This is a genomic window from Microcoleus sp. B4-C2, assembly GCF_036705265.1.
GTDB lineage: Bacteria > Cyanobacteriota > Cyanobacteriia > Cyanobacteriales > Microcoleaceae > Microcoleus.
Genome location: NZ_JAUBUB010000035.1, coordinates 1 through 55,440, shown reverse-complemented (window position 1 = coordinate 55,440; position 55,440 = coordinate 1). Strand labels below are relative to the sequence as shown.

The 55,440-nt window shown below is 44.5% G+C and carries 43 protein-coding genes and 1 pseudogene; 26 read left to right on the top strand and 18 right to left on the bottom strand.

The window, feature by feature from the left end:
- Positions 1 to 104: 104 nt before the first annotated feature.
- Positions 105 to 1,433, bottom strand: coding sequence for a response regulator (locus tag QUB20_RS12840; RefSeq protein ID WP_333246493.1), 1,329 nt, complete (start codon positions 1,431 to 1,433; stop codon positions 105 to 107).
- Between the two features lie 5 nt (positions 1,434 to 1,438).
- Positions 1,439 to 5,911, bottom strand: a complete 4,473-nt coding sequence (locus QUB20_RS12835; protein ID WP_333246495.1) for a PAS domain S-box protein — start codon at positions 5,909 to 5,911, stop codon at positions 1,439 to 1,441.
- A 982-nt stretch (positions 5,912 to 6,893) separates the two neighbouring features.
- On the opposite strand from QUB20_RS12835, the gene QUB20_RS12830 reads away from it, so the two are divergent.
- From QUB20_RS12830 to QUB20_RS12820, 3 genes are read left to right on the top strand one after another with little or no spacing between them, the layout of a single operon-like run.
- A complete protein-coding gene (locus tag QUB20_RS12830; RefSeq protein ID WP_333246497.1) occupies positions 6,894 to 8,405 on the top strand; it encodes a mechanosensitive ion channel domain-containing protein in 1,512 nt (503 codons plus the stop codon).
- A 10-nt stretch (positions 8,406 to 8,415) separates the two neighbouring features.
- Positions 8,416 to 8,568, top strand: a complete 153-nt coding sequence (locus tag QUB20_RS12825; protein WP_333055395.1) for a hypothetical protein — start codon at positions 8,416 to 8,418, stop codon at positions 8,566 to 8,568.
- A 13-nt stretch (positions 8,569 to 8,581) separates the two neighbouring features.
- Positions 8,582 to 9,376, top strand: coding sequence for a hypothetical protein (locus QUB20_RS12820; protein WP_333291393.1), 795 nt, complete (start codon positions 8,582 to 8,584; stop codon positions 9,374 to 9,376).
- Between the two features lie 89 nt (positions 9,377 to 9,465).
- Here QUB20_RS12820 and QUB20_RS12815 read toward each other — a convergent pair whose 3' ends face one another.
- The gene (locus tag QUB20_RS12815) at positions 9,466 to 10,074 is read right to left on the bottom strand and encodes a TetR/AcrR family transcriptional regulator (protein ID WP_333246501.1); all 609 of its coding nucleotides are present in this window, start codon (positions 10,072 to 10,074) and stop codon (positions 9,466 to 9,468) included.
- Positions 10,075 to 10,189: 115 nt separating this feature from the next.
- On the opposite strand from QUB20_RS12815, the gene QUB20_RS12810 reads away from it, so the two are divergent.
- The 3 genes from QUB20_RS12810 to QUB20_RS12800 all read left to right on the top strand — a co-directional run bounded on the left by QUB20_RS12810 (position 10,190) and on the right by QUB20_RS12800 (position 13,993).
- Positions 10,190 to 11,617: an HlyD family efflux transporter periplasmic adaptor subunit gene (locus QUB20_RS12810; protein ID WP_333246503.1), complete on the top strand. Its 1,428-nt coding sequence runs from the start codon at positions 10,190 to 10,192 to the stop codon at positions 11,615 to 11,617.
- Between the two features lie 149 nt (positions 11,618 to 11,766).
- Positions 11,767 to 12,951, top strand: coding sequence for an ABC transporter permease DevC (devC, locus tag QUB20_RS12805; RefSeq protein ID WP_333246505.1), 1,185 nt, complete (start codon positions 11,767 to 11,769; stop codon positions 12,949 to 12,951).
- Positions 12,952 to 13,276: 325 nt separating this feature from the next.
- Complete coding sequence (locus QUB20_RS12800; RefSeq protein WP_333246507.1) at positions 13,277 to 13,993, top strand: DevA family ABC transporter ATP-binding protein; 717 nt, start codon at positions 13,277 to 13,279, stop codon at positions 13,991 to 13,993.
- Positions 13,994 to 14,214: 221 nt separating this feature from the next.
- Here the strand turns inward: QUB20_RS12800 and QUB20_RS12795 are convergent, their stop codons facing one another.
- Together QUB20_RS12795 and QUB20_RS12790 are read right to left on the bottom strand one after the other, a co-directional pair.
- The gene (locus QUB20_RS12795; protein WP_333246509.1) at positions 14,215 to 15,228 is read right to left on the bottom strand and encodes a glycoside hydrolase family 104 protein; all 1,014 of its coding nucleotides are present in this window, start codon (positions 15,226 to 15,228) and stop codon (positions 14,215 to 14,217) included.
- A 394-nt stretch (positions 15,229 to 15,622) separates the two neighbouring features.
- Positions 15,623 to 16,540, bottom strand: coding sequence for a YihY/virulence factor BrkB family protein (locus QUB20_RS12790; protein WP_333055407.1), 918 nt, complete (start codon positions 16,538 to 16,540; stop codon positions 15,623 to 15,625).
- Between the two features lie 111 nt (positions 16,541 to 16,651).
- Here QUB20_RS12790 and QUB20_RS12785 point away from each other — a divergent pair, with 111 nt between their 5' ends.
- The 3 genes from QUB20_RS12785 (at position 16,652) to QUB20_RS12775 (ending at position 19,309) form a co-directional block, all read left to right on the top strand.
- On the top strand, positions 16,652 to 17,737 hold the full coding sequence (locus tag QUB20_RS12785) for a hypothetical protein (RefSeq protein ID WP_333246511.1): 1,086 nt from the start codon (positions 16,652 to 16,654) through the stop codon (positions 17,735 to 17,737).
- Between the two features lie 365 nt (positions 17,738 to 18,102).
- Positions 18,103 to 18,996: a CNNM domain-containing protein gene (locus QUB20_RS12780; protein WP_333246513.1), complete on the top strand. Its 894-nt coding sequence runs from the start codon at positions 18,103 to 18,105 to the stop codon at positions 18,994 to 18,996.
- 118 nt (positions 18,997 to 19,114) lie between these two features.
- Positions 19,115 to 19,309 (top strand): hypothetical protein, encoded by a 195-nt coding sequence (locus QUB20_RS12775; RefSeq protein ID WP_333246515.1) that lies wholly within the window; start codon positions 19,115 to 19,117, stop codon positions 19,307 to 19,309.
- Here the strand turns inward: QUB20_RS12775 and QUB20_RS12770 are convergent.
- On the bottom strand, positions 19,301 to 19,867 hold the full coding sequence (locus QUB20_RS12770) for a DUF7638 domain-containing protein (protein ID WP_333055411.1): 567 nt from the start codon (positions 19,865 to 19,867) through the stop codon (positions 19,301 to 19,303). The genes QUB20_RS12775 and QUB20_RS12770 overlap by 9 nt on opposite strands.
- Positions 19,868 to 20,207: 340 nt before the next feature.
- On the bottom strand, positions 20,208 to 26,957 hold the full coding sequence (locus tag QUB20_RS12765; protein ID WP_333246517.1) for a glycosyltransferase: 6,750 nt from the start codon (positions 26,955 to 26,957) through the stop codon (positions 20,208 to 20,210).
- Between the two features lie 502 nt (positions 26,958 to 27,459).
- Here QUB20_RS12765 and ftsH3 point away from each other — a divergent pair.
- The 4 genes from ftsH3 to QUB20_RS12745 all read left to right on the top strand — a co-directional run bounded on the left by ftsH3 (position 27,460) and on the right by QUB20_RS12745 (position 31,384).
- Positions 27,460 to 29,298 (top strand): ATP-dependent zinc metalloprotease FtsH3, encoded by a 1,839-nt coding sequence (gene ftsH3 / locus QUB20_RS12760; protein WP_006633639.1) that lies wholly within the window; start codon positions 27,460 to 27,462, stop codon positions 29,296 to 29,298.
- A gap of 283 nt (positions 29,299 to 29,581) precedes the next feature.
- The gene (locus QUB20_RS12755; protein ID WP_333246519.1) at positions 29,582 to 29,761 is read left to right on the top strand and encodes a hypothetical protein; all 180 of its coding nucleotides are present in this window, start codon (positions 29,582 to 29,584) and stop codon (positions 29,759 to 29,761) included.
- Positions 29,762 to 30,122: 361 nt separating this feature from the next.
- Positions 30,123 to 30,761 carry a bifunctional 4-hydroxy-2-oxoglutarate aldolase/2-dehydro-3-deoxy-phosphogluconate aldolase gene (locus QUB20_RS12750; RefSeq protein ID WP_333246520.1) on the top strand — a complete coding sequence of 213 codons (639 nt, stop codon included), beginning with the start codon at positions 30,123 to 30,125 and terminating at the stop codon, positions 30,759 to 30,761.
- Between the two features lie 101 nt (positions 30,762 to 30,862).
- Entirely contained in the window at positions 30,863 to 31,384 is a 522-nt protein-coding gene (locus tag QUB20_RS12745; protein ID WP_333246522.1) for a L,D-transpeptidase, read from the top strand.
- Positions 31,385 to 31,573: 189 nt separating this feature from the next.
- Here QUB20_RS12745 and QUB20_RS12740 read toward each other — a convergent pair whose 3' ends face one another.
- The gene (locus QUB20_RS12740) at positions 31,574 to 32,401 is read right to left on the bottom strand and encodes a DUF1963 domain-containing protein (protein WP_333246524.1); all 828 of its coding nucleotides are present in this window, start codon (positions 32,399 to 32,401) and stop codon (positions 31,574 to 31,576) included.
- Between the two features lie 73 nt (positions 32,402 to 32,474).
- A complete protein-coding gene (locus QUB20_RS12735; protein WP_333246526.1) occupies positions 32,475 to 34,064 on the bottom strand; it encodes an Hsp70 family protein in 1,590 nt (529 codons plus the stop codon).
- A 74-nt stretch (positions 34,065 to 34,138) separates the two neighbouring features.
- On the opposite strand from QUB20_RS12735, the gene QUB20_RS12730 reads away from it, so the two are divergent.
- From QUB20_RS12730 to QUB20_RS12720, 3 genes are all read left to right on the top strand, one after another.
- Positions 34,139 to 35,473 (top strand): AAA family ATPase, encoded by a 1,335-nt coding sequence (locus tag QUB20_RS12730; RefSeq protein ID WP_333246528.1) that lies wholly within the window; start codon positions 34,139 to 34,141, stop codon positions 35,471 to 35,473.
- Position 35,474: 1 nt separating this feature from the next.
- A complete protein-coding gene (locus QUB20_RS12725; RefSeq protein ID WP_333246530.1) occupies positions 35,475 to 36,020 on the top strand; it encodes a hypothetical protein in 546 nt (181 codons plus the stop codon).
- A 263-nt stretch (positions 36,021 to 36,283) separates the two neighbouring features.
- On the top strand, positions 36,284 to 36,973 hold the full coding sequence (locus tag QUB20_RS12720; protein WP_333291392.1) for a CPBP family intramembrane glutamic endopeptidase: 690 nt from the start codon (positions 36,284 to 36,286) through the stop codon (positions 36,971 to 36,973).
- A gap of 28 nt (positions 36,974 to 37,001) precedes the next feature.
- On the opposite strand, the pseudogene QUB20_RS12715 reads toward QUB20_RS12720, so the two are convergent.
- Both QUB20_RS12715 and QUB20_RS12710 read right to left on the bottom strand, forming a co-directional pair.
- Positions 37,002 to 37,229, bottom strand: a pseudogene (locus QUB20_RS12715) (ATP-binding protein); the annotation flags it as partial.
- Between the two features lie 100 nt (positions 37,230 to 37,329).
- Complete coding sequence (locus QUB20_RS12710) at positions 37,330 to 37,473, bottom strand: hypothetical protein (RefSeq protein WP_333246534.1); 144 nt, start codon at positions 37,471 to 37,473, stop codon at positions 37,330 to 37,332.
- Positions 37,474 to 37,820: 347 nt separating this feature from the next.
- Between QUB20_RS12710 and QUB20_RS12705 the strand changes: the two genes are divergently transcribed.
- The 5 genes from QUB20_RS12705 (at position 37,821) to QUB20_RS12685 (ending at position 43,572) form a co-directional block, all read left to right on the top strand.
- Positions 37,821 to 37,982, top strand: coding sequence for a hypothetical protein (locus QUB20_RS12705; protein ID WP_333291391.1), 162 nt, complete (start codon positions 37,821 to 37,823; stop codon positions 37,980 to 37,982).
- 597 nt (positions 37,983 to 38,579) lie between these two features.
- Positions 38,580 to 39,731, top strand: coding sequence for a glycosyltransferase family 4 protein (locus tag QUB20_RS12700; RefSeq protein WP_333246536.1), 1,152 nt, complete (start codon positions 38,580 to 38,582; stop codon positions 39,729 to 39,731).
- Between the two features lie 589 nt (positions 39,732 to 40,320).
- Positions 40,321 to 41,691, top strand: coding sequence for an O-antigen ligase domain-containing protein (locus tag QUB20_RS12695; protein ID WP_333238270.1), 1,371 nt, complete (start codon positions 40,321 to 40,323; stop codon positions 41,689 to 41,691).
- A gap of 441 nt (positions 41,692 to 42,132) precedes the next feature.
- Entirely contained in the window at positions 42,133 to 42,927 is a 795-nt protein-coding gene (locus QUB20_RS12690) for a WecB/TagA/CpsF family glycosyltransferase (protein WP_333168610.1), read from the top strand.
- 201 nt (positions 42,928 to 43,128) lie between these two features.
- Complete coding sequence (locus QUB20_RS12685; protein WP_333055424.1) at positions 43,129 to 43,572, top strand: DUF4079 domain-containing protein; 444 nt, start codon at positions 43,129 to 43,131, stop codon at positions 43,570 to 43,572.
- Positions 43,573 to 43,653: 81 nt separating this feature from the next.
- On the opposite strand, the gene QUB20_RS12680 is transcribed toward QUB20_RS12685, so the two are convergent.
- Positions 43,654 to 44,562, bottom strand: coding sequence for an alpha/beta hydrolase (locus QUB20_RS12680; protein WP_333246539.1), 909 nt, complete (start codon positions 44,560 to 44,562; stop codon positions 43,654 to 43,656).
- A gap of 490 nt (positions 44,563 to 45,052) precedes the next feature.
- Here QUB20_RS12680 and QUB20_RS12675 point away from each other — a divergent pair, with 490 nt between their 5' ends.
- The 4 genes from QUB20_RS12675 (at position 45,053) to QUB20_RS12660 (ending at position 48,503) form a co-directional block, all read left to right on the top strand.
- Positions 45,053 to 45,430, top strand: coding sequence for a FeoA family protein (locus tag QUB20_RS12675; protein ID WP_333246541.1), 378 nt, complete (start codon positions 45,053 to 45,055; stop codon positions 45,428 to 45,430).
- Between the two features lie 159 nt (positions 45,431 to 45,589).
- The gene (locus QUB20_RS12670; RefSeq protein WP_333246543.1) at positions 45,590 to 45,832 is read left to right on the top strand and encodes a FeoA family protein; all 243 of its coding nucleotides are present in this window, start codon (positions 45,590 to 45,592) and stop codon (positions 45,830 to 45,832) included.
- Complete coding sequence (gene feoB / locus QUB20_RS12665) at positions 45,832 to 48,171, top strand: Fe(2+) transporter permease subunit FeoB (RefSeq protein WP_333246545.1); 2,340 nt, start codon at positions 45,832 to 45,834, stop codon at positions 48,169 to 48,171. Before QUB20_RS12670 ends, feoB begins: the two co-directional genes overlap by 1 nt.
- Before the next feature lie 65 nt (positions 48,172 to 48,236).
- Positions 48,237 to 48,503 (top strand): FeoC-like transcriptional regulator, encoded by a 267-nt coding sequence (locus tag QUB20_RS12660; protein ID WP_333246547.1) that lies wholly within the window; start codon positions 48,237 to 48,239, stop codon positions 48,501 to 48,503.
- A gap of 191 nt (positions 48,504 to 48,694) precedes the next feature.
- Here the strand turns inward: QUB20_RS12660 and QUB20_RS12655 are convergent, their stop codons facing one another.
- The 5 genes from QUB20_RS12655 to ubiG all read right to left on the bottom strand — a co-directional run bounded on the left by QUB20_RS12655 (position 48,695) and on the right by ubiG (position 54,075).
- Complete coding sequence (locus QUB20_RS12655; RefSeq protein WP_333246549.1) at positions 48,695 to 50,668, bottom strand: ATP-binding protein; 1,974 nt, start codon at positions 50,666 to 50,668, stop codon at positions 48,695 to 48,697.
- Positions 50,669 to 50,860: 192 nt separating this feature from the next.
- Positions 50,861 to 51,598 (bottom strand): alpha/beta hydrolase, encoded by a 738-nt coding sequence (locus QUB20_RS12650; RefSeq protein WP_333246551.1) that lies wholly within the window; start codon positions 51,596 to 51,598, stop codon positions 50,861 to 50,863.
- Between the two features lie 150 nt (positions 51,599 to 51,748).
- Entirely contained in the window at positions 51,749 to 52,261 is a 513-nt protein-coding gene (gene fldA / locus QUB20_RS12645) for a flavodoxin FldA (protein WP_333246553.1), read from the bottom strand.
- A gap of 162 nt (positions 52,262 to 52,423) precedes the next feature.
- Positions 52,424 to 52,750: a cupin domain-containing protein gene (locus tag QUB20_RS12640; RefSeq protein ID WP_333140865.1), complete on the bottom strand. Its 327-nt coding sequence runs from the start codon at positions 52,748 to 52,750 to the stop codon at positions 52,424 to 52,426.
- A gap of 479 nt (positions 52,751 to 53,229) precedes the next feature.
- Positions 53,230 to 54,075: a bifunctional 2-polyprenyl-6-hydroxyphenol methylase/3-demethylubiquinol 3-O-methyltransferase UbiG gene (gene ubiG / locus QUB20_RS12635; protein ID WP_333055436.1), complete on the bottom strand. Its 846-nt coding sequence runs from the start codon at positions 54,073 to 54,075 to the stop codon at positions 53,230 to 53,232.
- Between the two features lie 364 nt (positions 54,076 to 54,439).
- Between ubiG and QUB20_RS12630 the strand changes: the two genes are divergently transcribed.
- Positions 54,440 to 55,171 (top strand): TIGR04283 family arsenosugar biosynthesis glycosyltransferase, encoded by a 732-nt coding sequence (locus tag QUB20_RS12630; RefSeq protein ID WP_333246555.1) that lies wholly within the window; start codon positions 54,440 to 54,442, stop codon positions 55,169 to 55,171.
- A gap of 14 nt (positions 55,172 to 55,185) precedes the next feature.
- Here QUB20_RS12630 and QUB20_RS12625 read toward each other — a convergent pair whose 3' ends face one another.
- Positions 55,186 to 55,365 (bottom strand): hypothetical protein, encoded by a 180-nt coding sequence (locus tag QUB20_RS12625; RefSeq protein WP_333246557.1) that lies wholly within the window; start codon positions 55,363 to 55,365, stop codon positions 55,186 to 55,188.
- Positions 55,366 to 55,440 lie beyond the last annotated feature (75 nt).

Below are 55,440 nucleotides of genomic sequence, written 5' to 3'. Positions count from 1 at the left end.
GATGGGCGTCCCGCCCGGCCTTTTTGGACGGGCGGGACGCCCATCCCACTTTCAAGAGTGGGAGTTATTTAATTCTCATTCCTAAGAGACATTGTACCAGGAAACTAAGCAGCTTTACAAGCTTGCTGCCGAATTGGAATTTCAATGACGAATTCTATTCCCTTTCCTGCTATAGGCTGGCAGTATAATCGGCCCCCATGCTTTTCAACGATAATTTGGTAACTGATAGATAACCCCAACCCAGTTCCTTTACCGATAGGTTTCGTGGTAAAAAAAGGGTCAAATAGTTTCGGCTTTAAACTTTCGCAAACTCCCCGACCGTTGTCACTAATATGAATAGCCACCCAATTCTCATCAATTACTTTTGTAGCAATTTGAATGCGGTTCTTGTGTTGTTTAAATTCTGCAAAAGAACGCTGCTGATTCGATTCCTCTAAAGCATCAATGGCATTGGAAATAATATTCATGAACACTTGATTTAATTGTCCGGCATGACATTCTACTGGTGGAAGCTGACCGTACTTTTTTATTAATTCAATCTCAGGATGCTCTGGTTTTGCTTTTAAACGATGATGCAGGATGGTGAGTGTACTATCAATTCCTTCATGAATATTTACAGATTTCACCTCTGCCTCATCTAGGCGAGAAAAGATTCGCATAGACTTAACAATCTCCTGGATGCGCTGCGTTCCTAAGTTGATTGAGTTAAGAACTTTGATAAAATCTTCCTCCACAAATTCCAGTTCTATTTCATCCATTGCTGCTTGAATCCGAGGGGTGGGATTTACATAATCTTCTTGATAGAGATGTATTATTTTTAGTAAGTTGTGAGCGTACTCTTGGGCATAACCCAGATTGCCAGAGATGAAATTTATAGGGTTGTTTATTTCATGAGCAATCCCAGCCGCCATTTGCCCTAAGCCGGACATCTTCTCGCTTTGAATTAACTTAAGTTGCAGTTGTTTTAAATCTTCATAGGCTTGGCTAACTTCTAAAATTTTTTGCTCCAATAATGTATTTTTTTCTTCTAATTTCTCAGTTAAAACATGAAGCTTTAAATGCAGCTTTACGCGAGCTAATACTTCCTCCTGTTGGAAAGGTTTGGTAATATAATCTACAGCCCCAAGCTTAAACCCCTCAACTTTATTAGCCGTATCCGAGAGCGCAGTCATAAATATAATGGGAATCTGTTTAGTTTCTGGATTAGCCTGTAATCGACGACAGGTTTCAAATCCATCAATCTCTGGCATCATTACATCTAGCAAGATTAGATCCGGTAGAGCATATTTGACTCGCTCTAGTGCCATCTTTCCAGATTTCGCGACCCGAACTTCAAATCCTTCTTGGCTTAAGGCATCAGATAAGACACCCAAGTTAGCTGAATTGTCATCAACTATAAGGATTGTACCATTTGCTTGAATTTCTGAATTCATAAACCTTACTTGTAGGACTGAATAAACGTTAAAATCTCTTCGTCTTGAAAGTCTTTTGCCATTTGATGCAATCTTTTAGCAAAGGGAATGTATTGGGGATCTATTTGTTCCAGTAATACCGCCTGCTTAACTATTTCTAGGAAATTTCCCTTCATAGCCAGTTCGTATAGCATTTCCATTTCGGTAGCAGGCGGGGCAATTAGCTCATCGGTGTCTGAGGATCTCGCCTGTGGATCTTCATTAGCTTCATAAACCCATTCCAAATCCAGATACTGTTGTAATTTTTGCAGGAGCTCTGTTGCCTGAATAGGTTTGGGAATAAAGGCATTACCTCCTGCTTCTAAACTTCTGTATTGATCGGTTTCAAATACGCTGGCAGAAGAGACAATAATAACGGTGTCTTTGAAATTTTCCGATTCTCGAACCCGCTTAATCACCTCGAAGCCATCGAGTTCGGGCATTAATAAATCGGTAACAATTAAATCAGGCTGCACTTCTAGAATTTTTTCCCAGCCTTCAAGCCCATCGTTCGCTTCAGACACCTCAAAGCCGAGCGGACTGAGCAAATTGCTAATTACCGAACGGTTAGCCCATTTGTCATCAATAACCACAATCTTAGGTTGGCGGTGTTTGATGCCGATAATCTGCCCGCGATGGTCGATTTGAGATGTTTTCACCCATTCATCGGCTTGAGATAGATTGACATCAAACCAGAAAATACTGCCAACATTAATCTCACTTTGAACCTGAATGGTACTGCCCATTAGTTCTACAATCCTTTTGCTAATTGCCAGTCCCAATCCCGTACCTTCCGTCTGCCGTCTGCGATCTCCTACCTGCTCGAAGGGCTGAAAGATAGCTTGGAGTTGATCTTGTGCAATGCCGGTACCTGTATCGCGTATTTCAAAGCGAATTTTTTCTTCGGTGGCAAAACTGACTATAAAAGTAACAGTGCCCTCATCTGTAAATTTAATAGCGTTGCTTAAAAGGTTAATTAACACTTGTCGCAAGCGTTTTTCATCCGCACGAATCCCGATCGGCAGTTCGGGGCTTGATGGAAAATGAAAGTGAATTCCCTTTAGTTCAGCTCGGATGCGACACATTTCTGCGACACCTTGCAGGAACGCCGGGAAATGAAAATCTGTGGGCATTAGTTCCACTTTCTGTGCTTCAATCTTCGACAAGTCGAGAATATCATTGATTAAGGTCAGTAAATGGGAACCGCACTGATAAATAACATCAATGCGCGATCGCTCTTCTTCATTCAAGACTTTGGAACGCTGAAGAATCTGCGCGTAGCCCATGATGCCATTAAGCGGAGTCCGCAATTCATGGCTCATGTTAGCAAGGAATTCACTTTTGGCCCGACTTGCGGCTTCTGCAGCTTCCCTGGCTTTTGCCTGTACGATTTCTGTTTGTTTGCGATCCTGGATATCGATGCAAGTGCCAACCCACTCCCGGATGCTGCCATCTTCATTCAGAATTGGCACCCCTCTAACTTGGAAATAACGATAGTTTCCATCCGTTCCGCGCATTCGATATTCCATCTCAAACAGGCTTCTCGTTTGCACTGCTTCCATCCACACCTGAACTGTTCGTTCCCGATCGTCCGGGTGGATTGTATCTAACCAGCCAAAACCAACCACCTCAGCTTCCGTTTGTCCGGTGTAAGCTCTCATACTCGGTGAATCCTGGCATCTTCCTTCAGGATCGGTTGTCCAGACAATTTGGGAGATGGCAAGGGTTAGCGATCGATAGCGTTCTTCGCTTTGTTTGATAGCATCTTCTGCTTGTTTGCGATCGCTAATGTCATTATTAATTTCGAGTTGGGCACAAGGCTTTCCTTCCCCATCGCGCTGTAATGTCCAGCGACTTGCTACAATAATCTGCCGACGATCGCTGGTGGTGTGCTGCACTTCTCCTTCCCAACTTCCCTGCTGGAAAAACTCTGCCCTTACGATTTCTAACGGTTTAGGAAAGGCTGTTTCCAAGCAGGTGTGAATGTACTCCCCGACTACTTGGGCTTTTGTCCAACCATAGAGCTTTTCTGCACCTTGGTTCCAGTATATGATGCGGTCATCCATATCCCGAATAATGATACCATCGCTGGCTAAGTCTAGTATTTCTAGGGTTTGACGGAGTGTTTGCTCGACTTTTTTGCGATCGCTAATATCTCGTGTTGTGGCGATGATTCCCAGGATATTACCCTTAGCATCCCGCCAAGGAGCTTTTGTAGTAAAAAAAGTCCCGGTGGTCTCACCATGAAAGACATCTTCCTCGTAACTCTCAGTGATTCCTGCTGCCATGAGTTGGCGATCTTTTGCCATAATTGCACGGGCCGTGTCAGGCGGCAGTAATTCCAAATCATCTTTGCCGATGATTTCCTCAATGGGCTTGCCTATGAAGTTTGCCAAATTGGAGTTAAGGGCAACATGACGACCTTCCCGATCTTTAACGACAATGAAGTCTGGTGTACTTTCCAAAATAGATTTGAGCAGTGCATTACGATCGCGCAACTCTGCTTCCATTTGTTTGCGATCGTTAATGTTTCGTGCTATGGCGATCAGGCCGATAATATTGCCCTGAGCGTCCCGCCAAGGGGCTTTTGTGGTTAAAAAAGAAGTATTCTCTTTACCATTGAAAACCTCTTCTTCGTAGCTTTCAGTAAGGCCTGCTTCCATGATCTGGCGGTCTTTTGCCATTATTGCAACGGCGGCCTCCGGGGGAAGGAGTTCCGAATCATCTTTACCGATAATTTCCTCAATGGATCTACCGTAAAAGGATTTTGCCACCTCGGAATTAAGGGCAACATATCGGCCTTCCCAGTCTTTAACAACAATTATGTCTGGCGTACTTTCCAAAATAGAGCTCAGCAAGACATTGCGATCGCGCAGCGCAGCTTGCTGTTGGCGCAGAGCTTCTTCAGCTTGGAAGCGATCGGTAATATCTGTATTAGCTCCAATCCATTCCCGAATTGAACCATCCGCGTTCAGAATTGGTACACCACGACAACTCATGTACCGATATACCCCGTCATGACGGCGCATACGAAATTCAACTTCATAGAGCGATCGATTGGCAATAGCAGTTGACCAGGCAGTAACCATAGACGAGCGATCGTCTGGATGGATAGCCTTGATCCCACCCCCTCCTTTGTAATCATCAAATGTCTGTCCTGTAAATGCACTCCAAGTAGGTTGCTCGATCGCCATTTCGCCGTCGGCATTGCAGATCCAAATAATTTGAGCGCTGGCTTCCATCAAAGAACGAAATCTTTCTTCACTTTGTTTCAGGACATCTTCTGCGATTTTGCGATCGCGAATATCCCGCGTAATAGTGGCAATTCCTATGGGTTCATTAGTCTCTGGATCTTTGATCAAAAATAGGGTGTAATCTACCGCGATGGGTTCACCTGTCACGAAATGTCTGAAGCGGAAATCACTCCGCCAACTTCCCTCTTGCATTATTGCAGGCATAATAAACTGCTGTACAAAGTCCAAATCTTCTGCCATGAAAAAGTCGTTCATGTGTTTGGTTTTGGCTTCGTCCAAACTGCTGAGTCCCACCAAATCCAGACCAGCCTGATTCACTAGCATCGGGCGACCATCCATTGAGGCAACGCCAATAAAGTCACGGCTGTTCTCGATCGTTGTAGCGAGCAATTGCCGTTCTTCCTCTGCTTTTTTGCGATCGCGAATATCCCGCACAATAGTGGAGATAAACTCGACTTCACCCGCTGCGGTTTTGTGAACGATCAAAACCTGGGAGACTGGAATTTCTTCCCCATCGCATGACAAAAACAGAGTTTCACCAGTCCACCGGCCCTCTCGTAAGGCGGTGGGAATTACTTCGTTGTGGAATTTTGCCGTTGCTGAGGGAGCTAACACAGAATCTATACTAAACGAAGCTCGTGCTTCCTCTGGGGACATCCCCAGCATTTCCTGTCCGGCTTTGTTGAGATAGACGCTATGCCCTGTCGTATCAGAAACTCCTACTAAGTCGGAAGTTGCTTCCAAAATGGCCGTCAGTCGTGCCTGCTTTTGTTCTGCCCGCTTGCGATCGGTAATTTCAATCACAAGGGCACCAACACCAAAAACCAGGTCATTTTCATCCCGCAAAGGATAGTAAGATGCTTGCCAGTAGCGCAGGATGCCCGGTTGTCTCGGAGTTTCACCCACTACTTCATAGTCGAGAATTGGCTGGCCCGTATCCAGAATTTCTTGCAAAATTGGTCCCAGATTCGCAGCCAATTCTGGCAGCACTTCACACAGCGACCTACCAATATGATCTGCCACACAAATGCCATTGAGCTCGGCCATAGCTTCGTTAATTTGGACGTACCGGAGTTGGCGGTCTAAAATCATCAGTCCGGCATTCGCAGCAGCAAAAAAAGCCTCGAAGTGAGCCTGTCGCAATACCTCTGCTGTTGTGCTCTCTTGCTGTGGCGGTTGGGTTTTCTCTGGTGGGAATTTGCTCATGTTGGCTCGTGCATTTCAGCTTTTATTCTAGAACTTCTGTCCAATTGTGCGATCGCAAGGTTTTCGTTGCCTCCAATTTGGGTACTGAATAAAACGTTCAGTAGCGCGACTATTAGGCTTTCAATCTGCGAGATATGTATCCCTTGCGACACTATGTTTTTTAATTATTCGGATGTATCGCCAAGTATTTCTATTTCTCATCAATTCTATTGCTAATCAATCCTATCGGTAGAACATTGATGACAACTTAACCTAGGGAAGCATTTGTCAATCAGTAATTATGCTCAGCCTTTACTCAGGTTTTGGGTGGAGAACTTAGATTTGGGCGATCGAGCAATCATGTCTCGCGCCATATTTATGTCCACCTACCCTCAAATCGCCAATTTTCCACTCCTAAACAAGCAATATTTTAAGTAAAATTACGGATTGACAAATGCGATTAAGTTATATTTCGTCCCCCATATCGGTATAATGCCAAGTATTCTTGAAACGTTATCAATTTTAGCTAGATCCGTTAAATTTTCACTTAGATAATACATAAAACGGACGCAACTGGCAGAGTAATAGCAATATCTCTCCCACCAGTTAAAGTCATTGTAATACTTGGATATTTGACTTGTCCACTTAAAGAGTCATTGAATAATCCCTGCTTAACTTGATAACGGGACTTAAAAAAAAAAATAGTGGAGAGTATGATAAACTCGAATCGAGTTAAGGTTCACTAAAGTTACTAGAGCGCTTTAATAATAGATGAGTCGGCTCTCGGAACGCGAAAAAGTGGCACACTAACCGCAGGCCTGCGAAGACCAGGTATCCGAAAAATTGGCAATAGGGATAACTGCGTAGTATGAGGAACAACATCTCTATGTAACGACTTAAGTTTTTTTACCATAAAAATAGGTTAAAATTTATGATAACGAGTTCAGTATTTGATTTTTACATTGGGTACTGAGGACTTTATTTTTTACTCCTCTCCTTAAAAATGACCACACAAAAAACATTATTCCCGGAATTTAAATTGAATACAATACCAGAAGAAGTGTTGACACAGATATCGCAAATATTTACAGCTACCCTATTTAAAATAGGTGACAATCCAGTATCCCTGCAGTCACTGGTAGAACTAATAGTCTTGTTTATGGCTATCCTTGTCATAGCACGCTCTTTTACGAATTTCCTGAAGGAACGCTTGCTCGTCAGACTGGGAATTGACGAGGGAAACAGGGAAGCTATCGCAGTAATTATTGGGTATTTAATAGTAGCTTTGGGAGTAATAGTCGCCATCCAAAGCATCGGCTTCAACCTCGCTTCTTTTGCAGTAGTTGCGGGGGGATTGGGAGTCGGAATTGGCTTCGGAATCCAAGATTTAACAACTAATTTTGTCAGCGGCTTAACGCTGCTTTTAGACAGGCCGGTGAAAGTCGGAGACTTTGTGGAATTAGAAGGATTAATGGGAATCGTCAAAAAAATCTCGATTCGATCGACCATCATCCAAACTACTGAAGACTCTAGCGTCATTGTTCCCAACAGCAAAATGATTAGCAACAAAATTGTTAACTGGAGTTACGAAAATTCCCTACTCTGTCTGCGAGTTCCCGTAGAAGTAGCCGAGAATAGTAACCCCCTGTTAGTGACAGAAACTCTGTTAAATATTGCTTACAAAGAAGCAGGAGTTTTGTACGAGCCCAATCCGAAAGTATTGTTTGTCGAGTTTGGTGATGATAGTTTTAAATTTGAACTTTTAGTTTGGACGGACAAGCCGACTGAAAGAGAAATAATTAAAAGTTCTTTAAATTTTGCAATTGAATACAATTTCCGCCACCAAAAGATAGAATTTCCGTTCAATGACAGAGAAATTTATTTGCAAAACCCCGAAGTTCTGTTGTCAATGTTCAACAAAAAAGAAACTGCAATTGACCTCCCGAACAGTTACTCGGAAAATGAGCAAAAACCGCCAATTTTTGCAGAGAAACTGAAAAAGCCATCGTCCCTTAGCTGTTTGCTACGAGAGGTAGAATACTTTGAAAACCTGACTGATCTTGAATTGCGGCAATTGATTGAAGTTGGATACCGCAAACGGCTGCGATCGCAAGAATATTTGTTTCACGAAAACGACCCCGGAGATGCTTTTTACATGATTCTTTCAGGTTCAGTCGAAGTTTTTGTAGCAGCTATTGACAAACATCTGAATAACCTCGGTAGTGGTCAGTTTCTCGGTGAACTTTCTTTAATGTTGGGAATCCCCAGAACTGCTTCGGTAAGAGCTTTGGAAGAAACAATTTTGTTTGCCATCAATAAAGAAGGTTTCCAGAAAGTTTTAACTGAACGACCGGATTTATCTGAACAGATTATTAAAGAAATAGTCAAACACAAAGAAGAACTCAGCGAGAGACAGCAATTATTGCGAGAAATGGAATTGGTAGATGCAGCAGAAGAGGATGAAAATCCTGTAGAATGGGTGAGAAAACGGCTAAAAGATCTATTTACTGTTTGAAATAATTTCTATGACGCGATTTATTCACGATCTCTTTGCCAAAGAATACCTGGAGGAATTGCTGTCACCGCTCGGAACGGTTAATATCGGCCGCGATGTGACTTCAGAAGTCGGAGAAATCGATGTGTACTTCACTTTCTTCAATCTAAAATCTAAAATCTAAAATCTAAAATCGATTGATGCCCACAGCATCGAAAGCATTGGTAGATAGCTTTAATGCGATACCAGACACAGAGAATTGGATGCAGGGAATCTATTTTTTGGGGGAATCTTTGCGGACTGCAATTGTGGCGATTCACCAGTTGCCCGAAACTCCAGAAACTCTGTGGTTGAGGATTTTGGGCAAAGGGGGAGTGCAGCAAAGGGCTATTTCCCAATTAAGCGCTTTAGCAACAGACGATCCGTTGCGGATTATCGCGCTAGAATTGCTGTATCGGTTACAATCAAATTTAGTAACCGATGCGCCACAAGAATTAGAGCCAGAAGAGCGGGAGTTAATTATGGCCATTGCACCACTTTTTCAACAACAAATACAAGCAGCACAGCAACAAGCTAGAGAAGAAGGACTAGAACAGGGACTAGAAGAAGGACTAGAACGAGGACTAGAACGAGGTAGACAAGAACAACAGCGCTTAATCTTAGAAAACTTTCTGCGAGTTCGATTTGGAGAATTAAGCCCGAAAATGACGGCTTTTCTATCTCCAATATCAAAGTTGGCGGCGGCGGAATTTACCGTGTTGTTGCTAGCTATATCGATGTTAACCGTTGATGAATCTGGACGGGAATTAGCAGTAAAATTGCTGGCTGAAAGTGCGTTGCAAACGCGATCGCCTGATTTGGGCGATATTCTGCCTGCAGCAGTTACTAATTTATTGGCATTGCCTGTGGCAGAATTGACATTGTTTGTAGAACAACTGCCACAGTTATCGGCGGAGCAATTGAGGGACAGCTTAGGAAAAACACCTGACTAAAACCTGCGATCGCAGCCATAAAGGGATCTCGCTCTTTATGGCATTTAAATGATTCTCGAATAAAATTCCTAGATTCTGTCGATCGCACTTTAGGAATTGGACTGCGGGGATAAAATTAAGTGCAGCAGACCGTCGATCAGTCGATCGCGCTCCATTGGGATAATCTCTTTACCGTGCATCATTTCCTGCATTAACTGAAAATATACCAAAGATCCGATAAAAATTCGCGCCGTTGCCTCCGGATCGGGCAATTTTAACTCTGGATGCGATGCCAAATATTCCGCTAGCCGCTCGATACCCGGTTTAGCTAAGTTTCTCACAAAAGTCTGCGCGAGCTGGGGAAAACGCCCTGACTCCGCAATCACTAACCTCACAAAATTGAGATATTCTGGTTCCTGGGTCGCCTGATCCAATATAGTTGTGGCAGCGAATCGCAGCGCTACGGCAGGTTCTTCATCCAGCACTGTAAAATGGACTTTTTTTCGCGCCAGTCGCTGTACCAAAGCCGCAAACAATCCCTCTTTATCTTGAAAATAGCTGTAAACCGTGGCTTTGGACACTCCCCCCGTCTTCGCTACCTTGTCCATACTCGTGCCCGCGTAGCCGTGGGCTAAAAATTCTTGCATCGCACCTTGCAGGATTTGCTCGCTCTTGTCACCTCCTGCTGCGTCTGGTTCGATCGGTTTTGTCCTTGCCATACCTTGCTTCTGTAATTTTTATTTGGGAGCTTGACATTATTATACTGAACGGTTTAGTATTAAAAGACATCGTAACTAAACCGTTTAGTTTTATTTTCTCACAAAGAGGTATGTCATGGTACACCAACCAACAGCAGACAGCTTATCCTCAAATCCATCCCTAGTTAAAAAACTCCTAGTTGTGGCAGCAGTAGCAACCCTGGGGGCAGCGGGAACCACAGGCTACACGATCTGGCGATCGCGCATACCCGATCCGAACGCAGTAGCCGCAGCAGCAGCCGTCACAGCATCCCAATTAACCACAGTTACAGCCTTGGGACGACTCGAACCCAGAGGAGAAGTAATTAAAGTCTCCGCCTCCGGTACGGCGGAAGGAAACCGGATCGATCGACTCTTAGTTAAAGAGGGAGACAGGGTGAAAACAGGTCAGGCGATCGCAATTTTGGATAGTCGCGATCGCCTGCAAGCCGCCCTCGACCAAGCTCAAGAACAAGTGCGCGTCGCCGAGGCAAACCTAGCAAAAGTCAAAGCTGGAGCCAAAAACGGCGAAATTCAAGCCCAGAAAGCGACTATTAGCCGTTTATCCGCCGATCGCAGCAACGAGATCGCAGCGCAACAGGCGATCGTCAGCCGCCTAGAAGTCGATCGCAGCACCGAAATCGCAGCGCAACAAGCCACAATTGCCCGCATCAGGGCCGAACAGCAAGGGGAAATTCAAACCCAAAAAGCCGCAATTGCCCGTCTACAAGCCGAACTCCGCAACGCCCAAAGCGAGGATCAGCGCTACTCCCAACTGTATAAACAGGGAGCAATTTCCGCCTCAACTAGCGACAGCAAAAGCCTCGCCGCCGAAACAACTCAACAGCAACTCAACGAAGGAAAGGCAAAACTAAATCAAATTCAGGAATCCCGCCAACAGCAAATTAACGAAGCCCAAGCCAAATTAAATCAAATTCAACAATCTCGCCAACAGCAAATTAACGAAGCGCAAGCCAAACTCAGCCAAGTTGAGCAATCTCGACAACAGCAGATTAATGAAGCCGTGGCAAATCTCGATCGCATCGCCGAAGTGCGTCCCGTTGACATAGCAGCAGCCGCCGCCGAAGTCAGTGCCGCCGCTTCAGCCGCCAAACAAGCCAAAGCCAATCTGGATCTAGCTTACATCCGTGCTCCCAGAGACGCCCAAGTCCTGAAAATTCACACACATCCGGGGGAAAAAGTGGGAAACGACGGCATTGTCGAACTCGGACAAACTCGCGAGATGCTGGCTGTTGCGGAAATCTACGAAAGCGATGTGGACAAAGTACGCCTCGGACAAACCGCCAAAATTACTAGCGATGCTTTGACCGGCGAATTGCGGGGAACTGTCGAACATATTGGTTTGCAAGTGCAGCGGCAAAACATTGTTAACACCGATCCTTCTGCGAATATTGATAGTCGAATTGTGGAAGTAAAAGTGCGCTTAGATGAAGCTTCCAGCCAGAAAGTAGCGGGATTAACCAATTTGCAAGTCAAGGTGGCGATCGGGGAAATTAAGGATTAAGAATTTTTTAACCACAGAGAGCGCTGAGGACACAGAGGAAGAGAATAGAGAGATGAATCATTCTGACTTAATTATTAAAGATTAAGAATTGTTCCAACATCAGGTTGCTGTCTTTAATCCAAAATCCAAAATCTAAAATCTAAAATCCTATGATTGCACTAATCAAACCCTTAGAACAATTAAGACGCAGAACTTCCCTCGGATGGCTGCAACTGAGTCACGACAAAGGGCGAATGCTCGTTGCAGTAGCAGGAATTGCCTTTGCTGACGTTTTGATGTTCATGCAGTTGGGCTTTCAAAATGCGCTTTACACCAGCAATACGCGGCTGCACCAAAGCTTGCAAACAGACTTAGTTTTGATTCACCCCCAAGCGCGAAATTTGATTAATTTGTCTTCCTTCCCCAGGCGCCGATTGTATCAAGCAATGAACGTACCGGGTGTCAAATCAGCCGAACCGCTTTACGTGAAAATTGCTAACTGGAAAAATCCCGAAACTCGGCGCGAAACGTCGCTGATGGTGGTGGGTTTCAATCCGAATCGCCCTGCGTTTGCGCTTCCCGAAGTTAACCAAAATTTGAACGCGATTAAATTGCCGGATACCGTGTTGTTCGATCGAGCTTCTAGGGGAGATTACCAAGGGACGATCGCGCAACTCGATCGAGGAAAGTCTGTTAAAGCTGAGGTCGAGCGGCGCAAGATTACCGTCAGCGGTTTATTCACAGTTGGAGCATCTTTTGCCGCCGACGGTATTTTGATGACTAGCGATCAAAATTACCTGCGCCTGTTTGCGAGACAAAACGCCGCGAGTGTTAATGCCGGATTAATTCAACTGCAACCGGGTGCTGACCCCGTGGAAGTTCAACAAGTTTTAAAAGCATATTTGCCGCCGGATGTCAAGGTATTAACCAAACAAGAATTTATCGATTTTGAGAAAAACTATTGGGCTAAGAATACTGCGATCGGCTTTGTGTTTAATTTAGGCGTCGCGATGGGTTTTGTAGTAGGAGTAATTATTGTTTATCAAGTTCTCTCAACCGATGTCAGCGACCACATGGGAGAATACGCTACTTTCAAAGCGATGGGCTACCGCAATGTTTATTTACTGGGCATCGTTTTTGAACAAGCTCTAATTCTTTCTGTCCTCGGTTTTTTGCCAGGAGTAGGAGTTTCTTTCGGACTTTATTCTTTAACTCGCAAAGCTACAAACTTACCCCTTTATATGACGCTGCTTAGAGCATTTATAGTATTACTTTTGAACGTGATTATGTGTACTATTTCGGGAGCAATTGCCACTCGCAAGCTGCAATCAGCAGATCCAGCAGATATGTTTTAAGGGAAAATGAATAAGATAATACTAATTCTCAAAAGTCATGCAACAGTAGCGCTCCGGGTGCGTCGCCACCCTTAAATCCTAAAAAAGAGCGACAATCTCAAAGCGACGCACCTTACCTGATAGAAGATTCGGCGGTTGAAACCGCTTAAGAGTCAAACGAAGTCCACTCCAAGCGGACTAAAGAATCAAGGGGGTATTAAAGCCAGATTTTGTATAAAGTCCTGACTACACACATATTTTTTGTAATCCTTCTCTTGTTTTTCCTCTGCATTTTCCGCGAATAAAGCTGTTTCTTCTTAAATCTCAAACCTCAAACCAAAAAGTTATGAATTATACTACTCTCTCTCCAACAACCAACCCATTACAGATTCCTGCACCTATAATTTCCGCGCACCAACTAGACCACTACTTCGGTCAAGGTCAACTGCGAAAACAGGTACTTTTTGACATTAATCTCGACATTAATGCAGGTGAAATTGTGCTGATGACGGGGCCTTCTGGTTCGGGAAAAACTACGCTTTTAACTTTGATTGGCGGGCTGAGATCCGGTCAATCGGGAAGTCTCAAAATTATCGGTCAAGAAATGTGCAAAGCGAGCGCAGACGAATTGGTAAAGGCGCGACGCAAAATTGGTTATATTTTTCAGGCGCACAACTTGCACCGCAGTTTGACGGCGCTACAAAACGTGCAGATGGGTTTGGAAGTTCACGGGAATTTGTCGCGTTCTCAAATGCGCGATCGCTCTGCAAAAATGCTAGAGTTAGTAGGACTGGAACAGCGGATTAACTATTATCCAGATGATTTGTCTGGAGGACAAAAACAAAGAGTTGCGATCGCCCGCGCTTTGGTCAGTCAACCGCAAATTGTTTTAGCTGACGAACCAACAGCCGCCCTGGACAGCAAATCCGGTCGCGAAGTGGTGAATTTGATGCAGCAACTAGCCAAAGAACAGGGTTGTACTATTTTGTTAGTAACCCACGATAACCGAATTTTGGATATTGCCGATCGCATCGTTCACATGGAAGATGGAAAATTAGCCTAATTTTTAAATTTCCGAAGAATAGACATCCTATCTAATCCGTTGACATCGGAATTATTATCTCTCTCTTCTCTTTCTCTGTGTCCTCTGTGCCCTCTGTGGTTTAATCATTTCGATACAACCGGAATAGACATCACCCATAACTACCCCATTTTCAATTTTGGATGTCAAAATTTAATCCAAAATTCCCAAACTCGAATCTAAACTCGTCGTTGAACTTTTGACTAATTGCTAACCACCAATCCTTGCCGGTAAATTCCCAAATTTTCCAGGTACATTGCTTCGAGTTTGGGCATCGACGATTCTACAGAACCACCATAACGGCGAAAAGAAGGCCAGATGTAAGCGAGTTTTCTGACTGCTGGCTCCAATCGACCCGCTTCTATATCTTCTAATGCACCTTTTTCTCGGATTAACTCTATAGCCATCCAATCTTGATTTTCTGGGCTGAAATCGCGGACGCCAAATTTTTTGGCAAATCTGTCCCAAGTGGTGCTGAGAAACTGATATCGCCCCGCTGCGTCGGAACAGAGTTTTTTGCCGTAGCGACGGCCGCACCTCATTTCTCTGGGATGATCTTGAAAGCTGACAAATTTCGTGCCGGTGTACTGGGTGCGGTAGCCGTCGGGGCTAGCGGTTCCTTCGGCGGCTGCGATGGTGTCGAGAAAGGCTTTGACTCGACGTTCGGGGCTGATGTTATCGAGTCTGCTATCGAGTCTGGGCTCTGGTGAATTCTGGGTTGGAGTTTCGGGCGATCGATCGCGATCGATGTTATCTTCTCGTTTGTCTGGTGAGTCGATCGTCGCAACTTCCGGCAGCCGTTTCGGGGCGGGCGAGCTTCCTGCCGAGACCGATTGTCCCCACAGTCTCGGCGTCATTCTACCTAAGAAAAAGCACAAACAGATTAAGAAACCCCAAGAGAGTTGAAAACGAAGGCGTTTAGACCGATTCCGGCGCAGAACCGGCCACCGGTGAAGGGGGAGTGTTGCGGGCAAAATTTTCGTTTGCTGGCCGAAGGCGAACAGCGATTTCAGCGCTAGCAAGGTTTGCTTGTAAAAACGCGGTGCAAGTTTCCGAGCTCTCATCGCTGCTGCGAAAGTCTCGACATCAGTCAGAGTAACTTGTGCCAGCGGTTTTGCGACAAACACTCGAAAATGGTTGGCCGCCTGCCAGCTAAAGCGCCGGTTGCGGGGGGATTTGCGGTTTACCCACAGGCGAATTAGCTCCATGTCTGACATAGGGAGCAGGTGGCTTCCCAGATGTTTTGATGCGTACAAAAGTACCTCCTGATATCAGTTCAGGTTGAAATATCCCAGTTTGTGGACTTGAGATTGGTTTCACCGTTGAAATTGGGGACTGGCAAGGAAACAAATCTTTTTCGGGGCGATCGCAAACTTCAAATTTTTCGGTCATCACCGAAGGGGAGCGACAGGGATCAAGATAAACTGGTTTCAACCATATCCAGTGATACTACTAAGTGTTCGCCCGGTCAAGTTCACGGGCAGATTTGGCGATGGGTTGAGTCTAAAATTTAGTGATTCCACAGGCCTCGCCCTCCCAACTGACATAGGTTTCAAGGTGCTGGCATTCGGCTGACTCAAAAGTGAGCGATCGCATTTTTTGTATCTAATATTAAGAATTCTGTCGGTGTTTGGACCCGGAGGATTCCTCAGCTTGAATGCTGAGCAAATTTTTGCGTTTTGCCAGCATCAGGGAACCGTAGCGGTTAGCCCAAACTTGAGTAAACTCAGCACCTAAGAAGAGAATCTGAGCTGAATAATTGATCCAAAGTAAGATAATCACGAACGAGCCAGCAGCACCGTAGGTAGAGGCAATACCGCTACCTCCTAGGTAAACTCCAATTAAGGATTTGCCGATCGTAAACAGCATTGAGGTGATGGCGGCGCCGATCCAAACATCATTCCAGGCAAGATGGACATCGGGCAAAACTTTGTAAATTAAAGCAAAAAGCAGCGTAACTACGCCAAAGGAGAGAGCAAAGTCCACAATCTGCCAAATACCCACTGGTAAGTGCAGCAAGCCGTTCAACCAAAAGCTGACGGCCGCTAAAACGGCGCTCAGGACTAAAGATACTAGCAGTAGAAAGCCTATGCCTAAAATCATTGCAAAAGACAATACGCGGTCTTGCAGAAATCCCCAGATCCCGCGTCCGGGAGGCGGTGAAACATTCCAAATAGTATTGAGGGCTTCTTTGAGATTAGTAAACACATTGGAAGCCCCCCACAAAAGTGTAGCGATACCGAGTAAAGTAGCAATCATTCCCGACTTTGGTTCGGAGGCTTTGAGGATGAGTTCTTGGATGGTTTCGGCGCCATCTTTGCCGATTAAACTTTGGAGTTGACCGACGATTTGACCTTGGGCTGCGTCTGCACCAAAGACTAAACCGGCGATCGCAATTACGATAATTAGCAGCGGGGCCAGGGAGAAGACTGTGTGATAGGCTAGGGCGGCTGCTAGGGTTGGCGCTCTATCTTCTTGCCATTGAGTAAAAGTTTCTTTGAGCAGGGATATGACTGTTTTTAATTTCACGGCATTTGGTTTCCTTATACTTAGAGTATAAAGAATTATACTAGGTTAAGAGTTTTTTAGCCTCAGCCACAAGATAGATTTATCGATTAGCAAATTCGGAAGATTATTTTTATGTCAGATTCCCACACAACTGTTAACAACACCGAGGTAAAACTGTCCAAAAAAGCAATTTCTTGGGCAAAAATTAGCGCATTAGTAGGGGTGGTCAATTTTTTGCTGGTGCTTTTTCATTTCAGTTACCTTCAGTTGCGCCCTGTTTATCAGAGCTATTTTCCGGGTTTAGTTAAAATTTATGACCCGATTAAAGGCATTGATTCGAGTTTAGCTAATCCCGAATATTTGAAAAGTGCTGACCAGTTTTGGCGAATAGATACGTTTTTTATTGGTTTTTTTGGGGCGGAATTTTTGATTAAAAGTTTGTTCCACACCCGCCGTAAACCGGGGGTAACTTGGTTTGATTTTGTGCTGAGGCGCTGGTACGAGGTGTTTCTGGTGATGCCGATTTGGCAGGGGTGGCGGATTCTGCCAGTATTGGTGCGGCTGCACAAGTCGGGTTTGGTGAATCTCGATCGCGTAGTTGCTCAAGTTACCTATGAACCGGTGGCTTATTTAGCCAATACGATGTCGGAATACATGATGGTGCGGTTTATCAATCAAGCTAAAAGTTCGATCAAACAGGGCGACGTGGCGCAGATGTTGCTGGCGCAGCAGCCGTACCTTCACGTCAATCAGGAAAATACGATCGAACAAATTACCAAACGGATTTTGGATCTGACAATTTACAAAGTTTTGCCACAGGTGCAACCGGATTTAGAAGAATTGCTGCACCACAATTTGGAGGCGACAATCAAACAGTCGGATTTCTATCAAATCCTGCAAACTTTCTCTCCGATTAATATTTTGCCGACGGAGATGACTGAACAGCTAGCAAATTATTTAGCTCAAACTGCGGTGGATGTGGTAGCTACTACTTATGAAGACGATAAAGGTAGAAAAATTCTCGATAATTTCAGCCAAGAATTTAATCAAAGTTTACGGCGGGAATTGCAAGATGAGAAAACTCTCGCGGAATTGCAGTCGCTGCTGTCGGATTTGTTAGAAGAAGTGAAGTTGAATTACATTCAAGGCGGGTTGAAGTCCGATCCGGTGCAGACTTTTACGGAAATTAACTCGCTCCGGGGAGTAAGGGAGAGTTGATACAGCAATGAGTTCGGGTTTGGTGAATTAGAGTCTTTTTTTACTCGCATCTTGCACCATTGTCAAGAACAGGCAAGATGCCTGTTCCACAAGAGATGAATTTTCTTGTGGAACAGGCAAGATGCCTGTTCCTAAAAAAGTAATTGAGAATGGTGCAATATCTCAGTTAAAACGAACCCCGAAGACGCCAAGGGCGCGAAGGAAGAGAAGAGAAAGAGTTCACAAGTTCTACGGGTAAGGTGTGCAATGCACACCTAGGAATATGGGTAGTGGGGATATCCGAAATGTCGGGGGATAAACCTATCTGAGTCCCAAGCTAAAATAAAAGCATGAACATAAAACATCTATCATATTAGATATCTATCTTGAACAACCTTACTTGCCTGGAAATAGAAGTAGCCCAAACAATGCTGAGTTTAGCAATGTTGGTGGGCTTAACACTTTTAATCGCCTTTTTTGTGGCGTCAGAACTAGCATTAGTATCAGCCGATCGCCATCAAATCCGCCAACTCGCCCACTTGCACGATCGCCCAACCGCCAAAACCGCCGAACTCGTCCACCAAGCTCAAAACAACATACCGCATTACCTGTCTGTGACCCAAACTGGCACAACAGCAGGGAGTTTGCTGTTGGGTTGGTTGGGTGAGGGAGCGACTGTACACTGGATTGAGCCGTGGATCGACAAATTGCCGATCGGTCATTTGTCGGCCGTGCTGACTGCTCATTCGATCGCAGTTCCCGTAGCTTTTATCTTAGTAACTTACGTAGAAATAGTCTTAGGAGAACTAATCCCCAAAGTATTAGCAACCCACGCCCCAGAACGTACCGCTTTGCTGCTGATGCCGGCCCTCGAACTCTGCTCAAAATTACTGTGGCCGCTGCTAGTAATTCTCAACGGTACCGTGTGGCTGCTGACTGGTTGGATTACCAGTAAAGAGTCTCAACCGCTGGTGTCATCTTCCCAGGCAACTTTCGTTCAAAAAGATGCTCATTCGGCATTAATTTCTGGCGTATGGGAAGTGACAGCCGTTAACCAAAAACTGGGATTAAACTTGCCAACTAACCAAGCGTACCAAACAATCGCCGGATTCGTGATCCACAATTTAGGTAAAATGCCCAATCAAGGCGATCGGCTATTGTGGGGCGAGTTGGAAATAGAAGCAGAAAATGTAGTAGAAGGCAGTTTAGAAACAGTGCTGCTGCGTCAGGTAACTCGCCCTTTGTTTGAGACTCAGCAGCCAGAACTTGTGTTAAATTGATCCTAAATCAGGCTTAAATACTTCCTCGATCTATGTATGTGAGGTTGTAATTAGTCGCTCAGTGCGACAATGTACCAGAAATGTGCAAATTGCATAAAGCACAGTTTATGAGGTGGATATGCTAAAAACACTTTGGGCTACTGTTCGACAAGGGAAAATTGAACTGCTGGAGTTATCAGAGTTACCCGAAGGGGCAAAAGTATTAGTAACACTCTTACCTGATGAAGAAGCTGAGTTTTGGTTTCAAGCTAGTCAAACATCACTAGATACAGTTTGGGACAATACTGAGGATTCAGATATTGGCTTAATTTAACCTTTTCCAGATATATTCATAGCGCCTATAGACGCTTTTTAGTATTTCCTGGGAAACTTCTGTATCTTTGACACAGGTTATGATAGCGGAATCTTTACAATCCATATCGCCAAGAACATAAATTCTCAGATGTTTTGGAATAGCATTGTAAGCTTCTCGCAAGCTACTTTTATTTTCTTTTGTTGGGAATGTTAGGAATTTAGCAAAGGCTTGAACACAAGTATCTGCAACTGTTTGCTTTCCCTGAAGCTGAGCGATGGTATCTTCTACTTCTTTTACAAACTCATCAATCTCTATATAATAAAACTCTAAAGTCGAATTTCCGTAGTAGAGATGGTGACAGCTTATCCTCGCACCCTTGGGAACTTGGGTAACAACCCATCCCTCGGCAACTTTGGTTTTGAATTCCTCAAAGTTAACCCATTCCCAACAATCGATCATACCGTCTTCAAAAACTCGGATGATGGTTTGGTAGTAGTCGCCGTTGTGTATAAAGGCCGACAACCCTTTACCCCGAATTATTTCTCCATTTTCACCGTTTCTATATAATTGAAGCATTTCTTTTGCCCTTAACAATCAAGCGTATTCCAGTAGGGAAACGGCACTGCCGTCTCCTCTTACGGACACGGCGCCGTGCCCAAGGGGTGTCAACTTAAGGTAAAACCCATAGTCCGGCAAGGGTTGAAACCCCTGCCTCAAAGCGAAAGTCCTCTCAAAGAGGACTAATGAGTTAAGAATTCTTCTTCTCAGTCCTCTTTCAGAGGACTTTCGCTATTAGACAGGGAATTCATTCCCTGGCGGACTGCCGGGTGAGCGGGAGAACTGGCGGACTAAAAGCTTAAGTTGACACTAATGGGCAGTGCCGTTTCCCTACAGATATCGCCTACTCCGCCTTCGTTTACCCCACAGCCACCTTCACCGCACCCCCAACCAACTGCTCGTAATCCTCCAACAACCACGGAGGCAAACAAGTATTCGCATCCTGAACCTGCAACTGTCCAGGGCGACAATACAGCATCGCCGCCAACAAATTATTTACAGCTTTAGGCGCTCCAAACCCTTTACTCAACTCAACAACCAACGAGTTAAAAAACTCGCGATCGCTCTCATGCAGCGGCTCGTTAATAAACCCGCTGCCCAACATTGCTTTGTAACCCTTGCCAAAATCGCTCCGGTACAAAAGTTCCAGTTGTTCCCCGGAAACGCTCAGCCACAAATCTGCAATTTGCTTGCGAATCTCCCGCAAATCTGCTATTGCCAATTCAGCCGTCGGATCGATTTCATAAAAATTGACCGCAGCAGTTAATTGATTGAGAAACTGCGGCAGATAATCTTGTTTGACAAGTGTTGGTTCTGTTGTCGTAAATGCGCTTTCAAACACCTTTTCGTAATCTTCAACCAACCACTGGGGCAAGCGGGTGCGAGCATCGGGAACCCGCATTTTACCGGGTACAAAATACAGCATCGCCCCCAGCAGAGCATTGATAGCTTGAGGCTGCACCAACCCTTTACTAATTTCAGTCAATCTCTGCAAAAATTTTTGTTCGGCTTCACTCATTGATTCTGCTTGCAAGCCACATCCGAGTATTGCTTGATATCCCTTGCGAACTTCTCCTCGGTAAAAAGTTTCGAGTTTCTCTGAAGGAACAGTCAGCCAAAAATCTGCCATTTGTTTTCTGATTTGGCGGAGTTCCAAAACAACCGATTCGTCAGACGGATCGATGCGGTAAAGATTGACGCATCCTAACAGTTGATTCGCAAATTGCGGGGATTGAATATATTGAGCGAGCAAGTCAGAAGTGGACTCAGACTTGACGGTGGCTTCCATCTCAAAAACTTGTTCGTAATCCCCAATTAACCAGTGCGGCAAACGGTTGCGAGCGTCGGGAATTCGCATGGTTCCCGGCGGGAAATACAGCATCGCCGCGAGCAAGGCATTGACAGCTTTGGGATGCACTAATCCTTTGCTAATCTGGGTTAATTGCTGCAAAAATATTTGCTCGCTTTCGATCATCGCTTGACGTTGAAAATCGCTCTTGAGCAGGATTTGATAGCTCTTACCTGAAGCGCTTTTGTAGGCTGCTTCGAGGTTTTCGGTGGGAAGGTTCAGCCAAAAATCAGCGATTTGTTTGCGGATTTGACGCAATTCGGATATTGCTGAGATGTTTGAGGAGTTTCTCTGATAAAGGTTGACGGTGTTCGAGAGAATCTCGTCCAAAGCTGGCTGCTTGGGAATGCTATCCTGTAAGTTGCGCGATGCTTCCAGGTGGCTGGTTTGCCAGTTGCCAAAGAGTTCTTGGAATAATTTGCCGATCGCCCCAGAGTATGCAACACTGTCAAAACAAGCCGGATTAGCTTGCATTTTTTGCTGAATTTCCTGCCGTTTTTGCTGCCGCAATTGCGGGTTAGTGCCGAGGGTAACGGCTAGCTGAATGTAAGATGCTTCGCTATTGGCAATTAAATCGGGCATTTGCAGTTCCCGCAGCATCGCCGAACCTTGGCGGAAGCGCAAAGCATTTCCTTCCACAACCACCGCCGGCAATCCTACTTGCAAAGGATCAATTAACGATGTTGCCCCAGCATAAGGATAGGAATCGAGATAAACATCTGCTAGCTGCAAAAATTCTTTCACATCCGCGCGGCTTGGCAGTTGTTTTACGAACCGCAAGCGGTTGTTATTGACGCCGTATTTAGCGCAGGCAGCGTTCAGATTGTTGACAAAAGGTGTCGCCGGATAGGTGCGAGTCCAAGCCGGCCCGAAGGGATATAAAATCAAGATTGAATCGGGTACAGCAGCTAGAATTTTTACCCAACTCTCTCTCAACTCCGGCAGAATTTTGTAGAAGTTGGCGCCGGAGATAAAAACGGTTGTATTGTCTGAAATTCCCAGACTTTGGCGCGTAGGTTTAACTGTAGCAACTTCGGATTCTGTTGCGTATTTGAAACAAAAACCGCTGCCTTCGAGAACAGCCAACTGTTCGCGATATTGTTCTTGATAACTAGCATCCGGCGCGGTAAATTGGCCTGCGATGTAGTAATCCATGTGCCGGATTCCGGTGGTTGTCGGGGAACAGAAAGATGTAGTTTGTACCCGCGCTAAACGGTGGATTGCTAGTGAAGTCAGCGGTTTGTTAATAGCTGTTAAATTCGTACCGAAAAACAGGATATCTAAGTCGTCGGCGCGGATTGTTTTGACTTGCGATGCAAAGTCTTTCGGGAGTGCAACCAGTTTGTCGGCGCGACTTTGACAGTATTGTTCTAATTGGTGGCCGCTGGTGTTGAGCGCGTACAGGTATATCTCGAACTGGTTGCGGTTTAAATGCTCGAAAACCGGGATGGTAGCGAAGGTTTCGGTTTGGGGCGTGAAATGGTCGTTGATGATGCCGAGGCGGATTTTTGTCCGATTTGGCGATCGCGCCGGGAAGATACAATCAATTGAACTGCCGCGATTTTTTAGCGAAAACTCAATAATTTCCGCCCGTTTGGTGTAAATATCGCGCAGGTTTGCCGTGGCAAAATACACCGGGATAAAGTTCGCAACTTGCGAGAAAAATAAGGCAATATTTTGCCAAAGTTGCGAATCGGGATTGGTGAATATATTGCTATGAATGTAATTCACCCATCTTTGCATAAATTCATAGTAGTTGTCTGCTTCTCCAACTGTTTGAAACAGGTTGGGACTGCCAAACATAAATTTGAGATAGTCATTGGCAAACCAGTTGGGAATTTGAGCGCGATCGTACTTAATCTGCAATTGATCTGCACGTCGGTAAAGCATCGCTGCTAGCAGGTAATTGATGGCTTTTGGCTCATTAAATCCTTTGGCAATATTTGCAGCTACTTCATTAACAAAACTCTGTTCTGCGTGGGTTAGCGGTTCATCTTTAATGTCGCTCTTCAGGAGTATCTGATGTGCCTTACCTGCATCGCCAGCATAGGCATTTACCAGTTGAGCGGGGGGCAGATTCAGCCAATAATTGGTAAGTTGCGTACGACATTGGCTGATGTTAGCGAGGCTTACTGGGTTAGACTGGTCTTTTTGATACTCTCCCAAGTATTGAGATAGCGAATTTAAAAGTTGCGCTATTTTGTTTTCGGGAACTAATTCATCAGCTATTAAGTAGCTATGTTGCTGCAAAATTTCCTCTGACCAACGGACTTCTTCGGGTTGGTAAAGTTGAGAGTGCAGGTGAATAATGAGGGCTCTCATTAAGTATAATTTTGCGCGAACGCTAGCCATTTTTTGGGTTCGGCTAGAGCCGTCACCGTGCTGCCTATAATAGAGATAAGGCTTAGGTAATCGATACCCTAACCAGCCTTTTTCATAGGCCGACACCCAAAATTCCCAGTCTTCACATCCCAGCTTCATCACTTTTTTTAACCCGCCTACTTCCTCGAAAATTCCCTTTCTAAATAAAGAACTAACGGGAGCTTGATTGTCTCTCAAAAACCGATTGGGATCGAAATCACCGTGGATAACTAAATCACAGTTGGCTCCGAAGTGCTGCATATCTGTATAGACAAAACCCACCTGCGGTTTTGCTAATAAAATTTCCAAGCACTCCTCTAGGAAATTCGGATGAATTCGATCGTCAGCATCTAGGAATAAAATAAACTTTCCTGACGACTGCTGAACGCCAACATTTCTCGAATCAGCGGGCCCCGTGTTGGGTTTATCTATGAGGCGAATCGATGTTTGAGGATACAGTTGAATTAAATAATTTGCGAAGTTGCTGGTATCATCCGTGCTGCCGTCATTGACAATTATGCACTCCCAGTTTTGATAAGTCTGACTGACAACACTTTCAACAGCTTCTCTGACATATTTCGCGTGATTGTAGCACGGGATAATTACGCTGATAAGTGGCTGTGGGGGTGTGCGATAAGGTAACGCATTCAGTTCCGAGGCAAAAACCGAGACAGGAACCGAAGAAATATGTAGGATCCCTCGTTGGCGGATGCCGTATTCATCCCATATTTGGTAAGCTTCTTGCTGGGATAATTGCGATCCATGTTCCAAACCTTGTTGATTTTTATAGTACAAACCGAGAATTTCGGGCAAGTGCACAATATTTTCGCTTTTGCCAATCCGCAGCCAAAATTCATAATCGCCAGCCGCCGTAAATTCGGTTCGGAAATAGCCGTATTTTTCGTGCAGCGATTTTCTCCACATCGGTTGGGAACCAATAATGCAGCGCCGTTCGAGTTCGCTGTAGTCAAAGGCTGGCCAATTCCAACGCTTTTGGGCTTGGGTTTTTGCAAAAGTATCGTTAGCTGTGCTGGTGATTAATTGGTCAGCATAAACCAGACTTACTGGGGAATTTTCATCCAAGTATTTCGCCATGAATTCTAGGGCATCGGGGCGGTGTCTGTCATCGGTGTTAGCATTAGTTATGTAAGCTCCGCGCGACATATTAATGCCTCGATTCCAGGCTGCATATAATGTCTCGCGGTCAGAAGTGCGATCGTACACAATATTCGCATATTTCGCTTGAAATTCCCGCACAACAGACTGTTCATTTTCTTGGGAACCGCTGTCAATTACTATGATTTCGAGTTGACCTTGTTTGTAGAGCGTTTGCTCTACCAAGTCTTGCAAGCAGCCGCGAATAAATTTTTCGGAATTGTAAGTAGAAACGATCGCAGATACTTTAAAAGCGGACGGGACAGGCTGGGAGTTCTCAGCATTCCCGAATTCCCTCTGCAAAGCTGCATCAGTTTGCTGTTGAACGGAAGCATTCTCCGAATGTGCGCGATCGGCTACTTGAACCAAAGCTGAGCTAACAATTGCAGCCATTTTCGACCAAGAAAACTTCTTAGCTTGTTCTAAACCCGCCGCAATTAATGAGTTGCGGACAGCGGGCTGCTGTATTTCCCGCAAAGCATTGACAAGCCCAATAACATCATCCCCGTTTACATAAACCGCTGCTTGTCCTGCTACTTCAGGAATCGAACCGTTTGGACAGGTGATGACTGGACAACCGCAAGCCATTGCCTCAAGGACTGGCAACCCAAAGCCTTCATATTTCGACGGATAAACTAACACTGAAGCACCAGAATAAGCAGCTCTCAGTTCGCTGTCGCTTAGTTGCAGGGTGTGGACAGTATTCCCAGAACAGTACAATTTCAACTCTGGTTCTAATACAGGTTTGCCACCTGCACAGACTATATCAAAGTCAAACTTGTTGGCAAGTTGAGAAAAGGCTTTGAAGAATAATATCCCGTTCTTGTAACCATGCCAGCCTACCCTTTCGCCTACCAAAAGAAAATAGGGCTTGGTAATGCTGTATTTTGACTTAAAGCCTGAAATTTCTTCTCTATCGGCTGGCCAAAAATTGGCATCCATGCCACAGTGCGCTACAGCGACAGAATTTGAAGAAATCTGCGGAAAAACCTTTACTAAATCGCGGGCTGTATTTTCGGAAATGGTGATGTAGGCCGAGGCGTGGCGGATACCGCAATGCTTTTCTCTCCACTCGGAATGACCAATATTTTGTCCCATCAACTCTGGGATCATGTCATAAGCCATGAAGACCGATCGCGTTGACAAAGGCGTTGTATAATAAGTAGAAATAAATAAATCGGCTTTTTCTTCATCGCAGATTTGTTGGAGCATTTGGCGGTCAGCATCGGTTTGGCTGTAGTCGTAGCGAGCTACATTCCGGTACTGAATGCCGGGAATTTTGGGGGCGGTTCCCGCTCTGTCAAGAACTATAATTTGTTTGGCAAAACCATTTTCTGCCCAGTTTTCTAGCAGCGATTTCCAGACTCGACCAATGCCAGTGCTGTTGAGCTGAAAAAATACGCCGTCTATAACAATTTTTCTACTTGTTTTAGTAGGAGGCATGGCTGCGGGAGTTATCATTGATTTGCGGTTCTCTCTGTCTGCGATTTTTCTCAGGGCTTCCTCGTAATCCTGTTGGAGTAATGAGGGTTTTTTCAATTCCGGCTCTTTGTAAGATGATAAGCTATGAAAAAGTTGAGGCTGAATTTCCTTGTCTGAAAAAATATGCAAAGAATCGCCGTTAGAGTAAAAGTTTAAATTAAATTTTTCGGCAATTATCGAGAGTGCCTTGCTGGTATAAATAGAAATGTGCTGACCTTCATCTAGCGCATAGTACCACCATTCGCTGGGCTTGGGATTGTTGGCTGGCAGCAGTTTGGTACTGAATAAAATATTGCGGGAAAATTTGAAGATTTTTTGGATCTCCTCCAGCGGCTTAACAAAATGCTCAAATACTTCAAAAGCTGTCACTAATTCGTAGCTGTAGCTGCTGTTTTCGTCTGCCTCAAATCCTTGAGATAATATATTTTTACAATATTTATCGTACCAATAAAAATCAAATCCAAAATCTCTCATCATCCGAACAAATACACCGTAGCCACCTCCATAATCTAAAAATTTAGCCTGGTGATTAAATAAATTAAAAATAATATTATTGGCGGCGTTTGAGAACATCGTGCTTCTCGATAACATTCCCACGTCGCTGCTAGCTATGGCTTCTGAATAAGCCTCCTCAAGCCAGTAGGGTTCTTCCGTTTGAACAAAGCCGCAATTTGAGCATTGAAAATACTCGACGTTATATTTTTTTAGTACCCTAGCAGCAGCAAAGGTGTTGGTTGGAAAATCACAAATATTGCATTTCATTTTAATTATTTAAACTTACAAATTTATTCAAGTAACTGCCTGTGTTGGAATGCCGAATATTTATGAGACTTAACTAAGTTTATAATAGTCCTAAGTGATTGCAGTGCGATCGGCTAGACTGTTTTTATGCTGACGATTGAACTCTTCGGACGGTTCCTCAAGGGTTTACCGTTATGTATACATACAACTTGTGAATCAACAGGAACATCCTACACCAATGCAGCCCCGACTCAGATATCTTATCAGGAGTCAGCTCCCTAAAAATTACTTCTACTAAAGGCTTGACAAAGTTTAATTCATGCTATAGGTAACTCGTGAGGACAGCAGCCGCATCTCCAGACAGCGCCCAGGGCTGTTCCGTTCCCACGACCTCACCTGAGACCGCCGCAGCATGGCCGGGAATCCTCACCACACAAAAACAAGTTACAATTACGTTAAGATTGATGAACATAAATAAAAAATCCCAAATCACAGGGACTAAAAATTAGGAGGATCGACCTCGGTGAATAAACGCTGGAGAAACGCTGGCCTGTACGCACTGCTGGCTATTGTAGTCATTGCCTTAGCAACGGCATTTTTTGACAAACAGCCCCCAAGTAGGGAAGTTTGGAAGTACAGTCAATTCATTCAGGAAGTCGAAGGCAAGAGAGTAGACAAAATAAATATCAGTTCCGATCGCAGCAAAGCCCTGGTCACAGCCCAGGACGGCAACAAGGTACTCGTTAACCTGCCCAACGACCCCGAACTGATCAACATCCTGACCAAAAATAACGTAGATATTTCAGTTCTGCCCCAAAGCGACGAAGGCTTCTGGGTAAAAGCCCTCAGCAGCCTGTTCTTCCCAATTCTGCTTTTGGTCGGACTGTTTTTCCTGGTGCGGCGCGCCCAAAACGGGCCCGGCAACCAAGCCATGAACTTCGGCAAATCCAAAGCTAGAGTCCAAATGGAGCCGCAAACTCAGGTGACTTTCGGCGACGTGGCTGGCATCGAACAAGCCAAGCTAGAGCTCGCAGAAGTCGTGGACTTCCTGAAAAATGCAGACCGCTTCACCGCAGTCGGAGCAAAAATTCCTAAAGGCGTGCTGCTAGTGGGCCCTCCCGGAACAGGCAAAACCCTGCTCGCAAAAGCAGTGGCTGGAGAAGCAGGCGTTCCCTTCTTCTCGATTTCCGGTTCAGAATTTGTGGAAATGTTCGTGGGTGTCGGTGCTTCCCGCGTCCGCGACTTGTTTGAACAAGCTAAATCGAACGCTCCTTGTATCGTATTCATCGATGAAATTGACGCCGTAGGCCGCCAGCGGGGCGCTGGTTTGGGCGGTGGTAACGACGAACGGGAACAAACCCTGAACCAGTTGCTGACCGAAATGGACGGCTTTGAGGGCAATACTGGCATCATTTTGATTGCTGCTACGAACCGCCCCGACGTGCTCGATGCGGCGCTGCTGCGTCCGGGTCGCTTCGATCGCCAAGTTGTAGTCGATCGCCCCGACTTCGGAGGCCGCCTAGAAATTCTCAACGTTCACGCCCGCGGCAAAACTTTGTCCAAAGACGTGGACTTGGAAAAAATTGCCCGCCGGACACCCGGTTTCACAGGTGCGGATTTGTCCAACCTACTCAACGAAGCAGCAATTTTAGCTGCCCGTCGCAACTTGACCGAAGTCTCGATGGATGAAGTCAACGATGCGATCGACCGCGTGCTCGCAGGCCCGGAAAAGAAAGACCGCGTGATGAGCGAAAAGCGCAAAACTTTGGTAGCTTACCACGAAGCCGGTCACGCTTTAGTCGGCGCGCTGATGCCCGATTATGACCCCGTGCAGAAAATTAGCATTATCCCCCGCGGCCGCGCTGGCGGTTTGACTTGGTTCACACCCAGCGAAGATCGGATGGATTCTGGCTTGTATTCTCGGTCTTACTTGCAAAATCAAATGGCGGTAGCTTTGGGCGGCCGCATTGCTGAAGAAATTGTCTTCGGCGAGGAAGAAGTAACGACTGGCGCGTCGAACGACTTGCAGCAAGTGGCAAGAGTAGCGCGGCAAATGGTGACTCGCTTCGGAATGAGCGATCGGCTAGGCCCTGTAGCTCTCGGTCGCCAACAAGGCAATATGTTCATGGGTCGCGATATCATGGCCGAACGCGATTTCTCTGAAGAAACCGCAGCGACGATCGACGATGAAGTGCGTTTGTTGGTAGAACAAGCTTACCGTCGCGCTAAAGATGTACTCGTCGGCAACCGCCACGTCCTTAATGCTTTGGCAGATATGCTAGTTGAAAAGGAAACTGTGGATGCTGATGAATTGCAAAATTTGTTAGCTAATAGCGATGTGAAAATGGCGACGATCGCCTAATCAATTTTGGATTGGGAATTTTGGATTTTAGATTAAATCTAAAGTTTGAAATCAATAATTGGGGTGATTCTGGGATTGTCTGGAATCGCCCCGATTTTTTTATGAGTGCGATCGATCGATTTTAGATTTTAAATTTTGGATTTTAGATTAAATCTAAAGAATGATATTATGTCCGGTCGCTTCGCCCGAAATCAGGTAGGGGCGGGTTCACCAATAATATCGGCCAATAATTGACAATCTCAAAAACCCGCCCGGCCGCGATATTACGGTCAATCGATAGGACATGATATCAGACATTCAGCATACCTTTTTCCAGCAGCTAGCGCTTAAATTCTTCCCAGGGAAATCTTGGTTCATCTTTTCTAGATTCAATAATCACACAGTCCTCAACATCCTCCCAGATATCGTCTTGGTACTGGAAGTCAAGCAGCACCACGACTTTTTAGCCTTGAGACTCAACTAATATCAAATCCGTTGGCATCGGAATTATTCATCTCTCTCTTCCCTTTCTCTGTATCCTCTGTGTCCTCTGTGGTTTCATCATTCCGATACAACAGGAATTGATATAAAAACTGAAAATCTGTCGGTTCGCCGCATTCAGCCAGCACGTCAGCTCAAAAATCTCTGTGATTTTTGAGGTCAACAATTGCAGCGGTTTTGTTGCCTAGATTGTCCGTTAAAAATTGAACGCCGCACATATTGTAAATTGCCATATATCGAAGTTAGCAACCTGTATTAAAATTAGATGCGAGTCACAATCATATGAGTTTACAATTTGGGAGCCTTCCCAAATCTAAAATCTAAAATCTAAAATCTAAAATTGTATGAATCATCAATCTTGGTTGACACTACTAAAAAAACACCGCGCGATCGCAGTCATCCGTTCCTCCGAAAAAGAACTCGCTCGGCAGATGGCATCATCGGTAGCAGCAGGAGGAATCCAGTTTATTGAAATTACTTGGAATACCCACAAATCTGCTGAATTAATTGCCGAACTCCGCTCCGAATTCCCTACTTTTAGTATTGGAACCGGCACTTTATTAAACTTAGAAGAGTTGCAACAAGCAATAGACTGCGGCGCTCAATTTCTCTTTACTCCGCACACCGATTTAGCTATGATTAAAACAGCCGTTGACGCCGGAGTGCCGATCGTCCCCGGTGCTTTTTCTCCCACGGAAATTGTAACCGCGTGGCAAGCAGGCGCTACCTGCGTTAAAGTATTTCCGATATCGGCTTTGGGAGGCGCCGCTTACCTGAAAAGCCTGCAAGGCCCCCTGGGAAACATTCCTTTAATTCCCACTGGCGGGGTGACGCTGGAAAATGCGAAAGTATTTATTGACGCCGGGGCGATCGCCGTGGGTTTAGCCGGAGACTTATTTCCTAAACACTTAGTGGAAAATCGCGATTGGCGGGCGATCGTCCAAATTGCCCGAACTCTCTCCCAAAACTTAACAACTTGTTAAGTCCAGTTTCCAAATCCCACATTTCAAATCTACAATCTAAAATAGGACAAGCCCATCTAAAATCTAAAATCTAAAATCTAAAATAGTACGAGGTGTGAGAAATGAACAGCATTATTAACTCAATTTACTTCCGCCGCGCTGGAACTTTCTGTGCCGGCTGCGCCCTAACAGTTGCTACATTCTGCGGCGGTTCAATGACCGCATTTGCCAGCGAACAGCACAACATAATTGCCAATAAAATTATGCTGTTGCAGCAATCCAGCGAACGCTGGATTGAAATAGATTTATCCAGACAAAGGTTAATAGCTTGGGAAGGAAATACACCCGTTTACGCCGTGATTATTTCCAGTGGCAAATCATCGACTCCCACCCGCACGGGAACCTTTGCCGTTCAAACCAAACACCGCGTTACTAGAATGACTGGGGATGACTACGACGTGCCCGACGTTCCCTATACAATGTATTACGACGGAGGCATGGCAATTCACGGCGCTTACTGGCACAATTTGTTTGGCAATCCCGTTACTCACGGCTGCACAAATGTAGCTGTCAATCACGCTAAATGGCTATTTGAATGGGCCTCGGTGGGGACGCCGGTGGTGGTGCACAAATCTCAGGTTTAGGGAATTGGGAATTGGGCATCGGGCATCGGGCATAGCCGAACATTATTAGAACTTATGCACCGGTGGTCAGAAACCGGTTTTTTTTGGGAAATACTGCGTTACAGCCGTAGATTCGGTCAAAAACCCGGTTTCTTCGATCGGAGTTCATCAGTTCTGGTTTTTTTTAGCTTGCTTACTTCATTACTGCCTTCAAGCACAATCCCAATTATATAAAACCTTACTAAAATCTAATTCTCTGAGTGCTGATTCATCAATAAAAAAGTTACCTACACCAGTGTCTCCCCACATGATATCTACTGTCTCATTGCCATCGGTATCCATTTGCAAGAGAAGAATATCTAGTTTTTGTTTTTGCTCGGAGTTACTACTATATTTTCTTACGTCCTCTTGTGTAAAATCAGGATAACCACCTATTTTATGACCGACGGGTTGCGATATTTCTAGGTACTCATCCTCAATTTCAGGGTTCATAAATAACTCACCGACTTCCGAGCCTAAAAGTTCGGTAAATTGGTAGTCATTGGTACTAATCGGCGCATATTTTTTAGTAAATTGCAAGCCGCAACAGCCATTAACAGGAAAAGATTCTGGTTGCGGCAAAAAATCATAATTGGTAATGATGTTTTCAACTTGGAGGTCTGGCTGAGGAAAATAGATTATTTTGAATTTTTGCTCGACTGCGGGGTTATCTACATTCGCGTAATTGCCGAAGTCTAAACCATATAAGTCATCGTCGGCTATATAAAACTGCAAAATTCCCCGATCGGGAAAACCATCTAAAGGCGGTATTTCATCAAAGTTGAGTTGCGCTAGCAAAAATAAATATTTACCGTCACAACTTTTGGGATATTCAAAGCCTTTAGGTAAATAAGGAAATCCCCCAAATTTACTCTGCCACCAATTAACGTCATCATTATTCTGGGTTTGAATTTCGATGTAAGGTTTAATGGTAGCTTCGATTCTGTCGCGATACTTTTCTAATTCGGGAGAGAGTGGAAATTCTAATTTATAATTCATCTGCTTTTAACAATTTGTTTTGAAGGTAATCCGTAGGGGGCGCCGAAGCGCACCTTACCTGTAAAGTCTATCCTTAACTTAGCTGCACCACGGGTTTATCCTCTAACAATGTTTGATTTGTCAGCAAATCTTCCACGGTAATTCGCAAAAAGCGCTGTTCGTCAACGCGGAAGAAGATTTTGATACGATCGCTCCCCGGATACCCAGGCGGCGTCAATTGAGCGATGCTGCGGGCTCCTTCTTTATCATTTAGGGGCTGTACCGATGTTTGGCCCGCGAGTTGGCGAGTAATTAGCCTGTCGCCGTCAAAATATATCTCCGTGCCACCAGTTTCCGCTCCCAATTCGCCGATAATTAATTCTATACTTGGCTGACTTTCTAAAGAAGCTCCCAAGACTAATTCTACGGGTTCGCTCATCGGATAAGACTGGCCGGATTTGATTAAACTGTGCCAACTGTGGCAATTGTCGCGGCGGTTCCAGTAGCGAATGCCGTAACTGTGATAGAGAAAATCTTTGATTTCTATGCCTTGACTCAGTTGCAGAGCACCTTGGGCGATCGCCTCAAATGGTTTGTCGCAGCGAATTTTTGTCGGCTCGAAATATTGCTGCACCCAACGCTGAACAGCGGGAATTTGTACAGTACCGCCAACTAGCAAAACTGCGTCGATGTCGCCAATTTCTAAGCCTTGGCGCCGCGCTTGCTGCAATACTTGATTCATGCACTCGTCGAGTTTGTCAAAAAACTGATGTTCACCGAGGATAGATTCAAAACGAGATCGATCTAATTCTAATTCGTAACTCTCAAAATTTTCATCATCAAAATAAACCTCAACTGCCTGATTTACTAAAGATAACTGAATCTTTAACCGTTCTGCCAATCTCGTTGTAATCGGAGATTTTGCCAGCCCTTTTGTTTGAACAAAATAGTCAACCAGCCAATTATCAATATCAGAACCGCCTAAATTTTGTCCGGCTTTAGCCAAAACCCGCGCAACTTTTGTTTTTTGCGCTGAAGATTCAGCTAATAGCTTTTCGCCCCACTTGAGAATAAAACCGAGGGGCTTTTTGTTGGAGGAAGCGTCCAAACGCACCAAAGAAAGATCGAGAGTTCCGCCGCCGAAATCAATGACTAACAGATTTTCGCGATCGGCTAAACCGTAACCCAAAGCAGCCGCCGTAGGTTCGTCCAGCATCCGCACCTGTTCTACTTGCAGAGATTGAGACACTTTGCCCAACCAATGGCGGTAAGCTTCAAAACTATCTACAGGCACTGTAAAAATCAAAGAGTCGATCGGCAAAGGCACTTCGCGAATTGAGTTGACAATTTGGCTCAAATACCACTCACCTACTCGTTCAAAAGTAATAAGTTGCCCGTCAAGTTCCGGCACAAAACCCTGAACAGAAGTGCCAATTCCCCGCTTAAAATTGCGAAAAAACCGAGAATCTCCACTCAAATCCAGGCCTTTGTCGCGGACTTGCTGACCGAGTATGACTTTACTTTGAGCAGCGTCCTCAACGTAGAGTAAACTGGGAATTAGGGGCGGATTTTGAGCCGAGATTGCCGACAATCCCGGTAATTTTAAAGTTTCGGGCTGCTGGAGGACTTGATTCCAGCGAGCGACGACGGTGTTGCTAGTTCCAAAATCAATTGCGATCGTCATTCAGCCAAAATACACAGCTACTAGGGATTAGATTATAATATGGTATTTGGAGCGGCAAAGACCAACATAATATTATGACTCAATCCACTTTCTTTGAAACCGAGAACGAAGAGCCTGTACAGGGAATTACTGAAATTGCAGTATGCGGCTACAAGTCTATTTACGAAGAGTGCCAGATTGAAGTGCGATCGCTGACAATTCTAGCCGGTGCCAACAGTTCTGGTAAGTCTAGCATCATGCAGCCACTATTGCTGATGAAGCAAACGCTAGAAGCCCCTTACGACCCAGGTGGTTTGAAACTTGACGGGCCTAATGTTAAATTTACATCAGCAGAACAGGTATTGTCTAAACTTTCTCCAGAAAAATACAGGGATGAGTTTTCTCTCAGGCTGAATATAGACACAGATAATTTTTTTATCAGCTTATTCAGAAAGCAGCCAAAGCACGGGATTAAAGTTGTTAAAGCGACTTACTGTATTCCTTATTACGATGGTGAAAATATTACTATATTTCCCGGAATGCAGCATCAAGAATTGCTGAAAATTATTTCCGAATATCTGGCTGAAACTTACACTTTATTGTTAGATAATAATTCCTACGAAGAACCGCCATTATTGAGTGTGAGTAATGTCCGATGTTTTCTAGATTTGCAATTTGGCGACAGTCAGTTTGATTCACCCTATTCGGCGAATTTCCCCAAACATATTCGCCGCATAGTCCACGTTCCCGGGTTGAGAGGCAATCCAGGACGCACCTACAATACCGCAGGAGTTGGCAGTGAATTTCCGGGTCTTTTTGAAAATTATGTTGCTAGTATAGTTAATTACTGGCAAGAAACAAAAGACGAGCGACTGATAAAATTGGGTCAAGCTTTTGAGTTATTAGGACTTAACTGGAAAGTTGAAGCCAGACAGATTAATGACGTACAAATTGAACTGCTAGTAGGTCGTTTATCCCGCAGCGGGAGTGCAAGCGATACTGTTAGTATTGCTGATGTTGGCTTGGGAGTATCGCAAACCTTGCCTGTTTTAGTTGCCTTGCTTGTAGCAGAACCAGGACAATTAGTTTATCTAGAACAGCCAGAAATTCACTTGCATCCTCGCGCTCAAGTTGCTTTAGCACAAATCTTAGTGGATTCTGCAAATAGAGGTGTGCGAGTTGTTCTAGAAACTCACAGCGAATTGCTGCTTTTAGCAGTTCAATCGTTAGTTGCCGAGGGTAAAATATTACCGGATTTAGTAAAACTTCACTGGTTTAAACGGCGCGACGATGGTGTTACAGAAGTCAGCAGTGCCGATTTAGACGAGACGGGAGCTTTTGGAGATTGGCCTGAAGATTTGGGCGATGTTTCTTTGCATCTAGAAAACCGCTATTTGGATGCAGCAGAAGCTGTTTTGTGGAAGCGTTAACATGGCAGATAAAGTTTCTAAACGCCTGGTAATAGATGCTTCTGTTGCGCGTGCTGCTGGTGGAGAAGATGCAACCTATCCCATATCGGTTTACTGTCGGGATTTTCTCGAAGCTGTCTTGGATCTTTCTCACCGAGTTGTGATGACTCCAGATATTAGAGATGAGTGGCACAAACATCAATCAAAATCTGCTCGTATATGGCTGCGCCGGATGGTGGCAAAGAAGAAACTATGTATCTGCGATATCGCGGTAGATAATGATTTGTGGTGTCAAGTTGAAGCAATAGCCGAGAGCGATAAAGAGCGGGAAGTAATGGTTAAAGATTTGCGTTTGGTGGAAGCTGCGATCGCTACAGATCGCACAGTAATTTCACTTGATAACAAAGTGAGACAAAGTTTTGCTAAAGTAGCAGTAGATGTCGATCGGCTTAAAGATATTATATGGGTAAACCCGGCCCAAATAGCAGAAAAACCCCTTGATTGGCTGCAAAATGGTGCTGAGCCTGAAATAGAACGATCGCTCGGATTTCAGAAACCAGACAACTGAGTAGATTTAGAGTAATTCCGGGTTAGTAGGATCGTCCGTGCGATCGCCATTTTACCAATTTTTAGTTTCAAGAAATAAACGCAAATTTTATAAACTGCACACAACTCATACCTTTTAGATTAAAAACGTGAGAATGACTGACTGCATAAGGGTTTGGAACACTGACCTACAGTTGCATTGTTTCTTGAAAGTGGTATAATCTGTCCGCCGCCACCAAGCTTTTTCCTTTGATCTCAATCCAATTTTTTAAGGAATCGTGCAAAATGTTGGACATGGGCGATCGCAAAACAGCACTATTGGCTTTAACACTGCTTGTCCCTGCCGCTAGTATCGGTATCATAGCAGCCTTGTATCTTGCCCCTGGAAGCTGGGGACAAACACTCTCAGTCTTTTGTCAAGTTTGGTTGCTGGTTTTTCCGATCGCGTGGTCTGTTTTTGTCGATCGCAAAAAGCTCAGTTTATCCCTGCCCAAGCCCCAAGAATTGCTGGCTGGATCTATTTGGGGAATATTCATGTTTGCGGTAATTCTGGGTATCTATAGCCTTTTTGGTCAGCACTGGATCGATCCTGTAGTTGCTAAAGAAAAATCGTACCAGTTAGGTATTAGCAGCCCTACTATTTACTTGATTGTCGAAGCATATTTTGTGCTAGTTAACTCGCTGATTGAAGAATTTACTTGGCGGTGGTTTGTCTGCAACAAGTGCCAGATTCTCATACCGGGTACAAAAGCAATATTTCTGAGTTCGCTATTTTTCACCCTCCACCACATTTTTGTAATCGCAGCTTACAGCGACTGGCAGGCTGTGATCTTAGGTTCCTTAGCTGTCTTCACCGCCGGGATAATTTGGTCGCATTCTTATCTGACTTACCGTTCGCTTTGGTCGAGTTATATCAGCCACGCGATCGCAGATTTAGCCCTGGCAATTATTGGTTGGCAAATCCTTTTTAACTAGCTGCTTTTTCAGCTACAATCGTCGGCAATTATACAGTAAACATTGACCCTTTTCCCAACTCGTTCTCCCGACTAATATCTCCCCCCATCATCACACAGAATTTCTGGGCGATTGCCCGTCCCAAACCCGTACCGCCGTACCTGCGAGGAGTATAATCGTCCGCTTGCGTAAAAGCTTGAAATACTCTCTCAATTTGCTCTGGCTTGATTCCAATTCCAGTATCGCTGACTGTGAAACTAATCCATTCTTCAGCAGCCGGAATATCCGAACTCGGCTATTGATTGATGCTGTGCAATAATCGAAGTTCATATCTTCCCACCGGAAGATGCTTTCCGTTCAGGCATCTGCTTTTAATTCTAGGTTTGGTTTTGCTGGCGATCGCATAATTTTAGCTGCATAAAAACAGGCCAACCTATCGCTACCAGCATCGGCGGCCCGGCCCCCAAGATCACACCGATTGTCATCGGGAATTGCCAACTTAGGAAAAATGATGCTTTCATAACATGAAATTTTTTGTAGGCGAAATCGCTTGATACATTCCACGAAGCTGCTGCTACTACTTAGGAGTCAAAGTTTGCACGATATAGGCCGATCCACCTTGAGTATTCCTTTGATCTTTATAGGGTCATTTGATAATTTGCTGCTGAAGTTTTGTTACGGTAATTACTTAGACAGGAATTGGGCAGGAACGCTACATATACTCTGCCCCGCAGTGGCAGTCTCTTGTGGCAAATTTTTCAGGCGATCGCCTTTTATTAACAAATTTAAAACTCATGCCGCTAATTAAATTTATATCGGTGAAACTCTATGTTCTGTAGCACGATTGGGAAACCTATTTTTTAAAACAGTGGACGCATCAACTAGGTTTTTTTATGAACACACGAAAACTGAGGGCGAGGGGGATCGCTTTAAAAATCGGCTTTATCCCCTCATTCGCGGCTCCACGACGATGATTCGCGCGATCGCGCCCCCGCAGGTTTCTGAGAAAACCACCATCTATGAATCTTGACCAAATAGGATATTGTGTCAAGCAATACCTACAGCACATTTACCAAAAAATTACAGCCACTGATGGTATTTATATCTGTTATTTTAATGGATCAATCAACATTCTCAAGGTAAGAAGTCCCCTCTTGAATCCAGTATAAAATTTTGCCAAAGGCGATGTCAATCTACTGAATATTGTTGCAGATGCTACCTTTATCCCTCACATTAAAAGTTTGCTGATATTCGGTTTACCGTACATTCCTATCTGTTGGATAAAATGATGTTATCTTGAACAGAGGGTGTTATAGAGCTTGGTGTTTGTCGCGAAACAAGCTTCTATTTGATGAGGTATCTATCTTCGGGATGAACTTTCGCTGATCTGCAAATTATCCCGATGGGAACTGTTTCTGGCTAACATCAATCCTTATGATCAATGCAACGACATTCAAGTTGTGGCAGATAGATATTGGGGTGTTGCGAACAGTCGATCGGTTGGATTCTATGTAAACACCAGGAAAGCGGTAATTAATATTCACCCGCCCCTCTTTCCTTTTGGGCTCTAACATCAGCGCTGCTAGCAGCGCCGAAAGCGAGTAAAAGTCTTCAGCGGGACTTAAAAATGAAAATCACCTTTGTTCTTCCTACTCTGTCTCTAACTGGTGGAATACGAGTAATATCTATTTTCGCAGAACTTTTGAGAAAGCGAGGACACTCCGTGTTCGTCATCTCTGTACCCAGTCCCCAGCCGAGTATGCGCCAGCAAGTCAAGTCGCTGCTGCGAGGAGGGGGTTGGATTTCCCCACCTGAAAATGAACCCTCATTTTTCGATAATTTAGGTGTAGAACACAAAATTACCGATCGCTACCGCCCCGTAGAAGACAAAGATGTACCTGACGCTGACGTAGTAGTGGCCACCTGGTGGGAAACCGCCGAGTGGGTAGCCAAACTCTCTCCTAGCAAAGGAGCAAAAGCTTATTTTATCCAGCACCACGAAATTTTTGACTATCTACCTCAAGGAAGAGTAGAAGCAACCTGGATGCTGCCCATGCACAAAATTACGATCTCTGAGTGGTTAGTTGACCTAGCTCGGACTAAATATGGCGATCGCGAAGTTTCCTTAGCTCCTCCTACCGTGGACACCAAGCAATTTTACGCCTGTCCTCGCAACAAACAATCGGTTCCTACAGTTGGCCTAATGTACTCTACAATCTACTGGAAAGGAACCGACATCGCCCTCAAAGCTTTTTCCCTAGCGGCCGAAAAGATCCCCAACCTGCGTCTGGTTGCCTTCGGTACAGGGGCCCCATCCTCGGAATTGCCCCTACCGGCCAATGCCGAGTATGTAATTCAACCCGACCAAGACAAAATCAAAGACTATTACAGCAAATGCGATGCTTGGCTGCTGGCGAGCCGCTCAGAAGGCTTCGGCTTGCCAATTATCGAAGCGATGGCGTGCCGCACTCCCGTCATCAGTACCCCAGCAGGTGCTGCTCCTGAAATTTTGAGCGGCGGTACTGGCATACTTGTAAGACCAGAAGATCCCGAAGAAATGGCAAAAGCCATAGAGTCTATCTGTCAGATGCCAAATTCCAAGTGGCAAGCCATGTCCGAAGTCGCCTATGCCAAGGTGAACAACTATACTTGGGAAGATGCCACGGATCATTTTGAAGCGGCATTGAAAGTTGCTGTAGACAAATCTAAACAGCGCGACGTTAACGTAGATTCCTTTTCTCCCTACTCTGCGAAGGAAAAAATTCCAGTTCGATGCTAAGTGCCGCGCCGCCATTTGAAACTCGGCGCTACGGGCGTTTTAGGTGCGGGATTCTCGGGAGAAAATCAATATCCTCTGGTGGGTTTCTTCTGCCACAACTAAAATCGCCCGCCTCCTGTTTTCTACGCAGCAGTCTCGACACGAGTTCTGACCGCACCGACGTGGGAATACTGGTTATAAATTGCTCAGCCACAATCTGAACCAGAGGGCGACGGAGGTTTTAAGGCTGGCTCCGTTACAGGTTAAACTTGTCTAGTCATCAAACATCTGCCCATTTGTAATTGGGACAAGTCCCTGACGACAAAGTAAGATCGGCTAGACTATCAAGTGACGATCGCCTCCTGCAGAGATCCGCACCCCGCAGAAAAGGCAAAAATAGGCTGGTAAGTGCGAACTTGCTGTTATGGACGATGCAACTAATCTCCTCGATGCGGCACTGTACACTGCTTTGGAACGTCAGGCACAATTAACCAACAAGACGTAAAATTGAGGTTGATTGAAAAGATTGGGGTTGGGCGATCGTTTAATCAAGAATTTTGAGCGGGCAATTTGAGTTGTCTTTCTAAAATTTTACTGCCAAAAAATACCTATGGTTGCATTAATCCCACTTGCTCTGTTCGGCTTTATTCCAGTCGTTTGTTACCTGTTTGTGAGGTTTCCGGCTCAGCGTGCAGTAATTATAAGTTTTGTGGTAGGGTGGCTGTTTTTGCCGCAAGCTTCTTATCCCATCCCCTCATTGCCATCCTATACCAAAATCTCTGCTGCTTGCTACGGCGTTTTGTTGGGGACTCTTATCTACGATCCTGCGCGCCTGACATCTTTTAAGCCCGGTTGGCTGGACGTGCCAGTGGTAATTTACTGTTTGTGTCCAATTGTTTCACAAGTTAGTAATGGCGGCAGTCCAATTTCTCCGACTATCAACCAAATCGTTACTTGGGGTCTGCCTTATTTTTTAGGACGCTTGTATCTAGGTAGTTTAGACGGGCTGCGACAATTGGCGATCGGGATTTTTGCAGGTGGGTTGGCCTACATTCCTTTTACTTTAGTTGAAGGGGTTAGGGGCCCAATTCTGCACCTAATGATTTACGGCGTCAATGCCTTTGAGGACTGGGGTCAAGCAAGGCGCCTGGGGGGGTGGAGACCGGTAGTATTTATGCAGCACGGTTTGATGGTGGGTCTATGGATGATGACAGCCGCCTTAATCGCACTTTGGCTTTGGCAAACTGGGACGCTCAAAAAGTTTCAGGGTCGTAACATCAAGACTTTAGCAATTATATTAACTATCGCTTTTTTCCTATGCCGTTCTACTGGCGCCTACAGTTTATTTGCAATGGGGTTACTCGTATTATTCTCTGCAAAGTGGTTTCGCACCCCTTTGCCCCTGCTATTCATAATTGGATATATAGTGTTTTATCTGTACGTCGCTGCATCGGGTCAATTTTCGAGCAAAGACGTGATGGACTTCATCACTCCAATATTTGGCGAAGAACGCTCCGCCTCTCTGAAGTTTAGATTTGACATGGAAGAGATTTTGGGGGAAAAAGCGCGGCAAAGATTTCTTTTTGGCTGGGGAGATTCCGGCGGAAACCGCGTTTACGACGAGTCGGGTAAAGATATCTCGGTCACCGACAGCTTATGGATTATTGCATTTGGCGTCAACGGTGCAGTCGGTTTAGCTAGTTTATTTTCTTCTTTGTTACTTCCTGTTATCGTCTTTACCCTGTTCAAGTATCCCGCCAGAACCTGGTCAAATCCCAAAGTAGCGCCCGCTGCCGTCCTGGGAGTAGCCTTAACTATGTACGTGTTTGACTGTGTTTTGAATGCTATGACTAACCCGATTTTTGCGCTGATTGCTGGAGGAATATCGGGTCTCGTCTTAAAAGCTCCAGAAAGTCTTAAGGCCAAGAAAACCAGTTCGCCACCAAGAAGACATTCGCTGGTTCACCAAAAATCAGGATGATTTTCAGGAATACGATCGCCACTTCACTTCAAGCTGGAGACTATATTGCCTTCCCTAGAGACCAAAAACTCAAAAATCTACCACTTTTGGATGAAATCCCGTTCGGAAGTTGCCAGATATTTGTCACTAGGTTAAACTCTTAATCTCATAAACTCTTTTTTTTACATTCATTTGCAATGCTTCAACAAGTATTAGCACTGGATGGCTTTTTACTTGAAACTGTCTTGCGACTTATAAACTTAAAAATTGGCTTTATACACTTTTTCTAAAACGAGCTGATTCTTTACATAATCTTTAAAAATCCTGACTAGACAGGTAGGGCATAGGAGGATATACTGAGAAGACTATGTTCACTGAAGCGCCTAGTTACAACACGCAACTGTATTGTGGGCTATAATAGTTTGAGTTGTAGTTTAATATAAACCGGGAAGGGCATAATAAATGAAAACAGTTAATTTATTGAATGTCTCGATAGATAACTTGTCAATCACAGAGTTGTTTGAAAAACTCGACGGCGAAGGTGGTGTCGTATTTACACCAAATGTAGACCACTTGATTAAGTTGCAGTATGACCGCGACTTCTATGAAGCTTACAATACATCTACTTACAGAGTCTGCGACAGTCAAATATTGATGTATGCCTCCAAGTTTTTGGGTACTCCTCTCAAAGAAAAGATTTCTGGTTCGGATTTGTTCCCTGCATTTTATATGTATCACAAAGATAACGAGAAGATTAAAATATTTTTGCTAGGAGCGGCTGAAGGTATTGCTAGGAAAGCCCAGGAAAAAATTAACCAAAAAATTGGTAGAGAAATAGTAGTTGAAGCACTTTCTCCTTCTTTTGGATTTGAAAAAAATGAGGAAGAATGTGAAACAATAATTGATGCGATCAATAAATCAGGAGCGACAGTTCTGGCTATCGGAGTGGGAGCGCCAAAACAAGAGAAGTGGCTGGTTAAATACAGGAGCAAATTAACACACGTCAAAATTTTCTTAGCAGTAGGTGCAACCATTGATTTTGAAGCTGGTTGCAAAGCCAGAGCCCCCAAATGGATGAGCGAAGTCGGCATAGAATGGGCGTACCGACTGTTAAGTGAACCGAGAAGGTTGTGGAAAAGATATTTGATTGAAGGTCTGCCTTTTTTCCGATTAATCTTAGAACAAAAATTAGGGTTTTATAAAATGCCTTTCATGGAGAGCAAAACCAGCCAGCTAGAATGGAAAGGTGGCTCCTAAAAAGGTGCTCCACCAATATCGAGCGTAAATTAAGCTGAGTATCGGAGAAAGTGGGTTTGACTTCAAGGTAAGACTGATGCAATCTGTGGATAGTCCGATCGTACATCGCACTTGATCTCAAAATAATTCATTTTTGCTTTCAAGTCCAGGTAAAATCGGAAAGAAACCTTTTGTGGAAAATCCTAATTAGGGATGCAACCGATGAATCTGCCTTCTTTCTTGTGGTTGTGGAAAATAGCGGCTTGGTCAATGGGTGTTTCCCTGTTGGCTTACCTGTTGCTGGCCGTTACTGGAACGTGGATGTTTGCCGCTAGGAGTACCAAAAAACCGCGCCCAAAATGGCTGCGTCCCTTTCATTTAGCCACTGGTGCGGGGATGGCGACTTTGGTAATTTTACTGCTGGGAATTGGTGTAGTCGGTACGCTAGGATACTACGGCAATTTGGGTCACTCGGCTCATTTACCGGCGGGGTTAGCTGTTGTGGCTTTGGTGTTGGTTTCTGTTGGAAGCGGGCTGCAAATTGGCCCTAAACATCCTTGGGCCCGCCCCCTCCACATCGGCACTAATTTGGCCTTGTTTGGGGGATTTGTGACTGTGTTGCTCACAGGATGGACGATCGTACAAAAGTATTTGCCGAAAGTTTGAAACCTGTCTATTTGACCTCAAACTATACCAAATTTTCCAGGGAAACCATATATGTAAGGTGCGCCGCAGCGCACCCTAGGTTTAATTTTTTTGCGTGAGTCCGCTTTTGGTGATGAATTCTAAAATATGCTGCGCGGTAATCTGTGGCTTTTCTAAGTGGGGAACGTGCCCGCAGTCGGGTATCCAAATTAGTTGAGAATTTGCGATCGCCCTTGCAAACTTTTCCGCATCCGCCGTCCCCAAAATCCGGTCTTGTTTTCCCCACAAAATCAGCGTCTGCTGCTGAATTTGCGATAATTTTCCCCCAAAACCACCGTAACCGCCGCTTTTGGTAAACGCAATTAAAGCTTGATTCCAGTTGGGCATTTCCAAGTGCAAAGCAGCACAAGTTTGAGCGTCAACAGAAGCCAAATTTTTATCGAAATAAGCATTGACGCTAATTCGCTGGCGAATTTTGGGATTGCGTAAAAATGAAGTTGCTAGATATCCTAAAGGAGGAATTAAAAACTTTCCCTTATTAGAACTGATGGCGAAACCGGCGCTATCTATTAACACTAATTGTTTTACAGCTTCGGGATAATTGAGAGTGAAATCAATTGCTGCTGCACCTCCCATTGAAGCACCGACTAAGATTACAGGCTGCGAAATTAGCGTTTTCCAAAAATAGTAAAGGTGACTTTCAATTGCCCTCGCGCTGAATGCCAAACCGGCCGATCTTTCTGTAAAGCCAAAACCCAACAAATCAACCGCCCAAGTTTCATTTTCGGCCGCCAGCAGTGGCAACAGGCGCCGGAATTCAAACAAGGAACTGTCGAAGCCGTGAAGTAGCAAAATCGGTGTGTTGCCGCTGCCTTGGCGCACGTAGGTTGTGGCAATTGGTTCAGAAGATAGGGGAGTTGTAATTGCCTCCCGTTGAATGCTTTGGGCTAAGGCAATTGAGGTAGATTCTGTGAGTTGTGCGATCGACTTTGGCAGAAAACTTGCTGGCATAATTCTTGATAAATTGTGAATCGGTAGGGGCGATGCCACTCTGTCCGCCCTAACATTTAAGTATATATGCTTGCTCGATCGCTATTTTAGGAGTTGGGGCGAGTCATTAAAATTCGATCGATATTTAGTATCGCGCCGTCCCACCAATGGCTGATTCTGTTTCTGGTTAATATATTTGAGAATTCTTGCTAATAAACAATTTTTCAGATAAGATGCTTAAGAGCAGTAAGTTTGACCATCGCGCAATTTAACCGCAAATTGGCATCTAACCTAAGAGAGATTTCAACTCTAGATCGCAAAAAAACCATCAAATTTCCGATCGCGGGGAACAACTGTATCCGAAATCTCCCCAGAAAACAAGTAGCCTGACAACCGAAGTTTGGCGATGCGTGGACTGCGGTGTAAAATTTATTGAGAATTAATCTCAATTATTTTCGGGAAGTAACGCCAAAAAACTTGCTGCTAAAACCGATCGACTGTGAGAAGAGCCATGAAACAAAACCAAGCATACAGCCAACAGAAGCAAGAGTTAAACCCCAAGTCTTTCGGGGGTTTCACCTTTTACGGCGAGACACCAGAAGTCTCTCAAAGCGAAGACAGCAGCACAGAAACTCAGCCTGCTTTGGGTGAAGGTAAATCATTTCCCCTACCAATGGCAAGCATCGGCGAGACACTGCAGATTGTCAAACTCAAAGGTTCAGAAGGCACGGTACGCCGTCTGATTGGTATGGGATTAGTCCCCACTATTGAAATTCAAATCGTCAGCACCTCTGGCGGTTCCGTCATCGTGGCAATTGGGGACAACCGCATCGGTTTGGGGGCAGGGATGGCACAGAAAATTATGTGTAGGAATTCAAAATTGCCATAAAAAAATTGCATCTACAGCAATCCTATTTCATTGGTAAAAAGATTTTTTTTATTAACCGCAGAGGGCGCAGAGGGCGCAGAGTCTCCAGAAGAGAGAGATGTTCACAGATTCTGAAATTTCATTGAATTTTTACCAATTTAGACTGCATTCAAACAACAGATGAACGAGAAAAAACAACTAGGGGATTTAGCTGTCGGCGCAATCGGCCGCGTCATTGGCTATGAGAAAACAGCCCGCGCCTACAAAGGCAAATTGTTGGCAATGGGATTGACACCGGGAACTGAATTTACTATCACCCGCTACGCACCTTTGGGAGATCCCATCGAAATCCTCGTGCGGGGTTTCAAACTCAGTTTACGCCAAGATGAAGCTAAAACTTTATTTGTAGAAGAGGTTAAATAATGACTAAGCAAATTATTGGATTGGTGGGCAATCCTAACTGCGGCAAAAGTACTTTGTTTAATGCCCTGACCGGTGCTAACCAGCGAGTAGGTAATTGGCCAGGAGTAACTGTCGAACGCAAAGAGGGAAAATACACTCACGATGGTTTAGCAATTACGATTGTTGACTTACCGGGAGTTTATTCTCTTGATGCGGAAGATGGAGATACTGGACTCGATGAATTGGTAGCGCGAGATTATTTGCTATCTGGGGAATCTGACTTAATTATTAATATTGTTGATGCTTCTAATTTAGAGCGCAATTTGTATCTCACTACCCAAATTTTGGAGATGCGCGTACCGACAATTTTGGCGCTGAACATGATGGATGTTGCCAAAGAACGGGATTTCAAAATCAAGGTCAATAAACTTGCAGAACGCCTCGGCTGTACGGTAGTGCCGATGAGTGCTTCCTCGAATGACGGAGTGCCTCTGTTGCGTGATGCGATTAATCGGGCGCTGTCTCAGCCGATCGTACCATCTGCCTATGTCGCTTATCCGGCTGCGATCGAAGATGCGATCGGCCAACTCATCCCGCACATCGAAAAACACAGCCCAAATCGCAACGTCGATGCCCGCTGGACAGCCCTGAAGCTGTTAGAATATCAGGATGAAGTCGCCCCCGAACTCGCCAGTACAGAACTCGAAAAAATCGTCGTTCCGCACCGCCGCCGAGTCCATGAAACCCTCGATGACGACCTCGATATTATCATCGCCGACAGCCGTTACACCTTCATCCGCAACCTAACCCAAGGCGTCGCCGAATGTTCTAGGGAAGTCAAAACCAACGTTTCCGACAAAATTGACCAAATTGTTCTCAACCGTTTCTTAGGCATTCCCGTATTCTTAGCGGTAATGTACCTAATGTTCACCATTTCGATTAACGTTGGTGCAGTGTTTATCGACTTTTTTGACATCGCCTTGGGGACAATTTTTGTAGATGGTTTCGCTAAACTTTTAGAAAGTATCAGCGCACCAGGATGGTTGATTGGACTTCTCGCAAAAGGTGCTGGTGGTGGCATTCAAACCACATCTACATTTATCCCCCAAATTGGGATGATGTTCTTGTGTTTGTCTGTTTTAGAAGACTCCGGCTACATGGCGCGGGCTGCCTTCGTGATGGACAGATTGATGCGATTTGTCGGACTTCCTGGTAAATCTTTTGTGCCGATGATGGTAGGTTTCGGCTGCAATATCCCCGGAATTATGGCGACGCGGACATTAGAAAATAAGCGCGATCGCACAATGACGATTATGATGAATCCATTCATGTCTTGTAGTGCCAGATTAGCAGTTTACGCCCTATTTTGCGGCGCATTCTTCCAAGTCGGCGGTCAAAACATGGTATTAGGACTTTACCTAATCGGAATTCTAGCCGCTGTTCTCACCGGACTAATCCTCAAGAATACCATCCTCCAAGGAGAAGCCGCGCCTTTTGTTATGGAATTGCCACCCTACCACATTCCCAAGCTCAAAGGAGTGCTGCTGCGTACTTGGGACAGGCTGAAAGCTTTTATCACAAAGGCCGGAATTGCGATCGTGATCATGGTGGTTATACTAGGATTCATGAGCTCAGTGGGCACCGACGGTTCCTTCGGCAAAGACAACAGCAAAGACTCAATTCTTAGTGCAGTCGGCCACGCGGCAACACCTGTATTTACACCAATGGGAATCACCCAAGAAAACTGGCCCGCCACCGTCGGTTTGCTAACAGGAATATTTGCCAAAGAAGTAATGGTTGGAACCTTAGATTCCTTGTACACCCAACTAGCAGACGAACAAAAAGCAGCAAGTGGAGAACCGGAGAAAGAAGAAGAATTTAGTTTCTGGGGAAATATCGGCCAAGCATTTTTTAGCATACCAGAGAATCTTACAAAACTTCCCGGTCAACTTTTCGATCCCCTCGGCTTAAATTCTACTAATATTACCGACCAAAAACAAGCGGAAGAAGACCAAGGTATCTCTGGTAGCACCTACGGACAAATGTCCCAGCGGTTCGCTTCCAATCAAGCAGCTTTTGCTTATTTGCTTTTTGTATTGCTGTACTTTCCCTGCGTCTCCGCAACGGCTGCGCTTTACCGCGAAACTAACTTGGGATGGACTGTATTCGCAGGCTTATGGACTACTGGTTTAGGTTACTGGATTGCAGTCCTCTATTATCAAGTCGCGACATATGCAGAGCATCCAGAATCTTCAGTTATTTGGGTAGTGAGACTGGTAATAGCTATGGCGCTGACACTTGCGGGATTAAAAATGATCGGTGCAATACGCCCCAAGCGACGCGCAGCAATCAGTAGTTAGTTGACTGTTGACTGTTGACTGTTAACTGTTAACTACGTTTAAGAATCAAACAAAGGAGAAAAGCCATGATTTTAAGCGAAATCCAAAAATTTATTGCTGACAACAAAAGAGCCTCTATCGCGGATCTAAAAATCCACTTTCGCATGGATGGTGATGCTTTGCGCGGAATGTTAAATCGCCTAATTCGCAAAGGCAGAATTAGCAAAATGGCAGAAGCCAAAAAATGCGGCGGGTGTGGCAGTTGCGCCGACGATGCAACGGAGATTTATGTATGGGTAAATCCTGGCGAGTTGGTGTCAGCAAAAGAGCCCGTTTCTGCAACTTGCCATTAAGTGATATTAATTTCGTAGTAAGGACTTCAGAAATCAGGAAATGGCACTGCCGTTTCCCTACAATTAATCGGGGTAGGGAAACGGCACTGCCGTTTCCTCCTCGCGAGTTCATGATTATTTTGCGGTAGGGATACGGCAATGCCGTCTCCTCTAATCAAATAGCTAACTGATATTCAATTCAAGCAACTGTCTTAACTCTGGCACAAACAAGCGGCTTCTTGGGTGCGGGCTTTAATCGGCAAATAAATCACAAACTCTGCTCCCTGCCCTATTTCCGAATTCACTTCTATTTTCCCTTGATGCTTCTCGATTATCTGGTAGGAAATTGACAGCCCTAAACCAGTTCCTTTACCCACAGGTTTAGTGGTAAAAAATGGGTCAAATAGCCTATTGATTGCATCCGGGTCAATCCCATTACCGTTATCTCTAATCTTCACCACCACTTGATTTACTCCTGCTATTTCTGTGAGGATTTCAATCTCATTGTTTCGCAGATTTGGATTGCTCAACAGTGCATCAGCAGCATTGGCTATGATATTCATGAATACCTGGTTTAACTGCGACGGATAGCACTCTACCAAGGGCAATTTCCCATAATTTTTAATTACTTTAATCGCTGTTTTGATTTTGCTATTTAAAATTAATAGAGTGCTGTCAATTCCTTCATGGATATCGACTGGTTTCATTTCAGCTTCATCTAACCTAGAGAAGTTTCGCAGGGACAAAACAATTTGCTGAATTCGCTCAGTACCCATTTTCATCGAAGATAGTAACTTCGACAAATCTTCTGATAAAAAGTCGAGTTCAATTTCCTCGATGCAGTCTTGAATCGGCGCGCTTGCATTCGGAAATTCCTGCTGGTAAAGTCCTACAAGCTTGAGCAAGTCTTGAGTATATTGGTTAGCGTGAGAAAGGTTGCCATAAATAAAGTTAACTGGGTTGTTAATTTCGTGAGCAATACCAGCCATCATCAACCCCAAACTGGACATTTTTTCGGCTTGAATTAGTTGAGATTGGGCATTTTTTAAATCGTGAAGCGTTTGTTGCAGTTGGTGCAATTGTAGGTTGAGTGTACGATCGCGATTTTCTACTTGTTCTATCATACAGTTGAAAGCTTCCGCAAGTTGACCTACCTCATCAGAGGAAGGAATGGGTACTCTACCAGAAAAGTATTCATTGCTTGCCATCCAATTCACATTTTGAGTTAAATCTAGAATTGGTTTTCCGATGATTCGGCTAACTACAGCACCAACAATCGTGGCTAGAATTACCCCTGCCCAAAAGAAACTATCTAGCCGTTGAGATAAAGTTAATTGCGTTTGCTGCACTGTCGCCATTGGGCTAAACACACCTAGAGCTATGCTATCGCCTATTTCGGAGATTTCTACCGTTTTCATTATGTAAGACAGGCGCTCAATATCTATTTTAGTAGTCGATGTCTGTGGTGTAGGTTTTTTCCAAGATTTAGAGCGAATTTGGGGAAAATCAGTAGCAATTAATTCTCCTGATTTAAAGATTGCGAAGTAGTTTTTACTCTTAGTGTCAATGTTGATTTTATGCAATTGTTCGTCTGTCACTAAGTCACCTACGAGTACAGCACCAATTATCCTATTCTTGCTTCTAATCGGTGCAAATCCTACTAGCAATGCTTGCGGTTTGCCATCAATGCTGACAAAATTTGACTTTTCTAAGCCTTTAAGTGCTGAATTTATCGCTGCGCTATTGATTAACTTCTTATGTATGAGCGAATCTTCTCGCAACTCTGCTACCATTTCGCCCCGCCCGTTTACTACTTTGACTAAATCTAGTTTAAATGTGGTTTTTAGAGATAATATATCTTGACGCAAGATGTCTGTGTTTTTCTTTTCTATAGCGCGAATAAGTTCGGCTTCTTCTGATAGCAGTTTGGCTTGCATTATCAATTGAGTCGATCGACTTTTGAAGTCTCGCACGGCTAAAAATGCTTGGTTTTCAACTTGATCGCGCACTCCTTTTTCGAGAGTGTTGGCAAATCCGATTTTGACTGTGTGTATGACTAATAACAATAGAGTGACGGATACGCTTAGAAACGGCACGATAATTTTGAGGCTCAGCGGTACTCGAAAGTACGGCGGGCTCTTGATTGAGCTGTTGTCGCCCTCGATCGCACTCCTTATATTTTTCATAATTATTAAGAATAAGACTCATTAATATATCATAATACATTAACCGTAAATTTTCATTACGGGGAGCTGCTACTGCTGCAAAGTCTTGATATATAAAGAGTTGAATCTGTAGTAGATTTTGGCAGGCTGGCGAGGAGACTGCTTTTAGCACCCCAAAACTTGTTAGTTATTTATCTCAATAGTGGCGCGAATCTAGAACCTCAAATCTAAAATCGGTTGGCGGCTGTGTAGAGACAGCCAAAAGTTTAGTATTTCTTCCCCAACTTGTTCTGGATAGAAGTGATGAAAAAAATGTCTACCATCTTTACATTCCCAAAGTCGATCGCCCTTTTTCAGAAACTTAAGCCAGGGGCGCATGACAATAGGAGATACTACAAAGTCCGTCTTGCTACTGCATAACAACAAAGGTACTTCTACACCCCCATCGGATAAATTAGTCGTACTAAATAACGAGTGAGGCGAAGGCGAAAGTGCTAAATCTTCTTCAAAATATGATACAAATCTTTGATTGATATACTGATTTTGTTCTCCCAACATATCGCCAACCATTTGAGTTAAAATTTGTTTGCGGCTCCAGGAAAAAGCAGAAAGATGTGTATAGTAATGAGCTTGCCAATTAATAGCAGATGGCAAGCCGACAGCTAAAAGTCCCAAAGAGCTGACTTTGTGAGGATAGCGGCGGGCATACATTAAACCAATTAGTCCGCTGGTACTGTGACCGATTAGATGAATTGGGCTATTCCGCGCTTTCAAATAGTGATGTAGTAGCTCAACGGCGACATCTAAAGAACAAGCTTCATCTTCCGTTTGTTCGTATTCCCATATTTGTATTGGTACTGACTGATTTAAGTAGTTAATGAGAGAAATATCGAATAATTGCAAACTCGGACTGGCACTTAGCCATAGCACATCATCTGAAGTATATCTCATCACTTTTAAGTTAGAAAATGGAGCTATTAATAATTTTAACTGGTTCCCAGACTCTTCTTGGGAACCGATCTCCAAAGGCTTTGCATCGCGGAGTAAAATTGGAGGCAGATCCTGGTAACGAGTAATTGCAAAACCTGCCCACCATTAATCCTAGATCCCAAATTCTGTCTTGAGTTGAGATACCCAAGATTTTACCCGTGCTTCCGTCAGATCGGATTGGTTGTCTTCATCGATCGCAAGACCAAAAAATTTGCCATTAACTACCGCTTTAGATTCATTAAAATCATAGCCGTCTATCGGCCAATAGCCAACAGTTTCGCCGCCCTGTTCCGTGATTTTCTCAGCCAAAACCCCCATTGCATCCATAAAATTATCCGGGTAGCCCTCTTGGTCGCCAGTTCCCAAATAAGCCACCTTTTTGCCGCTAAAATCAATATCATCAAGTTCTGGGAAAAAGCCTTCCCAGTCGCTTTGCAGTTCGCCGATATTCCAAGTCGGACAAGCGATAATCAGACATTCGTATTCAGCAAAATCATCATTTTCAATGCTGCCTATCTCGTGCAAAGTCACGATATCGCCACCAAATTCATCCCGAATCATTTCAGCCACAGACTCAGTTTTGCCAGTTGTAGTTCCGTAGAAAAGACCAATTGATTTCGACATTGTTACTCCGAAGGTAGAAGTTGACAGGGTTTGAGATTTCTTTTTTTTGAGTCAGGATTTGGCATTTCCTGCCTGCAATTCATGCAAAAACAGTAGACGCGATTGTGGCAAACCTGAGAAATCAGGGAGTCAAGACAGCAAGGACACTGTTTTTTCATTGGGTTAAATTTGAAAATTCATCAACCAAGCTGACTCGCTCATATCTGGGTCTGCTTCGCAGTCAATTAGTAACAGATTCAGCGTCGTTTGTACTTTTAGACTGCGCGGGATGCCTGCGGGTACAAACACAAATACTCCGGGTTTTAAAGTGACTGTTCGATCGCACACCGTGAGAGTTCCCCCTCCTTCTAAGACGGCGAGGGTTACATCTTTGGAGTTATCGAGGTCAGGTATTTCGGAATTTTTACCCAAACTCATCAGTTTTTGGCTGTCGGCGGGTTGTCCGTCGCTGATTCGATCGGCGGATGCGGAAACTATTGCTGCTGTCACGGTGATTGACCTCCAGGTACTGTTAACTTCCGGCACTTATTGCAATTAATATTCAATAAGCTACCATGCAATTTATAGAAATTGTCAAGAGTAAAACATTAAGATTTGTTACATAATGCTGTAAAGCCAGGTGTCCGCTCAACGCGAGCAGCCCCAAACTAAGACTGGGCGGTATTTTGGGACGCTCAGACAGCACGGCGTAAGCGCTTAACTTAAAAAATAGTTGGTAATTATTTGCAGTTAGTTCTTAAAATTAGGTTTGTAGTGCGATCGCCAATATAGCAATTCTCAATTGCCCGCAATACAGTAAGGATACGGCGCAGTGCCTACGGAATATGTGTATTGCACTCAACAGGATAAGGTGTACCGCTGCGTGCGTACCCTAAAAAATGCAATAGAGGCGGGTTATAGCCGGATTTGTCGATCGCAAAAATCCGTCTCAAACTCGCCCCTAATGACAACAGTTAACAATTAACTGACTAATTCTTCGCCCCAACGCCAACATACATAATCGACGTATCCTCATTGATTTGGATTTTAAACAACCCAGACTTTTTGTAATCAATATAGTTAGCGAAATTAACTGTTAAAAGTTGAGCCGCTTGTTTGAAAACTGCCCCGGAAGGAAACAACTGCTTTCCGCGTGTAAAATTCCCCCAAAAACCGTGCATCTGGGCTAAAACAGAACCCATTTCTCCAAACATATCAAAACCTTTAATTTCAATATTGCCAAAACCCGTATCTCGCATTACCGCAGACAGTTCCTCCGGCGTAATAAACTTTTCCCAATCGTGAACCCCCCGCCTAATTTCTTGCAAAATATTTTCCATCAGGCCAATCATCACCACTTGCGAGGAAAAAGTTCGATTGATGGTATCAAAAAAGAACAATCCTCCAGGCTTCAGAATTCTGTGAACCTCAGACACAACTTGTTTGTAATCAGCAACGTGTTCTAAAACATCCACGCAAATTACCACATCAAAGGTATTGTCATCGTAGGGCATATTTTCGGCAAAACCTTGCCTGTAGTCAATCTCAAAACCGCTGGTAACTGCGTGATTTTGAGCGGCTACAATACATTTCTCCGATCGATCTATTCCAGAAACAATAGCACCTCTCTCGGCCATAAACTCGCAAGAAAAGCCGCCCCCGCACCCGACATCTAAGGTTTTCAGCCCTTGCCAATTAGTCGCGTGTCTGTCAAAAAACTCAAATCTGGGTTTATTTAGGTGGTAAAGAGCATAGATTTTAGATTTTTCGTCCCACCAATTATCAGCATTTTCATCATAAAATTCTAAATCATTTTTTACTTCTGTTTTCTGCACGATTTTTTCATTCCTGATTAGTGGAAAATATAGATGGCGATTGCACTTTTGCGTGATTTTATAGGACTGACGCCAAAAAAACCAATTTCTGTAGAAAATCGGATGTTTCGTGACCAAGAATTTCAAAGGTGGTACCCGCCACGTGATTTACCCGTGGAATCAATCCACAATCGAAAATCCTCAAGCCCCCGCATTTATCTCGCGCAAGTCAATCGAAAATCTAAAATCTAAAATCGAAAATCGATTGACGAGTTCGCAGGCCGACACCAGGTTTCTGAATCCGCGCGCGTAAGTTCTATGTTCTCGTTAGTTGTGAATCGCCACAGTTTTTTATTATAATAGCTCTGGCATAAATTTCAACCAGATGGATCGCGTTTCTATTATCATCCCAGCCCTCAACGAAGCGACTTGTCTGAAACGCACCCTCCGCCAACTCAGCATCCTTAATCCTCCCGCTTGGGAAGTGTTGGTGGTAGACGGCGGCAGTCAAGACGACACAACGGCGATCGCACTTTCCGCCGGCATCCGCGTTATTTCTAGCAGTATAGCCGGACGTTCCCTGCAAATGAACTTAGGTGCTCAAGTCGCCACCGGTGAAATTCTGTGCTTTCTGCACGCCGATACTTTAGTTCCCGACGACATTGTAGCAGTCATCCAGAAAACATTGTCCGATGCCGAAATTGCCGGCGGCGGGTTTATCTCCCTGATGGCTGGTTCGCAGCAAACAAGATGGGGTTTTTCCCTCCACAATTACCTCAAAACTTATTACGCGCCGCTGCTATTTCGACCTCATTTATTTTTCCAAGGATTGCGCCTGCTGTTTGGCGACCAAGTTATTTTTTGCCGCCGTACCGATTTTTGGGAATGCGAGGGTTTCGATGCTGCGCTGCCAATTATGGAGGAAGCGGATTTGTGTTTGAAGTTAGTGCGACGCGGGAGACTTAAGTTAGTCAATCGGGTAGTGGAAAGTAGCGATCGACGAGTTGCGATTTGGGGCGAATTTAAAGCAATTGCCATCTATCTTGCGATTGGTTTTTTGTGGGGCTTTGGCGTTTCTCCCCGGTATCTCAAGCAGTTTTATGAAGACATCCGCTGAAACAAAAAATTTGATTAAATTCCCAAAATGTACTGGCTGTAATTTTTGGGCAAAACTGCTAGAAACAGATAAATAATCGCCCAACAACCTAACAAAGTCCCCGTAACTAAAAAGCCGAGCTTCAGCAGGGGATTTACCGCGTCAATAAACTTATAAAACACTAACAACACATATAGCAATCCTAAATGATTCATACCAATTTAATATGAAGCTGCATAGAATAAAGCTTCAAGAATGAAAGTGTAAGAAGATAGTGAACTGATTTCTTC

Excerpts from the sequence above, each read along its gene's own strand:
- QUB20_RS12840 (WP_333246493.1), bottom strand. The coding sequence starts at position 1,433 with ATGAATTCAGAAATTCAAGCAAATGGTACAATCCTTATAGTTGATGAC.
- QUB20_RS12770 (WP_333055411.1), bottom strand. The coding sequence starts at position 19,867 with ATGCTTCAATTATATAGAAACGGTGAAAATGGAGAAATAATTCGGGGT.
- QUB20_RS12785 (WP_333246511.1), top strand. The coding sequence starts at position 16,652 with ATGTCAGATTCCCACACAACTGTTAACAACACCGAGGTAAAACTGTCC.
- QUB20_RS12625 (WP_333246557.1), bottom strand. The coding sequence starts at position 55,365 with ATGAATCATTTAGGATTGCTATATGTGTTGTTAGTGTTTTATAAGTTT.
- QUB20_RS12690 (WP_333168610.1), top strand. The coding sequence starts at position 42,133 with ATGAAAACAGTTAATTTATTGAATGTCTCGATAGATAACTTGTCAATC.
- QUB20_RS12835 (WP_333246495.1), bottom strand. The coding sequence starts at position 5,911 with ATGAGCAAATTCCCACCAGAGAAAACCCAACCGCCACAGCAAGAGAGC.
- fldA (WP_333246553.1), bottom strand. The coding sequence starts at position 52,261 with ATGTCGAAATCAATTGGTCTTTTCTACGGAACTACAACTGGCAAAACT.
- QUB20_RS12725 (WP_333246530.1), top strand. The coding sequence starts at position 35,475 with ATGGCAGATAAAGTTTCTAAACGCCTGGTAATAGATGCTTCTGTTGCG.
- feoB (WP_333246545.1), top strand. The coding sequence starts at position 45,832 with ATGACTAAGCAAATTATTGGATTGGTGGGCAATCCTAACTGCGGCAAA.
- QUB20_RS12700 (WP_333246536.1), top strand. The coding sequence starts at position 38,580 with ATGAAAATCACCTTTGTTCTTCCTACTCTGTCTCTAACTGGTGGAATA.
- QUB20_RS12680 (WP_333246539.1), bottom strand. The coding sequence starts at position 44,562 with ATGCCAGCAAGTTTTCTGCCAAAGTCGATCGCACAACTCACAGAATCT.
- QUB20_RS12740 (WP_333246524.1), bottom strand. The coding sequence starts at position 32,401 with ATGAATTATAAATTAGAATTTCCACTCTCTCCCGAATTAGAAAAGTAT.
- QUB20_RS12750 (WP_333246520.1), top strand. The coding sequence starts at position 30,123 with ATGAATCATCAATCTTGGTTGACACTACTAAAAAAACACCGCGCGATC.
- QUB20_RS12655 (WP_333246549.1), bottom strand. The coding sequence starts at position 50,668 with ATGAAAAATATAAGGAGTGCGATCGAGGGCGACAACAGCTCAATCAAG.
- QUB20_RS12735 (WP_333246526.1), bottom strand. The coding sequence starts at position 34,064 with ATGACGATCGCAATTGATTTTGGAACTAGCAACACCGTCGTCGCTCGC.
- QUB20_RS12745 (WP_333246522.1), top strand. The coding sequence starts at position 30,863 with ATGAACAGCATTATTAACTCAATTTACTTCCGCCGCGCTGGAACTTTC.
- QUB20_RS12755 (WP_333246519.1), top strand. The coding sequence starts at position 29,582 with ATGATATCAGACATTCAGCATACCTTTTTCCAGCAGCTAGCGCTTAAA.
- QUB20_RS12650 (WP_333246551.1), bottom strand. The coding sequence starts at position 51,598 with ATGAGATATACTTCAGATGATGTGCTATGGCTAAGTGCCAGTCCGAGT.
- QUB20_RS12685 (WP_333055424.1), top strand. The coding sequence starts at position 43,129 with ATGAATCTGCCTTCTTTCTTGTGGTTGTGGAAAATAGCGGCTTGGTCA.
- QUB20_RS12830 (WP_333246497.1), top strand. The coding sequence starts at position 6,894 with ATGACCACACAAAAAACATTATTCCCGGAATTTAAATTGAATACAATA.
- QUB20_RS12695 (WP_333238270.1), top strand. The coding sequence starts at position 40,321 with ATGGTTGCATTAATCCCACTTGCTCTGTTCGGCTTTATTCCAGTCGTT.
- devC (WP_333246505.1), top strand. The coding sequence starts at position 11,767 with ATGATTGCACTAATCAAACCCTTAGAACAATTAAGACGCAGAACTTCC.
- QUB20_RS12800 (WP_333246507.1), top strand. The coding sequence starts at position 13,277 with ATGAATTATACTACTCTCTCTCCAACAACCAACCCATTACAGATTCCT.
- QUB20_RS12720 (WP_333291392.1), top strand. The coding sequence starts at position 36,284 with ATGTTGGACATGGGCGATCGCAAAACAGCACTATTGGCTTTAACACTG.
- QUB20_RS12825 (WP_333055395.1), top strand. The coding sequence starts at position 8,416 with ATGACGCGATTTATTCACGATCTCTTTGCCAAAGAATACCTGGAGGAA.
- QUB20_RS12815 (WP_333246501.1), bottom strand. The coding sequence starts at position 10,074 with ATGGCAAGGACAAAACCGATCGAACCAGACGCAGCAGGAGGTGACAAG.
- QUB20_RS12670 (WP_333246543.1), top strand. The coding sequence starts at position 45,590 with ATGAACGAGAAAAAACAACTAGGGGATTTAGCTGTCGGCGCAATCGGC.
- QUB20_RS12710 (WP_333246534.1), bottom strand. The coding sequence starts at position 37,473 with ATGAAAGCATCATTTTTCCTAAGTTGGCAATTCCCGATGACAATCGGT.
- QUB20_RS12630 (WP_333246555.1), top strand. The coding sequence starts at position 54,440 with ATGGATCGCGTTTCTATTATCATCCCAGCCCTCAACGAAGCGACTTGT.
- QUB20_RS12775 (WP_333246515.1), top strand. The coding sequence starts at position 19,115 with ATGCTAAAAACACTTTGGGCTACTGTTCGACAAGGGAAAATTGAACTG.
- QUB20_RS12730 (WP_333246528.1), top strand. The coding sequence starts at position 34,139 with ATGACTCAATCCACTTTCTTTGAAACCGAGAACGAAGAGCCTGTACAG.
- QUB20_RS12765 (WP_333246517.1), bottom strand. The coding sequence starts at position 26,957 with ATGAAATGCAATATTTGTGATTTTCCAACCAACACCTTTGCTGCTGCT.
- QUB20_RS12675 (WP_333246541.1), top strand. The coding sequence starts at position 45,053 with ATGAAACAAAACCAAGCATACAGCCAACAGAAGCAAGAGTTAAACCCC.
- QUB20_RS12810 (WP_333246503.1), top strand. The coding sequence starts at position 10,190 with ATGGTACACCAACCAACAGCAGACAGCTTATCCTCAAATCCATCCCTA.
- QUB20_RS12795 (WP_333246509.1), bottom strand. The coding sequence starts at position 15,228 with ATGTCAGACATGGAGCTAATTCGCCTGTGGGTAAACCGCAAATCCCCC.
- QUB20_RS12660 (WP_333246547.1), top strand. The coding sequence starts at position 48,237 with ATGATTTTAAGCGAAATCCAAAAATTTATTGCTGACAACAAAAGAGCC.